The 55317-nt window shown below is 71.6% G+C and carries 55 protein-coding genes, 3 tRNA genes and 1 riboswitch (1 of these 59 running past the window's edge); of the genes, 34 read left to right on the forward strand and 24 right to left on the reverse strand.

Annotation, left to right across the window (positions count from 1 at the left end):
• Positions 1 to 90: 90 nt before the first annotated feature.
• From AC060K_RS05120 to AC060K_RS05155, 8 genes are all read left to right on the forward strand, one after another.
• The gene (locus AC060K_RS05120; RefSeq protein ID WP_483764387.1) at positions 91 to 1824 is read left to right on the forward strand and encodes a non-ribosomal peptide synthetase; all 1734 of its coding nucleotides are present in this window, start codon (positions 91 to 93) and stop codon (positions 1822 to 1824) included.
• Positions 1821 to 7538 carry a non-ribosomal peptide synthetase/MFS transporter gene (locus tag AC060K_RS05125; protein WP_483764388.1) on the forward strand — a complete coding sequence of 1906 codons (5718 nt, stop codon included), beginning with the start codon at positions 1821 to 1823 and terminating at the stop codon, positions 7536 to 7538. Before AC060K_RS05120 ends, AC060K_RS05125 begins: the two co-directional genes overlap by 4 nt.
• Positions 7535 to 8287: a 4'-phosphopantetheinyl transferase family protein gene (locus AC060K_RS05130; RefSeq protein WP_483764389.1), complete on the forward strand. Its 753-nt coding sequence runs from the start codon at positions 7535 to 7537 to the stop codon at positions 8285 to 8287. Before AC060K_RS05125 ends, AC060K_RS05130 begins: the two co-directional genes overlap by 4 nt.
• 10 nt (positions 8288 to 8297) lie before the next feature.
• Positions 8298 to 8852 (forward strand): NUDIX domain-containing protein, encoded by a 555-nt coding sequence (locus AC060K_RS05135; RefSeq protein WP_483764390.1) that lies wholly within the window; start codon positions 8298 to 8300, stop codon positions 8850 to 8852.
• Positions 8853 to 8955: 103 nt separating this feature from the next.
• Complete coding sequence (locus AC060K_RS05140) at positions 8956 to 9591, forward strand: NADPH-dependent F420 reductase (protein WP_483764391.1); 636 nt, start codon at positions 8956 to 8958, stop codon at positions 9589 to 9591.
• 180 nt (positions 9592 to 9771) lie between these two features.
• Entirely contained in the window at positions 9772 to 11259 is a 1488-nt protein-coding gene (gene gltX, locus AC060K_RS05145) for a glutamate--tRNA ligase (protein WP_483764392.1), read from the forward strand.
• Positions 11256 to 12176: a lysostaphin resistance A-like protein gene (locus AC060K_RS05150; RefSeq protein WP_483764393.1), complete on the forward strand. Its 921-nt coding sequence runs from the start codon at positions 11256 to 11258 to the stop codon at positions 12174 to 12176. Before gltX ends, AC060K_RS05150 begins: the two co-directional genes overlap by 4 nt.
• Complete coding sequence (locus AC060K_RS05155) at positions 12173 to 12940, forward strand: HAD family hydrolase (protein ID WP_483764394.1); 768 nt, start codon at positions 12173 to 12175, stop codon at positions 12938 to 12940. Before AC060K_RS05150 ends, AC060K_RS05155 begins: the two co-directional genes overlap by 4 nt.
• A gap of 9 nt (positions 12941 to 12949) precedes the next feature.
• Here the strand turns inward: AC060K_RS05155 and AC060K_RS05160 are convergent, their stop codons facing one another.
• Positions 12950 to 13708, reverse strand: coding sequence for a class I SAM-dependent methyltransferase (locus AC060K_RS05160; protein ID WP_483764395.1), 759 nt, complete (start codon positions 13706 to 13708; stop codon positions 12950 to 12952).
• A 124-nt stretch (positions 13709 to 13832) separates the two neighbouring features.
• Between AC060K_RS05160 and AC060K_RS05165 the strand changes: the two genes are divergently transcribed.
• From AC060K_RS05165 to AC060K_RS05175, 3 genes are all read left to right on the forward strand, one after another.
• A tRNA-Gln gene (locus AC060K_RS05165) sits at positions 13833 to 13904 on the forward strand.
• Between the two features lie 100 nt (positions 13905 to 14004).
• A tRNA-Glu gene (locus AC060K_RS05170) sits at positions 14005 to 14077 on the forward strand.
• A gap of 36 nt (positions 14078 to 14113) precedes the next feature.
• Positions 14114 to 14186, forward strand: a tRNA-Glu gene (locus AC060K_RS05175).
• A gap of 99 nt (positions 14187 to 14285) precedes the next feature.
• Here the strand turns inward: AC060K_RS05175 and AC060K_RS05180 are convergent.
• The 3 genes from AC060K_RS05180 to AC060K_RS05190 all read right to left on the reverse strand — a co-directional run bounded on the left by AC060K_RS05180 (position 14286) and on the right by AC060K_RS05190 (position 16054).
• On the reverse strand, positions 14286 to 15023 hold the full coding sequence (locus AC060K_RS05180; RefSeq protein WP_483764396.1) for a PH domain-containing protein: 738 nt from the start codon (positions 15021 to 15023) through the stop codon (positions 14286 to 14288).
• A 19-nt stretch (positions 15024 to 15042) separates the two neighbouring features.
• Positions 15043 to 15213, reverse strand: coding sequence for a hypothetical protein (locus tag AC060K_RS05185; RefSeq protein ID WP_164545225.1), 171 nt, complete (start codon positions 15211 to 15213; stop codon positions 15043 to 15045).
• 121 nt (positions 15214 to 15334) lie between these two features.
• Entirely contained in the window at positions 15335 to 16054 is a 720-nt protein-coding gene (locus tag AC060K_RS05190; RefSeq protein WP_483764397.1) for an IclR family transcriptional regulator, read from the reverse strand.
• A 74-nt stretch (positions 16055 to 16128) separates the two neighbouring features.
• Between AC060K_RS05190 and leuC the strand changes: the two genes are divergently transcribed.
• Entirely contained in the window at positions 16129 to 17595 is a 1467-nt protein-coding gene (gene leuC, locus AC060K_RS05195; RefSeq protein WP_483764398.1) for a 3-isopropylmalate dehydratase large subunit, read from the forward strand.
• A 13-nt stretch (positions 17596 to 17608) separates the two neighbouring features.
• Positions 17609 to 18244, forward strand: coding sequence for a 3-isopropylmalate dehydratase small subunit (gene leuD / locus AC060K_RS05200; RefSeq protein WP_483764399.1), 636 nt, complete (start codon positions 17609 to 17611; stop codon positions 18242 to 18244).
• 113 nt (positions 18245 to 18357) lie between these two features.
• Here leuD and AC060K_RS05205 read toward each other — a convergent pair whose 3' ends face one another.
• A complete protein-coding gene (locus tag AC060K_RS05205) occupies positions 18358 to 19221 on the reverse strand; it encodes an LLM class flavin-dependent oxidoreductase (protein WP_483764400.1) in 864 nt (287 codons plus the stop codon).
• 9 nt (positions 19222 to 19230) lie between these two features.
• Positions 19231 to 19722 (reverse strand): MarR family winged helix-turn-helix transcriptional regulator, encoded by a 492-nt coding sequence (locus AC060K_RS05210; RefSeq protein WP_483764401.1) that lies wholly within the window; start codon positions 19720 to 19722, stop codon positions 19231 to 19233.
• Positions 19723 to 19741: 19 nt separating this feature from the next.
• Here AC060K_RS05210 and AC060K_RS05215 point away from each other — a divergent pair, with 19 nt between their 5' ends.
• On the forward strand, positions 19742 to 20521 hold the full coding sequence (locus AC060K_RS05215) for an alpha/beta hydrolase (RefSeq protein ID WP_483764402.1): 780 nt from the start codon (positions 19742 to 19744) through the stop codon (positions 20519 to 20521).
• A gap of 39 nt (positions 20522 to 20560) precedes the next feature.
• On the opposite strand, the gene AC060K_RS05220 is transcribed toward AC060K_RS05215, so the two are convergent.
• Positions 20561 to 21172 (reverse strand): ribonuclease FAU-1 family protein, encoded by a 612-nt coding sequence (locus AC060K_RS05220; RefSeq protein WP_483764403.1) that lies wholly within the window; start codon positions 21170 to 21172, stop codon positions 20561 to 20563.
• Positions 21173 to 21288: 116 nt separating this feature from the next.
• Between AC060K_RS05220 and rnhA the strand changes: the two genes are divergently transcribed.
• The 4 genes from rnhA (at position 21289) to AC060K_RS05240 (ending at position 24956) form a co-directional block, all read left to right on the forward strand.
• Entirely contained in the window at positions 21289 to 21708 is a 420-nt protein-coding gene (rnhA, locus tag AC060K_RS05225) for a ribonuclease HI (RefSeq protein WP_483764475.1), read from the forward strand.
• A gap of 52 nt (positions 21709 to 21760) precedes the next feature.
• Positions 21761 to 23164, forward strand: coding sequence for a dihydrolipoyl dehydrogenase (gene lpdA / locus AC060K_RS05230; protein ID WP_483764404.1), 1404 nt, complete (start codon positions 21761 to 21763; stop codon positions 23162 to 23164).
• 185 nt (positions 23165 to 23349) lie between these two features.
• Positions 23350 to 24642 (forward strand): tyrosine-type recombinase/integrase, encoded by a 1293-nt coding sequence (locus AC060K_RS05235; RefSeq protein WP_483764405.1) that lies wholly within the window; start codon positions 23350 to 23352, stop codon positions 24640 to 24642.
• Between the two features lie 80 nt (positions 24643 to 24722).
• Positions 24723 to 24956 (forward strand): excisionase family DNA-binding protein, encoded by a 234-nt coding sequence (locus AC060K_RS05240; protein ID WP_483764406.1) that lies wholly within the window; start codon positions 24723 to 24725, stop codon positions 24954 to 24956.
• 50 nt (positions 24957 to 25006) lie between these two features.
• On the opposite strand, the gene AC060K_RS05245 is transcribed toward AC060K_RS05240, so the two are convergent.
• The 3 genes from AC060K_RS05245 to AC060K_RS05255 all read right to left on the reverse strand — a co-directional run bounded on the left by AC060K_RS05245 (position 25007) and on the right by AC060K_RS05255 (position 27250).
• Positions 25007 to 26128 carry a ParB N-terminal domain-containing protein gene (locus AC060K_RS05245; protein ID WP_483764407.1) on the reverse strand — a complete coding sequence of 374 codons (1122 nt, stop codon included), beginning with the start codon at positions 26126 to 26128 and terminating at the stop codon, positions 25007 to 25009.
• Positions 26125 to 26937: a hypothetical protein gene (locus tag AC060K_RS05250; protein WP_483764408.1), complete on the reverse strand. Its 813-nt coding sequence runs from the start codon at positions 26935 to 26937 to the stop codon at positions 26125 to 26127. The genes AC060K_RS05245 and AC060K_RS05250 overlap by 4 nt, the downstream gene beginning before the upstream one ends.
• A gap of 142 nt (positions 26938 to 27079) precedes the next feature.
• Positions 27080 to 27250 (reverse strand): hypothetical protein, encoded by a 171-nt coding sequence (locus tag AC060K_RS05255; RefSeq protein WP_483764409.1) that lies wholly within the window; start codon positions 27248 to 27250, stop codon positions 27080 to 27082.
• 432 nt (positions 27251 to 27682) lie between these two features.
• Here AC060K_RS05255 and AC060K_RS05260 point away from each other — a divergent pair, with 432 nt between their 5' ends.
• Positions 27683 to 27925 carry a hypothetical protein gene (locus AC060K_RS05260; protein ID WP_483764410.1) on the forward strand — a complete coding sequence of 81 codons (243 nt, stop codon included), beginning with the start codon at positions 27683 to 27685 and terminating at the stop codon, positions 27923 to 27925.
• A gap of 116 nt (positions 27926 to 28041) precedes the next feature.
• Positions 28042 to 31644, forward strand: a complete 3603-nt coding sequence (gene mobF / locus AC060K_RS05265) for a MobF family relaxase (protein ID WP_483764411.1) — start codon at positions 28042 to 28044, stop codon at positions 31642 to 31644.
• A gap of 45 nt (positions 31645 to 31689) precedes the next feature.
• Here the strand turns inward: mobF and AC060K_RS05270 are convergent, their stop codons facing one another.
• Positions 31690 to 32343, reverse strand: coding sequence for a TetR/AcrR family transcriptional regulator (locus AC060K_RS05270; protein WP_483764412.1), 654 nt, complete (start codon positions 32341 to 32343; stop codon positions 31690 to 31692).
• A 102-nt stretch (positions 32344 to 32445) separates the two neighbouring features.
• On the opposite strand from AC060K_RS05270, the gene AC060K_RS05275 reads away from it, so the two are divergent.
• Together AC060K_RS05275 and AC060K_RS05280 are read left to right on the forward strand one after the other, a co-directional pair.
• Positions 32446 to 32613 carry a hypothetical protein gene (locus tag AC060K_RS05275; protein ID WP_483764413.1) on the forward strand — a complete coding sequence of 56 codons (168 nt, stop codon included), beginning with the start codon at positions 32446 to 32448 and terminating at the stop codon, positions 32611 to 32613.
• The gene (locus AC060K_RS05280; RefSeq protein ID WP_483764414.1) at positions 32613 to 33119 is read left to right on the forward strand and encodes a DUF2269 domain-containing protein; all 507 of its coding nucleotides are present in this window, start codon (positions 32613 to 32615) and stop codon (positions 33117 to 33119) included. The genes AC060K_RS05275 and AC060K_RS05280 overlap by 1 nt, the downstream gene beginning before the upstream one ends.
• A gap of 149 nt (positions 33120 to 33268) precedes the next feature.
• Here AC060K_RS05280 and AC060K_RS05285 read toward each other — a convergent pair whose 3' ends face one another.
• Positions 33269 to 34036, reverse strand: coding sequence for a C40 family peptidase (locus AC060K_RS05285; RefSeq protein WP_483764415.1), 768 nt, complete (start codon positions 34034 to 34036; stop codon positions 33269 to 33271).
• Positions 34035 to 34204: riboswitch (cyclic di-AMP (ydaO/yuaA leader) on the reverse strand. It overlaps the preceding gene by 2 nt.
• Positions 34205 to 34525: 321 nt before the next feature.
• Between AC060K_RS05285 and AC060K_RS05290 the strand changes: the two genes are divergently transcribed.
• Entirely contained in the window at positions 34526 to 34726 is a 201-nt protein-coding gene (locus tag AC060K_RS05290; protein WP_483764416.1) for a heavy-metal-associated domain-containing protein, read from the forward strand.
• Between the two features lie 74 nt (positions 34727 to 34800).
• Here AC060K_RS05290 and AC060K_RS05295 read toward each other — a convergent pair whose 3' ends face one another.
• Positions 34801 to 36165 carry a copper resistance CopC/CopD family protein gene (locus tag AC060K_RS05295; RefSeq protein ID WP_483764417.1) on the reverse strand — a complete coding sequence of 455 codons (1365 nt, stop codon included), beginning with the start codon at positions 36163 to 36165 and terminating at the stop codon, positions 34801 to 34803.
• Between the two features lie 705 nt (positions 36166 to 36870).
• Between AC060K_RS05295 and AC060K_RS05300 the strand changes: the two genes are divergently transcribed.
• From AC060K_RS05300 to AC060K_RS05310, 3 genes are all read left to right on the forward strand, one after another.
• Complete coding sequence (locus tag AC060K_RS05300) at positions 36871 to 37275, forward strand: hypothetical protein (protein WP_483764418.1); 405 nt, start codon at positions 36871 to 36873, stop codon at positions 37273 to 37275.
• A gap of 98 nt (positions 37276 to 37373) precedes the next feature.
• Entirely contained in the window at positions 37374 to 37919 is a 546-nt protein-coding gene (locus AC060K_RS05305; RefSeq protein ID WP_483764419.1) for a DUF305 domain-containing protein, read from the forward strand.
• A 120-nt stretch (positions 37920 to 38039) separates the two neighbouring features.
• The gene (locus AC060K_RS05310; RefSeq protein WP_483764420.1) at positions 38040 to 38963 is read left to right on the forward strand and encodes a F510_1955 family glycosylhydrolase; all 924 of its coding nucleotides are present in this window, start codon (positions 38040 to 38042) and stop codon (positions 38961 to 38963) included.
• 67 nt (positions 38964 to 39030) lie between these two features.
• Here AC060K_RS05310 and AC060K_RS05315 read toward each other — a convergent pair whose 3' ends face one another.
• The 3 genes from AC060K_RS05315 to AC060K_RS05325 form a co-directional block, all read right to left on the reverse strand.
• Positions 39031 to 39639, reverse strand: coding sequence for a C40 family peptidase (locus AC060K_RS05315; RefSeq protein WP_483764421.1), 609 nt, complete (start codon positions 39637 to 39639; stop codon positions 39031 to 39033).
• A gap of 146 nt (positions 39640 to 39785) precedes the next feature.
• Positions 39786 to 40361, reverse strand: a complete 576-nt coding sequence (locus tag AC060K_RS05320; protein WP_483764422.1) for a DUF305 domain-containing protein — start codon at positions 40359 to 40361, stop codon at positions 39786 to 39788.
• 101 nt (positions 40362 to 40462) lie between these two features.
• Positions 40463 to 40831 carry a hypothetical protein gene (locus AC060K_RS05325; protein ID WP_483764423.1) on the reverse strand — a complete coding sequence of 123 codons (369 nt, stop codon included), beginning with the start codon at positions 40829 to 40831 and terminating at the stop codon, positions 40463 to 40465.
• Positions 40832 to 41053: 222 nt separating this feature from the next.
• Between AC060K_RS05325 and AC060K_RS05330 the strand changes: the two genes are divergently transcribed.
• Together AC060K_RS05330 and AC060K_RS05335 are read left to right on the forward strand one after the other, a co-directional pair.
• Entirely contained in the window at positions 41054 to 41455 is a 402-nt protein-coding gene (locus AC060K_RS05330) for a four-helix bundle copper-binding protein (protein WP_483764424.1), read from the forward strand.
• Positions 41456 to 41568: 113 nt separating this feature from the next.
• On the forward strand, positions 41569 to 42021 hold the full coding sequence (locus AC060K_RS05335) for a DUF305 domain-containing protein (protein WP_483764425.1): 453 nt from the start codon (positions 41569 to 41571) through the stop codon (positions 42019 to 42021).
• 282 nt (positions 42022 to 42303) lie between these two features.
• Here AC060K_RS05335 and AC060K_RS05340 read toward each other — a convergent pair whose 3' ends face one another.
• Genes AC060K_RS05340 through AC060K_RS05355 form a run of 4 tightly spaced genes read right to left on the reverse strand, consistent with a single transcriptional unit; the run spans position 42304 to position 44196 of the window.
• On the reverse strand, positions 42304 to 42636 hold the full coding sequence (locus AC060K_RS05340; protein ID WP_483764426.1) for a hypothetical protein: 333 nt from the start codon (positions 42634 to 42636) through the stop codon (positions 42304 to 42306).
• Positions 42633 to 43496, reverse strand: a complete 864-nt coding sequence (locus AC060K_RS05345; protein WP_483764427.1) for an HAD family hydrolase — start codon at positions 43494 to 43496, stop codon at positions 42633 to 42635. Before AC060K_RS05345 ends, AC060K_RS05340 begins: the two co-directional genes overlap by 4 nt.
• Positions 43493 to 43891: a hypothetical protein gene (locus AC060K_RS05350; RefSeq protein WP_483764428.1), complete on the reverse strand. Its 399-nt coding sequence runs from the start codon at positions 43889 to 43891 to the stop codon at positions 43493 to 43495. Before AC060K_RS05350 ends, AC060K_RS05345 begins: the two co-directional genes overlap by 4 nt.
• Complete coding sequence (locus AC060K_RS05355) at positions 43888 to 44196, reverse strand: hypothetical protein (RefSeq protein ID WP_483764429.1); 309 nt, start codon at positions 44194 to 44196, stop codon at positions 43888 to 43890. The genes AC060K_RS05350 and AC060K_RS05355 overlap by 4 nt, the downstream gene beginning before the upstream one ends.
• 207 nt (positions 44197 to 44403) lie before the next feature.
• On the opposite strand from AC060K_RS05355, the gene AC060K_RS05360 reads away from it, so the two are divergent.
• The 3 genes from AC060K_RS05360 (at position 44404) to AC060K_RS05370 (ending at position 47459) form a co-directional block, all read left to right on the forward strand.
• Entirely contained in the window at positions 44404 to 45732 is a 1329-nt protein-coding gene (locus AC060K_RS05360; RefSeq protein WP_483764430.1) for an NsdA family TPR-like regulatory protein, read from the forward strand.
• On the forward strand, positions 45729 to 46607 hold the full coding sequence (locus tag AC060K_RS05365; RefSeq protein ID WP_483764431.1) for a DUF1932 domain-containing protein: 879 nt from the start codon (positions 45729 to 45731) through the stop codon (positions 46605 to 46607). Before AC060K_RS05360 ends, AC060K_RS05365 begins: the two co-directional genes overlap by 4 nt.
• 267 nt (positions 46608 to 46874) lie before the next feature.
• The gene (locus AC060K_RS05370; protein WP_483764432.1) at positions 46875 to 47459 is read left to right on the forward strand and encodes an HD domain-containing protein; all 585 of its coding nucleotides are present in this window, start codon (positions 46875 to 46877) and stop codon (positions 47457 to 47459) included.
• 518 nt (positions 47460 to 47977) lie between these two features.
• Here the strand turns inward: AC060K_RS05370 and AC060K_RS05375 are convergent.
• Both AC060K_RS05375 and AC060K_RS05380 read right to left on the reverse strand, forming a co-directional pair.
• Positions 47978 to 49030: an ABC transporter ATP-binding protein gene (locus AC060K_RS05375; protein WP_483764433.1), complete on the reverse strand. Its 1053-nt coding sequence runs from the start codon at positions 49028 to 49030 to the stop codon at positions 47978 to 47980.
• A gap of 233 nt (positions 49031 to 49263) precedes the next feature.
• The gene (locus tag AC060K_RS05380) at positions 49264 to 49794 is read right to left on the reverse strand and encodes a hypothetical protein (protein WP_483764434.1); all 531 of its coding nucleotides are present in this window, start codon (positions 49792 to 49794) and stop codon (positions 49264 to 49266) included.
• Positions 49795 to 49956: 162 nt separating this feature from the next.
• Between AC060K_RS05380 and AC060K_RS05385 the strand changes: the two genes are divergently transcribed.
• On the forward strand, positions 49957 to 51216 hold the full coding sequence (locus AC060K_RS05385) for a hypothetical protein (RefSeq protein ID WP_483764435.1): 1260 nt from the start codon (positions 49957 to 49959) through the stop codon (positions 51214 to 51216).
• 109 nt (positions 51217 to 51325) lie between these two features.
• Here AC060K_RS05385 and AC060K_RS05390 read toward each other — a convergent pair whose 3' ends face one another.
• Positions 51326 to 52786, reverse strand: coding sequence for a SulP family inorganic anion transporter (locus tag AC060K_RS05390; protein ID WP_483764476.1), 1461 nt, complete (start codon positions 52784 to 52786; stop codon positions 51326 to 51328).
• Positions 52787 to 53034: 248 nt separating this feature from the next.
• Between AC060K_RS05390 and AC060K_RS05395 the strand changes: the two genes are divergently transcribed.
• Together AC060K_RS05395 and AC060K_RS05400 are read left to right on the forward strand one after the other, a co-directional pair.
• Complete coding sequence (locus tag AC060K_RS05395) at positions 53035 to 53835, forward strand: methyltransferase domain-containing protein (RefSeq protein ID WP_483764436.1); 801 nt, start codon at positions 53035 to 53037, stop codon at positions 53833 to 53835.
• Positions 53836 to 53889: 54 nt separating this feature from the next.
• Positions 53890 to 55149, forward strand: coding sequence for an arginine deiminase (locus AC060K_RS05400; RefSeq protein ID WP_483764437.1), 1260 nt, complete (start codon positions 53890 to 53892; stop codon positions 55147 to 55149).
• Positions 55150 to 55211: 62 nt separating this feature from the next.
• Here the strand turns inward: AC060K_RS05400 and AC060K_RS05405 are convergent, their stop codons facing one another.
• Positions 55212 to 55317: the 3' portion of a hypothetical protein gene (locus tag AC060K_RS05405; protein WP_483764438.1), read on the reverse strand. Its footprint extends 629 nt past the window's final position; only the last 106 of its 735 coding nucleotides appear in the window; its start codon lies beyond the right edge, outside the window — the gene reads right to left on this strand; its stop codon occupies positions 55212 to 55214.

Below are 55317 nucleotides of genomic sequence, written 5' to 3' on the forward strand. Positions count from 1 at the left end.
GTGTGGGGTGGGGTGGGGGGGTGTTGGTTTTGGGGGGGGGGGGCCCCCGGCCCCCCCCCCCACCGAACTGCCGATCACCCGGAGGAGGGCGTGACCGCGGCGGGCCCGGCGCCCGTCGCCGTGGGCGCCCGGCGCGGGGCCCGATCCGTCGCCGCCCTGCTCGGCACGTGGCTCGCGGGCCGGGCCTACCTGCCCGTGGACGTGGACCATCCGGTCGCTCGCAGCGCGGACGTCCTCGCCGACTCCGGCGTCGACGTGCTGCTGGCCGGCGACGGCTGTCCGGACCTGCCGGGCGTCTCCCGGATCGACCTGGACGCGCTCCTCCCCGCCGACCCGGCTGCCTGGGCGACCGGAGTGCCGGGCGGGCCGGCGGCGGGCGGCGAGCCGGCGTCGTCGGGCACCGGGCTGTCGGGCACCGGGCTGTCGCAGGCCGGGCCGGTGCAGACCGAGCCCGCGCAGACCGGGCCCGCGCACGGCGCCTACCGCCTCTACACCTCGGGCTCGACGGGCCGTCCCAAGGGCGTCACCGTGTCGCACGGCGCGTTCGCGGGGTTCCTCGACGCCATGGACGACGTGGTGCCCGTGAGGGCGGGGGACGTGGTGGCGTGGGTGACCACGCCGTCGTTCGACATCGCGGGGCTGGAGATCTGGCTGCCGCTCGTCTCGGGGGCGACCGTTCGGGTCGTGGACGAGGGCGCGGCGCGGGACGGGTTCGTGCTCGCCGCGCGGCTGCGCGGCTGCACCGTGGCGCAGATGACCCCTTCCGGCTGGCAGCTCCTGCTCGACGCCGGGTGGCGTGGCGACGCCGGTCTCCGGGCCCTGGTCGGCGGCGAGCCCGTGCCGCCACGCCTGGCGGGCGCGCTGCAGGCGGGCTGCGCCGAGGCGTGGGACCTGTACGGGCCCACCGAGGCGACCGTCTGGGCGACCGCCCACCGCCTCACCGCGGCGGACGCGGACGCCGTGCGCGTCCCCGTGGGCCGTCCGCTGCGCAACAGCGTGGTGCGGGTCCTCGACGCGTCCGGCCGGCCGGTGCCGCCGGGCGTGGTGGGCGAGATCTGGATCGGCGGCCACGGCCTCGCCGACGGCTACCACGAGCGGCCCGACCTGACCGCCGAGCGCTTCGTGACCCGCCCCTGGCTCGACGGGCGCTGGTACCGCACCGGCGACCTCGGCCGCTGGCGGTCGGACGGCACGCTCGACTGCCTCGGCCGCACCGACGGCCAGGTCAAGGTGCGCGGCGTGCGCATGGAGACCGGCGAGATCGAGGCCGTCCTGGCCCGCGTCCCGGGGGTGGCGGCGTGTGCCGTCACCGTCGACCAGCCGGGGACGCCGACGGCGCGGCTCGTCGGCTACGTGGTCGGTACCGCCGAACCCGCCCAGGCCGAGGCGGTGCTGGCCGGCACGCTCCCCGCCGCCTACGTGCCCCGCACCTGGGTGCGGCTGGACGCGCTGCCGCTCACGGGGAACGGCAAGGTCGACCGGCGTGCGCTGCCCGCGCCCACGGACGGCGAGCGCAGCTGGGAGGCGCCCGCCACCGAGGTGGAGGAAGTCGTGGCAGGGGTGTGGGCCGAGGTGCTCGGCGTCGAGCGGGTGGGGCGGCAGGACGCCTTCATGGAGCTCGGCGGCCATTCCCTGCTCGCCACCCGGGTCATGGCCCTGCTCCGCGCCGACCTCGACCTGGCGGTCCCGGTGCGCCTGCTGTTCGAGTCGCCGCGCCTTGCCGAGTTCGCAGCGGCGGTGGAAGGGCTCCTCCTCGCGGACCTCGACGACGGCGGAGACGCGGAGGGGCTCGGCGAGCTCGCCGGCGAGGCGGCGGCCCGATGAGCGCCACGGAGGAGGTGGGCACCCGGGAGGCTGTGGTCCTCGTGGCCGGCGCGCCCGCGGAGCTCGACGCAGACGCGGGGCTCGGCGAGCCCGCCACGCTCGGCGCAGCCACGGCGCTCGGCGCGCCCGCGGCGGACGGGAGCGCTCCGAGCGCGCTCCAGGACCGGCTCGCCCGGGCGCGAGCCCGGCGCGAGGCGCGCGCCGCGATCGAGGAGGCGGGGCTCGGCGACCCGGCCGCAGGCTCGCCGGTCGGCGGTCGCGGTATCCCGCGCCGCGCGGACGGCACGGAGCCCCTCTCGTCCGCGCAGCGCCGGTTCTGGTTCGTGCGCCAGCTCGACCCGGAGCACGACCCGCTCGCGGTACCCGTCGCGGCCCGGCTGCGCGGACCGGTGGACCTCGCGGCGCTCGCGGACGGCATGCGCGCGCTCGTGCGGCGGCACTGGGTGCTCCGCACGCGGCTCGTCGAGCGGGCGGGGGAGCCGGTCGCGGTGGTGGACGCCGACGCGGCCGACAACGTGCGCGTGCTCGACACCACCGAGGAGTCGCTGACCGACGACGTGTTCCGGGCGGCGCACGCGCCGTTCGACCTCGCGGGGGCTCAGCCGTGGCGTCTGGTGCTGCTGCGGCTCGCGCCCGACGACGTGGTCCTGGTCCTCTCGGTGCACCACGTGGCGTGCGACGGCTGGTCGCTGGGCGTGCTGCTGTCCGAGCTGGCGGCGCTGCACCGTGGCGAGCAGCTCCGGCCCCTCGACCTCGACTATGCCGACTACGCGGCGTACCGCGCCGGGCCCGAGGGGCGCGAGGGCGCGTCGCTCGACCACTGGACCGAGCACCTGAGCGGTGCAGGTGACCTAGGGCTCCCCACGGACCGCCCCCGGGCGGCACGCACCAGCCCTCGCGCCGCTGAGGTGGCCCGCGACCTGGACGAGCGGGCCTGCGCCGCCGTGCGGTCGGTGACCGCGCGCACGGGCACCACGCCGTTCATGGCGCTGCTCGCCGCGCTCCACGTGGTGCTCGGCCGGTGGGCGGGCACCGACGACGTCGTCGTCGGCACGGCCGTGGCCGGCCGGACCCGCCGCGAGCTGGAGCCGCTGGTGGGCTGCTTCGTCGGCACGCTCGCGCTCCGCACGCAGACCTCTCCCGGGACGACCGTGCGTGAGCTCCTGAACCGCACCCGCGACACCGTGCTGGGCGGCCTCTCGCACCAGACGATCGGGTACGAGGAGGTCGTCGAGGCCGTCCGCACCCGGGCCGACGGCGCGCGGGCAGCCTCCACGACGGCGCTCTACCAGGTGTCCCTCACGGTGCACACCGAGCCGCCGCTCGAGCTCGGCCTGCCCGGTGTGGCCGTCGAGTGGCTGCCCGTGCCGGGCGAGAACGCCCAGTGCGACCTCGCGATCAGCGCGGACGGCCCGCTCGCAGCCGGGCGCGACGGTGGCCTGGAGCTGAGCGCGGAGTACCCCGCCGACCTGTTCGAGCCCGCCACCGTGGACCGCCTGCTGGGACACGTGGAGCAGGTGCTCGTCGCCATGGCGGCCGACCTGGAGGCCCCGGTCGCCGGCCTGCGCCTCCTCACCGCCCCCGAGGAGGCGGCGCTCCCCGCGCTGACCGGTGCGGACGTGCCCGTCCCGACGGTGTCGGCGCCGACGGTGCTCGACCTCGTCCAGGCGGCGGCCGCCCGGGTGCCCGACGCCGTCGCCGTCACCTCCCGCGGCCAGGACCTCACCTACGCAGGGCTCCTCGAACGGGCCGGTGCCGTCGCCGCGGCGCTCGAGGACGCCGAGGTGGCACCCGGCAGCCTGGTCGGCCTGCTCACCGAGCGGTCCGTCGACGCCGTCGCCGGGATGCTGGGCATCTGGACCGCGGGCTGCGCCTACGTGCCCGCCGACCCCACCTATCCCGACAGCCGCCTCGCGGCGGTCCTGTCCGACGTCGCCGCCGTGGTCGCCCAGGAGCACCTCGCCGGACGGGTCCCGGCCGGGCCGGCCGTCGTGACCACCGACGGGCCGGGCGCGGACGCCCGGCGTCCCCGGACGGCGTCGGGCACCGTGCCGACGCCCGGTGACCTCGCCTACGTGCTGTACACCTCCGGGACCACGGGCGCGCCGAAGGGCGTGGCGGTGGAGCACCGGCACCTGTCGGCCTACCTGGCAGGCCTGCGGAGCGCCGTGGGGATCGAGGACGGGTGGTCGTGGGCCACGATGTCGACCCTGGCGGCCGACCTCGGCCTCACCAACGTGCTCGGCGCGCTCACCACCGGCGGGCGGCTGCACCTGCTCACGTACGAGGAGGTCACCGACCCCGACCAGGTAGCGGCCTACTTCGCCCGGCACCGCATCGACGCCGTGAAGATGGTGCCCAGCCACCTCGGCACGCTGTGGGACGACGCCCGCCCCGGCGCCGTCCTGCCCCGCGAGCTCCTCGTCCTCGCGGGCGAGGCGCTGCCGTGGGACCTCGTGGACCGCGTCCGGGCCGTCGCGCCCGGGCTCCGCCTCCACAACCACTACGGGCCCACCGAGACCACCGTGTCCGTGATGAACCGCGAGGTGCCGCCTGCGCCCGCGCACCTCACCGACCCGGCGCGCGCCGCCGGGCCCGTGGTCCCGCTGGGCCGGCCCTTCCCCGGCACTCGGGCGCACGTGCTCGACGCCGCCGGCCGGCCCGTGCCCGTGGGAGTGCCCGGCGAGCTGTACGTCGCGGGGCCGTCGGTCTCGCGCGGGTACCTCGGGCGAGGCGACCTCACGGCCGAGCGCTTCGTCCCGGAGCCGGGGGTCTCGGTCCCGGGGGTCTCGGTCCCGGGCGGCGCCGTGCCGGGCGGCCCTGGGGCGGGCGTGCCCGGCGCCGTCGCGTACCGGACGGGCGACCGGGTGCGCCGCCTGCCGGGCGGCGACGTCCAGTTCCTCGGCCGCGCCGACGACCAGGTCAAGATCCGCGGCTACCGCGTCGAGCCGGGCGAGGTGGCCCGCGCGGCCGCCCAGGCGCCCGGCGTCGCGGACGCGGCGGTGGTGCTCCGCGAGGACGGGGGCCGACGTCGGCTGGTCGCCTACCTGGTCGGTGCCGCCTCAGGCTCTGGTCAGCCGGACGAGACCCTGCCCGCCACCGTGCGGGCGTTCCTCCGCGAGCGCCTGCCCGACTACATGGTGCCGGCCGACTACGTGGTCCTCGACCGGCTGCCGCTCACGGCGAACGGCAAGCTGGACCGGGCGGCGCTCCCCGCGCCGGACCCGGCGGGTGCGGGCGGCGGCTCCGGCGCGGCGCTCTCGGGCGATACCGAGGAGCGGGTGGCCGCGGCGTGGCGCGACGTGCTCGGGGTTCCCGAGCTGGGTGCGGAGGACGACTTCTTCGACCTGGGCGGCGACTCGTTCGCGACCGTGCGCGTGGTGCGGGCGCTCGACGGCGCGGTGAGCGTGGTGGATGTGTTCACCTACCCGACGGTGCGGGAGCTGGCCCGCCTGCTCGACGAGCGCGCGGGCGGTGACGGGCCGGACGGCCGGCTGCTGCGGCGGCTGGGGCGGGCCTCGGCGGGCGCGCCGGCGGGCGCGTCCTCCACGGGCTCGCCCGCCGCGGGCGCGCTCGCGGCGGCCGGTGCACGGGCGGTGCACGTGGTGGCCGTGCCGTTCGGCGGCGGCTCGCCGGTGGCGTTCGCACCGCTGGCCGACGCCCTGCCCGACGGGCTCGTGCTGCACGGCGTGGACCTGCCGGGGCATGACACGTCGCGGCCCGGCGAGGAGAACCGGCCCGTGGCGGAGCTCGCTGCGGCCCTCGTGGACGAGATCCGGGACCTCGACGGGCCGGTGGTCCTCTACGGGCACTGCCTCGGCGGCGCCCTGGCCGCGGAGACGGCGCTGCGGCTCGAGGCCGCGGGGGTCGAGCTGCTCGGCCTCGTGGAGGCCGGGACGTTCCCGGCGGCGCGGATCCCCAGCCGGGTGGGCGAGTGGCTGCACCGGTGGCTGCCGTCCGACCGCCTGGTGTCGGACCGGGCGTACCTCGAGTCGCTGCGCGCGCTGGGCGGCTTCGCCGACGCGCTCGACGCCGACGACCAGGCCCTGCTCATGCGGGCGCTGCGCCACGACAACCGTGAGGCGGAGTCGTACTACACGGCTCGCTACGCCCTCCCCGCGCAGGAACGCCCGCGACTGCGCGCGCCGATCCTGTGCGTGGTGGGGGAGCGTGACCGGTCCACCGAGCTGTACCAGGAGCGGTTCGACGAGTGGCGGGACTTCGCCGACGACGTCGAGCTCGTCGTGATCCCCAAGGCCGGCCACTTCTTCGCACGGAACCAGCCGGGCGAGCTCGCCCAGGTGCTCGGCGACAGGGTGCGGGCCTGGCTCCGGGGCGAACGTCCTGCCACCCCGCGACCCGTCGCGGGGGAGCCCAAGGTCTCCACGTTCCTGTGGGTGGCGCTGACGCAGCTCCTGTCGATGATCGGCACCGGGCTGACGTCGTTCGCGCTCGGCGTATGGGTGCTGCAGCAGACCGGGTCGGTCACGGCGTTCGCCGTCATCTCGGTGATGGCGTCGCTGCCCGCCATCGTGGCCCTGCCCTTCGCCGGGGCGGTGGCCGACCGGTTCGACCGACGGCGCGTCATGCTCCTCGCCGACGCCACGGCCGGTGTCATGACGGCCGCCCTCGTGGTGCTGCTCGCCACCGGCGGCCTCAGCGTCGGGTTCGTCTACGGGTACGCGGCTGTGGGCGCGCTGGCGAACGCCTTCCAGCGTCCCGCCTACCTCGCCGCCGTGTCGCAGCTCGTGCCCAAGCGGTACCTCGGGCAGGCGGGCGGTCTCGTCAGCCTCGGGCTCAACGCCGGAGACCTCGTCGCGGCCCTCGTGGGCGGCATGCTCATCGGGTTCTTCGGGCTGCCGGTCGTCGTCGGCGTCGACGTGGTGACGTTCGCCGTCGCGGTGGTGGTGGTCGCCGTCGTGCGCTTCCCCGACCGGCTGTGGGTGCGGCGCGAGGAGAGCTTCGCCCGCGAGATCACCGGCGGCTGGCGGTACATCCTCGCGCGACCCGAGATGGTCGCCATGGTGGTCTTCTTCGTGGTGTTCAACTACCTGTTCGCGTTCCCCGTGACGCTCGCGACGCCGCTCGTCCTCGACGGCCGGTCGCCGCAGGTGCTCGGCGTCGTCCTCGCCTGCGGCGGGCTCGGGGCGCTCGCGGGCGGCGTCGTCATGGCGCTCTGGGGCGGCACGCGCCGCCGGGCGCTGGGCATGGTGGGCGGCAGCGCGGTGCTGGGTCTGTTCGTGGTGGTGCTCGGCGCCACGGGGTCGCCCGTGGTGCAGGCCGCCGGCCTGTTCGGCGTGTACGGGGCGCTGCTGGTGGTGAACGCGCACTGGCTGTCGCTCATCCAGGCCAAGGTAGGGCTCGAGCTCCAGGGCCGGGTGCTCGCCACCAACCAGATGCTCGCTACCGCGATGATGCCGCTGGGCTTCCTCACCGTGGGCCCGGCGAGCGCCTGGGTGGGCACGCACTGGGTGGGCGACGGCGCCCCGGGCGGGCCGGACGGCCTGGGCCTCACGCTCGTGCTCGTCGGCGCCGTGCTGACGGTGTGGGGCGGGCTCGGACTGCTCTACCGGCCGCTGCGCGACATGGACCGGCGTCTGCCCGACGCGCTCCCCGACGCCGAGATCGACGGCGACCGGGATGCGCTCCAGGCCGCCGCCGACCGGCAGCTGGCCGAGGCGCGCGGTGCCGTGCCCTCGGCGGCGGCCCGGTGAACGAGCTCCGGGGGCCGGGTCTGCCGGGGTCTGGGGTCCCGGCAGCCCTGGCCCCCGGTACGGTGCGCGTCGACGTGCTCGTCGTGCCCGTCGACGGTCTGGGGCCGTTGCCCGAGCACCTGCTCGGGCCGGCCGAGCGGGCGAGGGCCGACGCGTTCCGCAGGCCCGAGGACCGGCAGCTGTCCGTCGTCGCCTCCCTGCTCGTGCGGGCGATGGCCGGCGACGCGCTCGGGCTGGCGCCCGGCGACGTGGAGGTCCGACGCCGCTGCCCGGGGTGCGGCGGTCCGCACGGGGCACCGTTCGTCGAGGGCGCGCCGCTGCTGTCGGTGAGCCACTGCGCCGGGCTGGTCGTCGTCGCGGCGTGCCGCCTGCCCGTGGGCGTGGACGCCGAGCCCGCCGACCGCGGGGACGTGGGCGACATCGCGCGGCTGCTGCTCCAGCCGGACGAGGCGGTGCCCGACGCCGCCGGTCTGCTGCGCACGTGGGTGCGCAAGGAGGCGGTGCTCAAGGCGACCGGGCGCGGCCTCACCGTGCCGCTGACCGAGGTGCGGGTCACCGCCCCGGGCGAGCGGGCCGCCGTCGTGCACCACGGGCCGGACCCGGGGCTGGCGATCGCGCTCGCCGACGTGGACCTGCCGGGAGGTCTCGGCGCGGTGGCCGTGCTGACGTCCGGCGAGCTGGACGTGCGGACCGCGGACGGGACGCCGTGGGTCGTCGGGGCTGGGACGATGGGGGCGTTCACGAGCTGAAGGAGTGGTGATGGTCTCGTTGCGGGACGACGCGCTGGAGGTGCTCCGGGAGTGGGTGCCTCCGCACGAGGGGCAGGGAAGCCTGCGGGACCGGTACGTGCGGCACCTGGAGTCCCACCCCGACGGGATGCGGCGGTCCTGTGTCCCTGATCACGTGACGGCGTCCACGGTCGTGCTGTCGCACGACGGCTCGCAGGTGCTGCTGACGCATCACGCCAAGGCCCGGCGCTGGTTCCAGTTCGGCGGGCACACCGAGGACGGCGACACGACGCTCGTGGGGGCCGCGGCGCGCGAGGCGGCGGAGGAGTCGGGGCTGCCACTGGTGCTCGACGGCGTGCCCGTGCAGCTCAGCGAGCACGAGGTGCCGTTCTGCGGGCTGACGGGGACGGTGCACCACCTGGACGTGCGGTTCCTCGCCGTGGCGCCCGAGGGTGCCGCACACGCGGTGAGCGACGAGTCGCTCGACGTGCGCTGGTGGCCGGTCGACGCGCTTCCCGACCCGGATCCCGACCTCGTGGAGCTCGTAGGGCTGGCCCGGGCCCGGCTGGGGGTCGTGGCCGGCTGAGGTCCTGTTGCCGGCTGGCTCCGGGCCTCCGGCTCCCGGCCGGGCGCCGGGCGGGTCCCGGCCGGCCGGGAAGGGCTGCGGGGCGTGGCGTGTTGGACCGCCCGTGAGGATCGGACTGTTCGGGGCGGGGAAGGTCGGCACGGCGATCGCGCGGCGCGCGCTGGAGGCCGGCCACGAGGTGCGCGTGGTGGGATCGCCGCGCCAGGACGCGCTGATGCTCGACCTGATCGTCGGGTCGGTCGCGCCGGGGGCCGTCGTCGGGGACGCGGCGCCGGTGGTCGCGTGGGCCGACGTGCTGCTGCTCGCCGTGCCGTTCTCCCGCTCGGCGGAGCTGCCGTACGACCTGTTCGACGGGCGGGTCGTGGTGGACCTCATGAACCACTGGGAGCCGGTGGACGGGCCGGCGCCGGAGCTGTCCGGCTCCGGGACCACGGAGGTGGTCGCCGCCCGCAACCCGCGCGCCCGCTGGGTCAAGTCCCTCAACCACCTGGGCTACCACGACGTGGAGACGGACGCCCTGCCTGCCGGGTCGGCCGGCCGACGTGCCGTGGGCGTGGCCGCCGACGACGCCGGGGCGGCCGCTCTCGTGGCCGGGCTGGTCGACTCCCTCGGGTTCGACCCGGTGGACCTCGGGTCGCTCCGGGACGGCCGGGTGCTGGAGGCGGGCGGGCCCGTGTTCGGGACGTACCTGACGGCGGACGAGCTCGGGGCCGTGGTGGGGGCTGAGGCGGCGGCCTGACGTCGTCCGGGCCCGCTCTCGGGGGCGCCGACCAGGTACTTGTTCCCCTTTCGCCGCCGACCAGGTACCTGTTCCCCGTCTGGGCGCGAGACGGGGAGCACCTACCTGGTCGTGGAGCCCGCACCCGCACAGGCACACGCACCGCGGCCGACGACGATCGCGGGTCGGTAGGCTGGGGGCGTGACCTTCCCTGCTCCCGGCTCCGCGCCGATCCGCGTCCGCTTCGCCCCGTCGCCCACCGGCATCTTCCACGTCGGCGGCGCCCGCTCCGCGCTGTTCAACTGGGCGATGGCCAAGCAGCAGGGCGGCATCTTCGTGCTGCGCGTCGAGGACACGGACGCGTCGCGCAACCAGCCGGAGTGGGTCGACGGCATCCTGTCGGCGATGGAGGCGCTCGGGATCAGCCAGGCCGACCCGACGTTCGAGGGGCCGTACTTCCAGTCGGAGAACGCCGCGCTGCAGCGGGACACGGCCGGGCGCCTCTTCGCCGAGGGCAAGGCGTACTACTGCGACTGCACGCGCGACGCGCTCGTGGCGCGCACCGGCAACCAGCAGACGGGCTACGACGGCTTCTGCCGCGACCGCGGCCTCGAGCACGCCGAGGGGCGGGCGCTGCGCTTCCGCACGCCCGACGAGGGCGAGACGGCCGTCGTGGACCTGATCCGCGGCAACCCGGTCTTCCCGAACTCCACGCTCGAGGACTTCGTCATCGCGCGCGGCGACGGCTCGCCCGTTTTCCTCCTGGCGAACGTCGTGGACGACGTCGACGAGCGCATCACCCACGTGGTCCGCGGCGAGGAGCACCTGCCGAACACCCCCAAGCAGCAGCTCCTGTGGGAGGCGCTCGGCGCCACCCCGCCGGTGTGGGCGCACCTGCCGGTGATCGTCAACGAGAAGCGCCAGAAGCTGTCCAAGCGCCGCGACAAGGTGGCGCTGGAGGACTACCTCGCGGACGGCATCCTTCCTGCGGCGATGGTCAACTACCTGATGCTCCTCGGCTGGGCGCCGGGCAACGACGAGGAGATCCTGCCGTTCGAGGAGCTGGTCAGCCGGTTCCGGATCGAGGACGTCAACTCGTCGTCGGCGTTCTTCGACATCAAGAAGCTCACGGCCTTCAACGGCGAGTACATCCGGGCCCTGCCCGTCGACGAGTTCACGGCCGCCTGCGACCCGTGGCTGCACGCGCCTCACGCGCCCTGGGACGAGGCGTCGTACGACCCGGCGGTCTTCGCCGCCGTGGCCCCGCTGGCGCAGACCCGCGTGGCGGTGCTGTCCGAGATCACCGCCAACGTGGACTTCCTCTTCCTGGACGAGCCCGTTGTCGACGAGCAGTCCTGGAACAAGGCGATGAAGGCGGGCGCGGCGGAGCTGCTCGCGGACGTCCGGGCAGCGTTCGCCGACGTCGCCTGGGAGGCGGAGCCGCTCAAGGACACCGTCACGGTGGTGGGCGAGAAGCACGGCCTCAAGCTCGGCAAGGCGCAGGCGCCCGTGCGCGTCGCCGTGACCGGCCGGACCGTGGGCCTGCCCCTGTTCGAGTCGCTGGAGCTCCTCGGCCGCGACCGCACGCTCGCGCGCGTCGACGCGGCGCTGGCGCGCCTGGCGGCGTCGGCGGGGGCTGACGGCGGGGCCGGTTCCCCGGGTGCTGACGGCCCGGCGAGCGCCGGGTGACCTCGGAGGGCCTGGTCCATCCGCAGGCCCTGCGGGGACCGTGGTACCGGTGGTGGCGTCCCCTCGTCGGCCTGGCCGTGGTGGTCGGGTTCGGCGCGGTGCTCGTCGCGCTGGCTCTGGTCGCGGTGCTCGTCGGCGTCGTGCTGGACGCCACGGGAGCGATCAGCGCGCCGGAGCTCGCCGTGGACGACGCCTGGTTCGCCTCGCCCGTCGGCATGCTGGTCAACAACCTGTTCCTCGCGCTCGGGATCCCCGTGGCGCTCCTCGCCACCTGGGCGCAGCGGTCCCGGCCGGGCCGGGTGTCGTCCGTGACGGGCCGGCTGCGGTGGCCGCTGGTGCTGGGTTCGGTCGCCCTGACGTTCCTGCTGCTGGGGGCGCTGGCCTTCGGCGTCGACCTGGTGGTCGACCTCGCGGCGCCCGGACCTCTCGAGGGCTGGGAGCTGGAGCCGGAGCCCGCCTGGCTGGGGCTCACGGTCGTCATCCTGCTGACCACACCGCTCCAGGCGGCGGGCGAGGAGTACTTCTTCCGGGGCTGGCTGAGCCAGACGATCGGCAGCTGGTGCCGCTCCCGATGGCTCGCGGTGCTGCTGCCCATGGTGATCTCCGCGACGCTGTTCGCGCTGGCGCACGGCACGCAGAGCGGCTGGCTGTTCGCGGACCGGCTGATCTTCGGTCTGGTGGCGAGCGTGCTCGTGTGGCGCACGGGAGGCCTCGAGTGCGCCATCGGGCTGCACGTGGTGAACAACCTGCTGGCGTTCGGCTGGGCCATCGCGTCGGGCACGGTGGAGGAGTCCCTGCTGATCACCGAGGTGTCGGCGGCCGACGGCGCCATCAGCATCGGCTCGACGGTCGCCACGGCCGCCGTCGTCCTGCTGTGGGCCCGGCGGCGCCGGCCGCGCACGGAGGTTCCCGCATGAGCCGCGTCGACGGCGTCCTGTTCGACGTGGACGACACCCTGGTGGACACCAAGGCCGCCTTCGCCCGGGCCCTCGCCGCGATCCGGGCCCGCTACCTCCCGGACCTCCCGGCCGAGCGTGAGCCGGACCTCCTCTCGCACTGGCGCACCGACCCCGGCGGCCACTACCGCCGGTACACCCGCGGGGAGACGGACCTCGCGACCCAGCGCTACGACCGCGCGGTGCTGCTGCACCGCACGTTCGGTGGGCCGCCGCTCACGCGGGACGACTTCGACGCGTGGGACGGCCTGTTCTGGGGCACGTTCGAGCGGTCGTGGACGGCCCACACCGACGCGCGCGCCGCCGTCGACCGGCTGGTGGCCGCGGGCGTCCGCGTCGGCGTGCTGACCAACGCGGGGGTGGACCTGCAGGTCCGCAAGCTGGCCGCGGCCGGGCTGCCCGACCTGCCGGTGCTCGTCGGGGTCGACACGCTCGGCTTCGGCAAGCCCGACCCGCGCGTCTTCCTCGAGGCGGCGAGCCTCCTGGGCACGGAGCCCGGCCGGACGGCGTACGTGGGCGACGAGCCGCAGGTGGACGCCGCGGCCGCGCGGCGCGCCGGGCTGGTCGGCGTGTGGCTGGACCGCCCGGCGCACCGTCGCGGCCCCGGCTACGGCGGCCCCGGGGCCGACGAGGACCGCGCCCAGGACCCTGCCGCCCTGCGCGAGCAGGGGGTGGAGGTCATCACCTCGTTGGACGCGCTGCCGGGCGTCCTCGGGCTGGCGTAGCGCCGCGTCTCAGGGCCGCAGCGCGGCCCGGAAGCACTCCGTGACGTACGGCAGCCCGACGACGTCCCGGCCGGCCAGGTCGGGGTGCGTCGCCACGAGCGCGTCCACCTCCGCGAGGAGCGCCTCGCGCTCGTCCTCCGGCAGGGCGATCAGGTAGCTGCGCGACGCCGCGAGAGGCCGCAGGGACGACGTCGGTACCTGGTCCTCCCAGCGGAACGTCGCCGACTCCAGCGGGCCGAACGCCTCGCCGAGCCGCACGTCGGGCTGGGCCGGCATGGGCTCGAGCCGGTCGCCCCGGTGGAGGATCTCGCCGAAGCGGGCCACCCAGTCCACCGACTCGTCGCGGGTGTTCCACACGATGCCGAGCCGGCCGCCCGGCCGCAGGACGCGGGCGATCTCGGCGGACGCCTCAGCCTGCCGGAACCAGTGCCACGCCTGTGCCACCAGCACGGCGTCGACCGAGGCGTCGGCGAGCGGGATGTCCTCCGCGGTGCCCGGCAGGGCGGTCGCGGAGGGTACGTCGGCCGCGAGGTGGGCGAGCATGGCGTCGGCGGGCTCCGCCGCCGTGACGCGCAGCCCGCGTGCCGTGAGCAGGGCCGTCAGCTTGCCCGTGCCTGCGGCGAGGTCGAGAACTTCGTCGGCGCCGTCCGGGAGGAGCCAGTCCACCGCCTGGGCCGGATAGGAGGGCCGGACGGCCGCGTAGACGTCGGCGCCCTGCTCGAAGGAGGCGGCGCGGTCGGAGTGGTCGTGGGGGTTCAGCGTCGGCATGGCCGCACCTTCCCACGCGGGCGTGACCCACGGCACCGTGATTCCGTTTTGGCACCTCGCCCCACGTCGGGTAGTGTTTCCCGTCGGTGAGGCCCCCGGAAATCCGGTCAGGGGCTTACCCCCATGGGGTATGGTGTAATTGGCAGCACGAGTGATTCTGGTTCACTTAGTCTAGGTTCGAGTCCTGGTACCCCAGCGCAGCGCTCTACATCACATCTGGAGCGGCAGGAATGTCGCACAGGATGCAGTAGAGTTCTCACGGCACGAACGACCCGTAAGGGTCCGACGAGTCTCAGGCCCCCATCGTCTAGCGGCCTAGGACGCCGCCCTCTCACGGCGGTAGCGCGGGTTCAAATCCCGCTGGGGGTACGCAGGTCCACCAGTTTCGGCTGGTAGACCGTCCTGGCCCCCATCGTCTAGCGGCCTAGGACGTCGCCCTCTCACGGCGGTAACGCGGGTTCAAATCCCGCTGGGGGTACACGGCTCACGAGGCCCGGTCCATCTGGACCGGGCCTCGTGCCGTTTCTGCTGCCCGCCGGCATCCGCGAGACAGGCCTTCGACCCGCGAGGGCGGGGCTCAGCCCAGCTTCGGGTCGCGGCCGCCCTCGATGAACGGGTCGGGACGTCGTGCGCCCGGCTCGTAGCGGTGGGCGGGAAGCCCGGGCGGCGCGGCAGCGGGCGCGCCGGAGCCGGCGACGTCGGCGGGGGAGACCACCGGGATGGGCTGGGTGGGCGGCGGCGGTCCGGGATGAGTCATCGGGTGCCCGCCAGGGACGACGACGATGCTGGGTCCCGGCTTGGGGTCTTCCTTCTTGGGCTCGGGCGGCGGGAAGAACGTCGCCGTGAGCTGGTGGTAGCGCGCGTCCGGCTGGGGGACGTAGTCGATCAGGCTCAGCTCCTGGTCCTGGCCCGCCGACTCGAAGCGGAACGACCCGAAGCCGAGCAGCATGCCGTGCGGCGGACGGCTGAACCGGAAGTCCGTCACGGACTTGGTGGGCATGGTGCGCACGGTGGTGCCGACGATCCCCGAGATCAGACGGATCTGCAGGTTGGTCACCACGAACCACTCGGCGCGCCACTCGAGCCACCGCCACACCAGGTTGCCGGCGACCACGAGGAAGCCCAGCCACAGCCACGACAGCTCGGGGACGCTCACGGTCGCCGAGACGACGAAGACGAACACCGCCACCGCGATGAGGAGCGGCTTCCAGAGGCACGCCCAGTGCCGGTGCGTGGCGAAGACCACCTTCTCCTTCGGTCCGACGTACCGGAAGAGAGAGCGGTTCTGGAAGAGGATGTCCGACGCGTCGCTCACGCTGGCTCCCGCGCGCGGCTCAGATCTGCACGAGGCTGGCGAAGAACTGGCCGAAGCCCGCGAACGCGCTCACGATGACTTCCCAGATGGCACGGACGACCTCGGCAGATCCTTCGGGGTTCGTGATGATCGCGTAGAGCAGGAAGATCACGACCACCCAGGTCAGGGCTGTCTTCACCTTCGGCGGCATCAGATTCCTCACGGTCGCTTCGTGGTTGCCTCCCGGGTCGGGAGGCACGTCCACGTCAAAGCGTACTTTCCGGACCGGTACCAGGGGAATCACTGGCCCCGGCGTGCCGCACCTCGGTGCGCTACTCCCCGGCGCGGTGGAGCACCTCGGTGAGCTTGTTCGCGGCCGCGACCACAGCGCCGGCGTGGAGCCGGCCGGGCTGGCGCGAGAGGCGCTCGACAGGCCCGGAGACGCAGACGGCGGCGACGACACGACCCGACGGACCACGCACCGGCGCGGACACCGAGGCGACGCCCAGCTCACGTTCTGAGACGGACTGGGCCCAGCCGCGCCGTCGGACACCCGACAGGATGGTGGCGGTGAAGACCGCCTCGCGCAGACCGCGGTGCAGGCGGTCCGGTTCCTCCCAGGCGAGGAGGATCTGGGCTGCCGATCCCGCGTTCATGGTGAGCGTGGCGCCCACGGGGATGGAGTCGCGGAGCCCCACGGGGCGCTCTGCGGCGGCCACGCACACGCGGTGGTCGCCCTGCCGGCGGTAGAGCTGGGCGCTCTCGCCGGTGTGGTCGCGCAGCGCCACGAGCACGGGGTTCGCGGCGGCGAGCAGCCTGTCCTCGCCCGCCGCGGTGGCGAGCTCGTTCAGCCGCGGACCGAGCACGAACCTGCCCTGCATGTCGCGCGCCACCATGCGGTGGTGTTCCAGTGCCACGGCCAGCCGGTGAGCCGTCGGGCGGGCGAGGCCCGTCGAGGTCACAAGCTGCGCCAGCGTGGCGGGACCCGCTTCGAGGGCCCCCAGAACGGACGCGGCCTTGTCCAGCACGCCGACTCCGCTAGTATCGTCCATACCTCGATATTGCCGTCTCGTAACGTGAGATTGCAAGTCGGGCACGAGAAGTGACTACTGAGGAGGCAACCCGCATGGCCGGCACGCTGGCGGAGAAGGTCTGGGAGGCGCACCTGGTGCGCCGTGGCGAGAACGGATCGCCGGACCTTCTCTACATCGACCTGCACCTCGTCCACGAGGTGACCAGCCCCCAGGCGTTCGAGGGCCTCCGGCTCGCGGGCCGCCCGGTGCGCCGGCCCGACCTCACGATCGCGACCGAGGACCACAACACCCCCACGCTGGACATCGACCTGCCGATCGCGGACCTCACGAGCCGCACGCAGATCGACACCCTGCGCGCCAACGCCAAGGAGTTCGGCGTACGCCTGCACTCCCTGGGCGACGCGGACCAGGGCATCGTCCACCAGGTGGGACCCCAGCTCGGGCTCACGATGCCCGGCCTGACGGTGGTGTGCGGCGACTCGCACACGTCCACGCACGGCGCGTTCGGCGCGCTGGCGTTCGGCATCGGCACGTCCGAGGTGGAGCACGTGCTCGCCACGCAGACGCTGCCGCTCGCGCCGTTCAAGACCATGGCGATCACCGTGGACGGCACGCTCCCCGCGGGCGCCACGTCCAAGGACATCATCCTGGCGATCATCGCCAAGATCGGGACCGGCGGCGGTCAGGGCTACGTGCTCGAGTACCGCGGCGAGGCCATCCGCTCGCTCTCCATGGAGGCGCGGATGACGATCTGCAACATGTCGATCGAGGCCGGCGCCCGTGCCGGCATGATCGCCCCGGACGAGACCACGTTCGAGTACCTCAAGGGCCGTCCCCACGCGCCCGAGGGCGAGGACTGGGACGCCGGCGTGGAGTACTGGAAGACGCTCCGCAGCGACGACGACGCGGAGTTCGACGCCGAGGTGGTGCTCGACGCGGCCGATCTCGAGCCGTTCGTCACCTGGGGCACCAACCCCGGGCAGGGCCTGCCCCTGTCCGCGTCTGTGCCGGTGCCGTCCGAGATCGCCGACGAGAACGAGCGGGTCGCCGCCGAGCGCGCGCTCGAGTACATGGGCCTCGAGCCCGGCAAGCCGCTGCGCGAGGTCGCCGTGGACACGGTCTTCATCGGCTCGTGCACCAACGGGCGCATCGAGGACCTGCGGTCCGTGGCCAAGGTCGTCAAGGGCCGCAAGAAGGCCGACAGCGTCCGCGTGCTCGTCGTCCCGTCGTCGGCGCGCGTGCGCCTGCAGGCCGAGGCCGAGGGTCTCGACGTGATCTTCAAGGAGTTCGGCGCCGAGTGGCGCAACGCCGGGTGCTCCATGTGTCTCGGCATGAACCCCGACCAGCTCGCGCCGGGAGAGCGCTCGGCCTCCACGTCGAACCGCAACTTCGAGGGCCGCCAGGGCAAGGGCGGGCGTACGCACCTCGTGTCGCCGCTCGTCGCGGCCGCGACCGCGATCCGCGGCACCCTGTCGTCCGTCTCGGACCTGGACCTGCCGTACGACGTCGACATCACCACCTTCGACGGGTCCCCGCTGCCCGTCCCGGCCGGAATCTGATTCGGAGACCCCGATGGAGAAGATCACCACCCACACCGGCGTCGGCGTCCCGCTGCGCCGCAGCAACGTCGACACCGACCAGATCATCCCGGCGGTGTACCTCAAGCGCGTGACCCGCACCGGCTTCGAGGACGCGCTCTTCGCGGCCTGGCGCGGCGACCCCGCGTTCGTGCTCAACCAGGACGCGTACCGCAACGGCTCCGTCCTGGTGGCCGGGCCCGACTTCGGCACCGGCTCGTCCCGCGAGCACGCCGTCTGGGCGCTCAAGGACTACGGCTTCCGCGTGGTGCTGTCGTCCCGCTTCGCCGACATCTTCCGCGGCAACTCGGGCAAGCAGGGCCTCGTGACGGGCATCGTCTCGCCCGAGGACATCGAGCTCCTGTGGAAGGTCCTGGAGACCAAGCCGGGCACCGAGGTCACCGTCGACCTCGAGGCGAAGACCGCGACGGCCGACGACGTCACGGTGCCGTTCCAGATCGACGACTACACCCGCTGGCGCCTCATGGAGGGCCTGGACGACATCGGCCTCACGCTGCAGAACGAGGGCGACATCTCCGCCTTCGAGGCGCGGCGCGAGTCGTGGCGCCCCAGGACGCTGCCGGCGAAGCACCTGCCGAGCGTCCCGATCGAGGCGGCGCGCGCGGTCTGAGCCGCCCGGCCGTGCCGCCGAGGTAGTACCTCCGTCCCGATCTCCTGGCTGATGCCCAGGACGTCCCGGACGGTGGTACTACCTCGGCGCTCTGCTTCTCTCCAGCGGGCGCCCTACAACCGGGGCGGACCCTGGCGCACCCGCTCCAGGAGCGACTCCGGGGTCGCGGTCGCCGGGTCCCACCGCGACTCGATCCACCACGTGGCGCCGGCCTCGGCCAGCGCGGAGGCGTGCTCGGCGGCCTCGACGAGGTCGGCGGGCAGGACCCTCTGCGCGACGACGTCCCACGGACCCTCCGTACCTGCGGCGGCCCGGCGGTCGCGTGCCCACGCGACGAGGTCGGCCACGTCCTGGGGCCCGAGCGGGGTCTCCGCCGCCGTGGTGGTGGTGCTGCGGAGCTGCGGCACCACCCCGTCCCACCGCGCCGCCCGGCTCATCGACTTCTCGCTGGGCCAGGCGGCGACCGGCCACACCGGGATGCGGCCGTTGACCGGCGGCACCGGGAAGCGGAAGTCTCCGGTGTGCAGGTGCGTGCCGTCGAACGCGAACCGCTCGCCCGACCAGGACTCCGCCAGGTAGGCGAGGAGGTCGTCGAGGAGCTGGGCCCGCTCGCGCAGACCCTTCTCCTGCTCGGGGACCGAGGCGAACGCGTGGTCGTCCAGGACGCCCAGGCCGACGGGCAGGACCAGCCGCCCGCCGGAGAGGTGGTCCACGGTGAGAGCGCGCTGCGCGAGCTCCCAGGGCCGGTGCCGGGGGAGGGCGAACACCAGCGCGCCGAGCGTGATCCGCTCGGTCACCGTCGCGGCGGCGGAGAGGATGCTGAACGGGTCCCAGGTGGCGACCCCGCCGCCGCCCCAGTCGCCCAGGTCTACCCCGTCCCAGAAGAAGAAGCCGTCCCAGCCGTGCTCCTCGCACTCGCGAGCGAGCGCGACGTGCTGTTCAGGCGTGCCGAAGCTGCTGACGAATCCGAATCTCATGCTCCGACGCTACGCGTGACCACCGACACTCGCGGGTGCGGCTTCGAGGTGCGTACGGAGGGCGGCGAGGGTCCTGGCCACCGTGGTGAGGTCCCGGCCGGATAGCCCGGCGCCACCGAGCAGCTCGCCCACGGCCGCTGCGTAGGTGGGACGCATCGCGTCCAGCAGCGTCGCTCCCTCGGGCGTGAGCGACAGGACTGACGAGCGCCGGTCCGCTGGGTCCACCGTGCGGCGCACCAGCCCGTCGCGCTCCTGCCGGTCGACCCCCTTGCTCGCCGCCCCGACGGTGATGGCGAGCACACGGACGACGTCGGACACCCGGCAGCCCGGCACCTCGGCGACCACGCGCAGCAGGTCGAACCGGCCGAGGCCGGAGCCGTGCGCCTCCCGCAGGCGGGCGTCGACCGCCGTGTAGAGGCGGACCTGGACGCGCACGAGGTCGTCGAAGAGCCGCCCGTGGTCGGTCCGCGGGCTCCGCCCGTGCGCCGGAATAGATTCCACGGAATCTTTATTGGATTCCATGGAACCTATCTTCTACCCCGGGAGCCCTCATGGACCACGCCGCGCTCACCGACCTCCGCGCCTTCTACGCGACGTTCGGCGACCTGCCGGAACCCTGCTCTACCTCCACGGCGGCGGGTACACGATCGGCTCGGCGCGTACAGGGCTCCCGCTCGCCGCGCGCCTCGCCGTCGGCGCCTCGCTGGACGCCGTCGTCCTCGACTACCGCCTCGCCCCCGAGCACCCCTACCCCGCCGCGGTCGACGACGCCCTGGCCGCCTACGAGGTGCTCGTCACCGAGCGTGATCCCGCTCGCGTGGTCCTGGCGGGCGACTCCGCCGGCGCCGGGCTGGCGCTCGCCACGGTCGTCGCTGCACGGGACCGCGGGCTGCCGCTGCCCGCGGCGCTCGCCTCGTTCTCGGGCTGGTTCGACCTCACGACGAGCGGCGACAGCCTGACCGGCAAAGAGGCGGCGGACCCGGTCTTCGACGCCGCGGACATCGCCGACTACGCCGCCACCTACCTCGCGGGGGCCGACGCCGGAGGGCCGCTCGCCAGCCCGCTGCTCGCCGACCTCGCGGGCCTCCCGCCGCTGCTCCTCCAGGTCGGCACGTACGAGGTGCTGCTCGACGACTCGACCCGGTTCGCAGCCCGCGCCGCCGCGGCGGACGTGGACGTGGTCCTGGAGGTCTACGCGGGACAGGCGCACGTGTTCCAGCACCACCACACGTCCGAGCCGACGGCGGCGCGCGCCCTCGAGAGTGCTACGGCCTTCCTGGCGCGGGCTGTCGCCGGGTGAGCCGGGGCTTCCGGGGCGGGTGTCGGCGCGGCCGGGCCGCTACCGCGACTCGAACGGGGCCGTCGCCCAGTCCGCCGGGAGCTCGCGGGCGGTCCACGCCGGGTCGGGCGTCCAGTCGGCCCAGGCCTCGTCCCACCAGCGCTTCCCGGCGTCGAGCAGGCCGGCGATGCGGTCTCCCTCGGCCTGGATGTCGGCCGACCGTCCTGGGTAGCGCAGCTCGCCCACCGCGGCGAACTCTTCGACGTCCTTCCACCGGTAGGTGTCGGCGTCGGCGGGAAGCACCAGGTCCAGCTCGTGGTCGAGGGTGTCGAAGCCGATCGGTGTGCGGCGTGGTGCGTCCTGCAGGTTGAAGTACCAGGTACGGAACTGGCGCTCGGGGCCCGACCAGAACAGGAAGATGGCGTGCTCCACGCCCGTCCACTGGAGGTCGAGGCGCCCGTGGCCGTGCCAGGCGAGGTGGCCGGCGGACTCCCACGGGTGGCGGCCCGCCGGGAAGCGGCCGGCGTCGGGGAAGCCGAACGGCGTGCCGTCCGGCGTGTACGTGACGAGGAGGTCGCCGTCGTCGTGCACGCAGATCTGGGGCGCCGCGAACCAGACCTCGCCCCGCAGGATCTCGCGCCGCACCACCGTCTGACCGGGCTGAAAGACCATGCGGGGACGGTAACCCACGACTGCCGCGCGGCCCTGACGGCGTCCGTGCACGGCGGCCGACGTCGGGCCGCCCGGCTACGGTGAGCACCGTGACGGAGACCCGACCTGTGGTGGAGATGTGGACCGACGGCGCCTGCAAGGGCAACCCCGGACTCGGCGGCTGGGGCGCGCTGCTGCGCGCCGGGCAGCACGAGAAGGAGCTGTTCGGCGGCGAGGCCGTGACCACGAACAACCGCATGGAGCTCACCGCCGTGGTGGAGGCGCTGCGGGCGCTCAAGGTGCCCAGCGAGGTGACGATCCACGTGGACTCGTCGTACGTCATGAACGGCATGAAGACGTGGATCGCGGGCTGGAAGCGCAACGGCTGGAAGACGGCCGGCAAGCAGCCCGTGAAGAACGTGGACCTGTGGCAGGCGCTGGACGCCGAGGTCGCCAAGCACGTGGTCCGCTGGGTGTGGGTCAAGGGCCACGCCGGCGACCCGGGCAACGAGCGCGCGGACGCGCTGGCGAACAAGGGCGTCGACACGGTGCGGTAGTGCGACGCACATCACGCGCCGAGGGTTTGCCGGGGCGAATAGGCTGAGACCCATGGCTTCCCACTACGACGTCGTGCTCCTCGGAGCGGGCCCCGGCGGCTACGTCGCCGCCATCCGCGCGGCCCAGCTCGGCAAGTCCGTTGCGATCATCGAGGAGAAGTACTGGGGAGGTGTGTGCCTCAACGTCGGGTGCATCCCCTCCAAGGCGCTCCTGCGCAACGCCGAGCTGTCGCACATCTTCACCCACCAGGCCGACTTCTTCGGCATGTCGGGTGACGTGACGTTCGACTTCGGCAAGGCGTGGGACCGCTCGCGCGTCGTGGCCGAGGGCCGCGTCAAGGGCGTCCACTTCCTGATGAAGAAGAACAAGATCACGGAGTACGACGGCCGCGGCACCTTCCGCGACGCGAACACCATCGAGGTTGCGCTGAACAACGGCAGCACCGAGACGGTGACGTTCGACAACGTGATCATCGCGACCGGCTCGAAGGTGCGCCTGCTGCCGGGCGTGGAGCTGTCCGACAACGTGGTCACCTACGAGACCCAGATCATGACGCGCGACCTGCCGCGGTCCATCGCCATCGTCGGCGCGGGCGCGATCGGCATGGAGTTCGCGTACGTCCTGAAGAACTACGGCGTGGACGTCACGATCATCGAGTTCCTCGACCGTGCCCTGCCGAACGAGGACGCGGACGTCTCCAAGGAGATCGCCAAGCAGTACAAGAAGATGGGCGTGCCGATCCTGACGTCCACCAAGGTGGAGACCGTCAAGGACAACGGCTCGTCCGTGTCCGTCACGTACACGGGCGTCAAGGACGGCAAGGCCGGCTCGCTCGAGGTCGACAAGGTCCTCATGGCCGTGGGCTTCGCGCCGAACGTCGAGAACTTCGGCCTCGAGAACACCGGCGTGCAGCTCACCGACCGCGGCGCCATCGCGATCGACGACCACATGCGCACCAACGTGCCGCACATCTACGCGATCGGTGACGTCACCGCCAAGCTCATGCTGGCGCACGTCGCGGAGGCGCAGGGCGTCGTCGCCGCGGAGACCATCGCCGGTGCCGAGACCATGACGCTGGGCGACTACCGCATGATGCCGCGCGCCACGTTCTGCTCCCCGCAGGTGGCGTCCTTCGGCCTCACCGAGCAGCAGGCGCGCGACGAGGGCTACGACGTGAAGGTGTCGTCCTTCCCGACGATGGCCAACGGCAAGGCCCACGGTCTCGGTGACACCACGGGCTTCGTCAAGCTCGTGGCCGACGCCAAGTACAACGAGATCCTCGGCGCGCACATGATCGGCCCGGACGTCTCCGAGCTGCTGCCGGAGCTCACGCTCGCGCAGAAGTGGGACCTCACGGCCGACGAGATGGCCCGCAACGTGCACACGCACCCGACGCTGTCGGAGTCGGTGCAGGAGACGATCCACGGCATCGCGGGGCACATGATCAACTTCTGATCGCTCCGGCCGGCTCGTCCGGCCGAAGCGCCTGGCCAGAGGCCCGGAACCGCGGAATCTCGCGGTTCCGGGCCTTCTTGCGTCTGGGGTGTCGTGGACACCTGAGGTCGTAGGAGGTCCGAGATTGCCACCCGCTATGGCACGGGGATGGCACGACGGACACGACGCGATCCAGGAGGACGACCATGAGCGAGACGACGAAGCAGCGAAGCCGCGAGGCGTGGGGGAGCCTGCGACGGCTCCCCTCGAAGCGGTGGCAGGCGCGCTACACGGGACCGGACGAGAGAACCTACAGCGCGCGGACGGAGGACGACCGGCCGCTGACCTTCGTGACGAAGGGTGACGCGCGGGCATGGCTCAACCGGGTGCACGACCGCATCGCGCGCGGGGAGTGGTTGCCGCCGGAGGAGGCGGCGCGGCGCCGTCGGGAGGAGGCGGAGGCTGCTGCGGTCCGCGACGTGACCTTTCGCGAGTACGCCGAGCAGTGGCTGGACCGGATCGCACACGAGCCCGGCAAGGGTGGGAAGGTGCGGCGCCCAGGAACGGTGCTCGCCTACCGCGGCCGGGTGCACAACTACCTGATGGAACCCCTCGGCGACGTTCGGGTGCGGGACATCGACATCGCGCGCGTGCGGGAGCTCGCGTCGCGGCTCGCAGCCCTGCCGTCCGTGCTGAAGCCCGGAGCGAAGCACAACGGTGTGGCGGGCGATGCCATCGACACGCTGAAGATCATCCTGAGGGCGGCAGTGCGGGACGGGATCCTGGCGACCGTGCCGGACGTGCCGACGCCCTCGCGCAGGTCGGTACGGCACGACGACCAGCACACGCCGGAGGACGACGTCGCGACCCCGCAGCAGGTGGATTCGCTCTACGAGGCCGTGCCGGAGCTCTGGCGGGTCGCGGTGCTCCTGGCTGCGTGGTGCCAACTCCGGCGCGGTGAGGCGTTGGGCCTCCAGCGGCGAGACATCGTCTGGGACGCCGACCGGAAGTCCGCAACGCTGTTCGTGCGGCGGCAGAAGAACGGGACGACGGGGAAGCTGGCCGACCCGAAGTCCGAGAAGGGTGTGCGGTCCATGTCGGTGCCGCCGCTGATGCTCGACCGGCTGAGGGAGCACCTGGACGCTCGTGTGGCGGCAGGTCCGACGGCGCCTGTCCTGCCGACCGAGCCGAAGGGCACCAAGCACCTGTCCTCGTCGCAGTGGAACAGCGTGTGGGCCGAGTCGAGGAACGCGGTCGGAGGGCTGCCTCCCGGCTACCGGTTCCACGACCTGCGACACACGGGCCTGACACGGTTCGCGCAGGAGGGGGCCACGCTGGCCGAACTGATGCGGCGTGGCGGACATGCCGACGTCAACGTGGTGCTCCGCTACCAGAAGGCGACCATGCAGCGTGACATCGACCTGGCGGCACGGATGAGCGCGACGGTCGTGAAGGAGCTGAGGCGCACGCGGAGGCGTGGCGGAGCAGCGGCGGCCTGACGTCGCCCGGCGACGCGCGTCCGGACCCTTGGTGTGTGCCGCGCACCTGAGTTCTGAGGACAGGACTCGGGAGGCTCATCATGTCTGCTCGAAGGATCACGGCTCGGGACGAGGCCGCTGGCGTCCAGCGGAGCGGTGAGGGGCGCCTGGTCGCTCTCGATGTTGCTGCCGAGGCGCTGAGCGTGTCGGTCAAGACGCTGCGTCGTCGCATCGCGGACGGCACCGTTCGCGGCTACCGGGTAGGGCGCCTCGTGCGGGTCGACGTCGACGAGGTACGTGCGGCGCTGGTCGTGGTCATCCCGACGGTGCGCTGACCGTGCCGGCTGGCGCTTGCGCGGGCTGTGGCAAGCGGGACGCCTCATGCCTAGAACTGACCCGGTGCCGGACGGCGTCCGGCATCGCGGAAATCCGCTTCGCGTAGATCCTCCGGTCCGCGGTCCGGCGACCGTCGCGAGCGCTTCCCGGCACTTTCGTTGGGATCGGCGATGGGAGGGGTTCGCGCGTTGCGGCCGGTGTCGCGGAAGGTGGTGATCTGGTCGGCGAGGTGTTCGAAATGGTTCCAGTCCTCGTCGCTGGCGGCGGTCGCGATGGCGGCGGGGTTCGTGCCGTCTGCCTGGCCGCAGAGGTTCTGCCAGAGGTTGTCCAGGGCGTGCAAGGTGCGGACGAAGTCCTGATCGGCTGGTGCCTTCGCCCGCGGCTTGGCGGGCTTCGCGGAGTTCTTCGTCGCGGCCTTGGCCGTGACGCGGGCGACGGCTCGGGCGGCGTCGTCGGCGAGGTCGTCGACGGTGACGGGCGCGATGGTGGTGCGGGTGGGGTCCAGGGCGGCGATCTGGATCATGGCGTGGTCGTAGGTGGGGAAGGTGGGTGCGCCGGCCTGGATGTCCTCCACGGCCAGGGCGGCGAGCTGGCGGGCGACGGGGGTGGCGGCCTCGTCGTCGGCGATGGCGCGTAGGGCGCTGATGCGTTCGAGGCGTTTGTAGGCGGCTTTGCCGGTGACCAGGACGGCGGCCTTGTGCCGGGCGTCGCCAGGGTGTTGTGGTTCCGGCAGGTTGCCGGGACCGCCTGGTTCCGTCTCGTCGGGTGTGGGGTTCGGTGTCGTGATCGTGGGGTGGAAGCGGGTGGCGGCCTGGCGGCGGGCGGCTTCCTCGCGTTCGACGGTCAGGATCTCGTCGTACAGCTCGGACTCCTCGACCGGGTTCAAGGGCTTGCGCTGGGTGTTCTCCTCACGCTCGGCGAGCAGGGCGGCGAGGTGGGTGGAGATCCCCGAGCGCACGTGGACGGCGATCGTGGTCCACCCAAGCCGGCGGGCGGCCTCGAGCCGCCGGTGCCCGCAGATCAGGACCCCATCCGGGGTGGCCGTGATGGGCTGGAGCAGACCGAGCCGGTCGATCGACGCGGCCAAGGGTCCCAGGTCCCCGAGGTCGTGGCGGTGGCGGGCACCGACGGTGATGGAGTCGACGGCGCGGTGCAAGGCGTTGTCGTTCACGCGGCCACCACCTGAGGCCGGGCCGCGAGCAGCGCCGTGACGAGGGTGTCGTCGGCAAGCAGGGACCGGACCGGTTCACCGGTCAGGAGCCGGCGCAGCACCCCCGGCTGCGATGCGCGCGGTGTACCGGTGCCGATGAGGACTCGGCAGAGTGCGGTCCAGGTGCGGGGTGGGACGTCGAGAAGGCGGGGCAGGGTCAGGTCGCGGCGCAGCGCCTCGTACGCACGCTGGGGATCGCCGGCGGTGGCGAGGCGGTCGCAGACATGCCCGACGCCGAGCTCGGCGACCGCGCGGGGCCAGCCGAGCGAGCACAGCAGCTCGACGGCGTTCGCCACACAGATGCGCACCTGTACCGGGGTGAGCCCGCCGGTGCCCCGCGCGGCGGTGCCGGGTCCCGGCTCGTCCACCGGGTCGGCAGCCGGGTGGTGGTCGCCGAGCCGGACCACCCGGGCCAGGCCCGTGTCGGTCAGCAGGCGGCGGGCGGTGCTGGTGGAGCAGAGCAGGGCGTCGGCGCGCTCGTCCGCGGCCAGGGTCAGGCGGACGGCGTGGGTGACCACCGCCCACGGGTCGCGCGCCCGGGCGGTGGCGGGGGCGCGCAGCACGTGGAACGCCGCAGCGGCGGCGTCCAACGGTTGTTGGTGGTGCTTGTGGGCCAGGGCCGCGTACCGGGTCGAGCACAGCTCCAGCAGAGCGCTCGCCTGCGGGTCGCTCGCCCACGCTGCCGGGTCGGTCTGGAGGCGGAGCAGCAGGGCTCGTAGTCCCTCGCTCGTCGTGAACGACCCGCCCGGCGGGGTGCGGGGCGTGGTCATCGGTGGTGGTCAATGGTGCTCGCCTCCTCCGCCGCGATGTGGACTCTGGTGTCGAGGATGACGAGCGCCCGCATCCGGTCGCGCACCCCGAACCAGGGGTGCGTAGCGGCCGTGGCTCCGGGACGCGTGCCGTCGGTCCCGGTCAGGTGCGCACCCCCGTGCGCACCCCGGAAGACCGCTCCCGGCCGGACAGTCCGACGCTCCAGGGCTGGCCGCCCACGCCGGACCCGCATCGCGGGAACACCGCGCGCAGCCGGTCGCCGGGCACGCGCGGTGGGTCGCGGTGCGTGGCGGACGGGCTCATGCGGGTCATACCCAGCACCGTGCCACACGGAATTCGCGCAAAACGCATTGGTGAAACCGCGCAGGGACGCCGCTCGGAACCGTTCGGGCAGGTCAAAACCGCGCGCTACTCGTCCTTGCCGCATGCCCCCGCGATACCGCCCGGCGCGGCTTTGTTCGGCGATGACCGCCCACGAGCCCGCCCACGCGGCGGACGGTCCAGCCACTCGCGGGAGACCGTCCCGGAACCGTCACCAGCAGAACAGAGCGCACCGGCCCCACCGTTCCGGTGCGACCCGTCAAGGCTCGGCCGGAGCGTGTCGTCGCGTCAGGGATGTGTGCGCACCCCCGGCGTGCTCGGCCGTGCGCGGCGGGGCGTTGGCGCCGTGGGCCGGCCACTCGGATCGGGGCGACGGCCGCGCCGGGGGACGTGCGCGCACCTGGCCGTCAGGAGGTATTCGCCATGCCCACTTCCACAACGCCACCCATCACCACCACACCCATCACCATCACCATCACCATCACCATCACCATCACCATCACCATCACCATCACCATCACCATCACCATCACCATCACCATCACCATCACCATCACCATCACCAACCCAGTCACACCTCAGGCAGTCGAGGGCGGGGCTGCGGATGCAGTGGATGTCACCGCCCTCGGCAGCGCCGGGCGCCGGCCCGGGGGTGGTTCGCGGTGACGGTCTCGGTGCGGAAGATGAGTGCGGGCAACGGGTACGAGTAGCTGCTGAAGTCGGTCCGCAACGCCGACCTCGACGCACCCGCCGCCCCGGTGGTTGGGCTGGCAGGTTCGTGGGTGGATCCGGTGGCGGCGTACTACGCCGAGGCGGGGACCCCGCCGGGGTTCTGGCTCGGTGCCGCCGTACGGGATCTCGGGCATGGTGAGCAGGCCCCGGGGGACGGGGTGACCACGACGCACTTGCGGCGGCTGCTGGGTGCGGGCGTCGACCCGATCACCGCCGAGCCGTTGGGCCGCCGGTACCCGAAGTATCGTCCGGTCGGGGAGCGGATCGAGGAACGCGCCGCCCAGCTCGACCCCGCACTCTCCGTTGGGGAGCGGGCGGCGGCGGTGGACGCGATCACCGCGGAGGAGGTCGCGGCGGGGGACAAGACCGCGACGGCAGGGTTCGACCTGACGTTCTCCGCCCCGAAGTCCGTCAGCGTGCTGTGGGGGCTGTCGGACAGGACCACCCAAGCGTTGATCCTGGCGGCGCACCACCAGGCCGTCGCCGAGACCGTCGCGTTCATCGAAGCCCACATCGCGAGCACCCGGGTCGGCACGGACGCCGGGGACGGGTCCGTCGCGCACGTGGACGTGACCGGGCTTGTCGCGATGGGGTTCGACCACTGGGACTCCCGTTCCCACGACCCCCAGCTGCATACCCACCTCGTGGTGGCGAACAAGGTCAGAGCGGTCGTGGACGGGAAGTGGCGGACGCTGGACTCGAGGGCCCTGTTCAACGCCAACGTCGCGTTCTCGGAGTTCTACAACGCGGTCCTTGCCGACCGCCTCACCGCCACCTTGGGGGTGACGTGGTCGCGGCGTCAGCGAGGCCGGGACCGGTCGGCGGTCCTGGAGATCGACGGCATCAGTGACGACCTGCTGGCCGAGTTCTCGTCACGCAGTGTGGAGATCGAGCACTGCGCCGACGCGCTGATCCGCGAGTACCGCGAGAAGCACGGGCGCCAGCCGTCGCGGCGAACGATCGTCAAGCTCCGTGCGCAAGCCACGTTGGCGACGCGTCCGCCGAAGACCCTGCGGTCGCTGGGCGACCTCACGGACTGGTGGCACCAGCGCGCGACCCGCGTCCTTGGCAGCGACTCCCGGGCGTGGGTCCGGGGTCTGCTGGCCGGCGCCGCGCGCCGCGCGAGCGCTGGTGCAGGGGCGGCGCGGCTGTACTCGGCGGACCAGGTCCCGGACGAGGCGATCACCTGTGCCGCCGCTGCGGTGCTTCTGGTGGTGGGGGAAAAGCGCGCCACGTGGCGGCACTGGAACCTGTGGGCCGAAGCCGAACGCCAGACCAACACCTGGCGGTTCACCACCGCCGAAGACCGCACCCAGGTAGTGGCCCGGATCGTCTCTATCGCTGAGGGTTCCAGCGTCGCCTTGACGCCGCCGGACCTGGCTCCCACGCCGCAGTTCCTGCTCCGCGCCGACGGCACCAACACCCTGCGACCCCGGCACGCGACCATCTACACCTCTGAAGCTGTCCTGGCCGCAGAAGAACGACTGCTCACCCTGGCGGCCGACACGACCGGCCGTGCCGTGGCCGGAACCCTCCTGCGGTCCGTCATCGAGGACGCGACCGGCCAGGGGATCGTCTCCGAGGCGCAGGGCGAGGCGGTCCTCTCAGTCGCCACCTCAGGACGCGCCCTGGACGTCCTGGTGGGTCCGGCCGGGAGCGGGAAGACGACCACGATGCGGTTGCTGCGCGCCGCGTGGGAGCACGCCCACGGCACCGGCTCGGTGGTCGGCCTCGCGCCCTCCGCCGCGGCCGCAGAGGTCCTGGCCGCCGAACTGCGGATCGGGTGCGAGAACACCGCCAAATGGCTCACCGACCACACCGCCGGAGCGACGGTGTTCCGGCCGGGGCAACTGGTCATCGTGGACGAGGCTTCCCTGGCCGGCACCCACACCCTGCACGCGATCACGGCGCATGCCGCGAGCGTGGGGGCGAAGGTGCTGCTGGTCGGGGACCCGGCCCAGCTCTCCGCGGTTGAGACAGGCGGAGCGTTCAACCTCCTGGTCACCGAACGCAAGCGCGCGACCGGGGATGTGCCGGAGCTGACCGAGGTCCACCGCTTCACCCAGCAGTGGGAGAAGACCGCGAGCCTGCGCCTGCGCGACGGCGACCCTAACGTCCTCGCCCTCTACGAGGAGCACGACCGCATCCGTGCCGGGACGACGGAGGAGATGGTCCGGGCCGCGTACGAGGCGTGGAAGGCCGACAGCGACGATGGGAGGGTCTCGGTGCTGATCGCGGCGGACGGGTCGACGGTCACCGACCTGAACCGTCGCGCCCGCGCCGAACGCCTCCTGGCCGGGACTGTGGACGACGGGCGCGCCGCCCGCCTGACCGGTGACGTCGAAGCCTCGGCGGGGGACGTGATCGTGACGCGTCGCAACGACCGCCGCCTGCGCCACGGGCACGACGGGTGGGTCCGTAACGGCAACCTCTGGCAGGTGCTTGCCGTGCACAGGGACGGGTCGGTCACCGCCAGCCGCATCGACCCCGACCAGCAGGCTCGGAAAACGCCCACCAGCACAAACACCCGTGGCAGGAACCGCATCGGGGAAACCGTGCACGCCCGGCGAGGAAGCGCGCACCCGGCCGGGACGGTCCGGCTGCCCGCCGCCTACGTCGCCCAGCACGTCGACCTGGGTTACGCGATCACCGCCCACCGCGCCCAGGGCCTGACCGTCGACACCGCCTACACGGTCGCCACCCAGACCATGACCCGCGAGGCCCTGTACGTCCCGCTCACCAGAGGACGAGACGCCAACGTGGTGTTCGTACCTGTCGACCAGCCCGACCACGACCAGAACCACGACCACGCCCCGGCCGCCGGGCATGTGGACCACGACGTCCCCGACCTTGCCCGAGCCCGGGCGCGGGTGGTCCTGGCTGGCATCCTCGCCCGCCCCGGTAGCGAGCGCACCGCCCACGAGACACGACGCGCCGAGCGGGAGCAGTACGCCTCCATCGCCAGGTTGGCCGCCGAGTACGACACCATCGCCAGCCTCGCCCAACGCCCCCGCTGGGAACGTCTCGTCGCGGGTGCCCTCCGTGCCGTGGGTCTCACCGAGCCCGAGGTTGCCTACGTGCTGGCGTCCGAGGCGTTCGGACCCCTTTGTGCGCAGCTGCGCCGCGCGGAAGCTCATGGCCACTCGGTCGACATCCTGCTGCCACGCCTCGCCCGATCGCGGAGTCTGTATGAGGCGGACGACGTCGCCGCAGTCCTCCACCAACGCGTCGAGCACGCTACCGCCAGACCCGCGGTGCTCAGGCCGAGCCTGATCGCGGGCCTCATCCCCGAAGCCCTCGGCCCACTCCCGGACGACGTTCGCCGAGCACTCCAGGTCCGAGCTCACCTCATCGAGCAACGCGCGCACCACCTCGCCGCACGAGTAATCCGCGACGGTGAACCGTGGCTACGGCACCTGCCACGCCGACCTGCCGGAACCGACGCCGACAACGACCGGAGACGGTCTATCGTCGCCGCCGACCGCGAGAAGTACGACGTTACGAGCGACGCACCCCTTCGAGGCGTGCCAACGAGTCTTGCGCAGCGCGATGACGTCCGACGGCTGACCTTCGAGGTCCGCGCGCTCGTGGACGAACAGCACGAGCAGCGCAACCGATCGCGCGACACACAGCGCCGCGGGCCAGAGTTCTGAAACCGGCAGCGGACCGTTCCACGAGGCGACCTTTGCGTCTGGTCTCTATCGGCGGTCACCATGGTCGCAACGAGGCTCGTGATGAGTCGTGGTCCTTGCGCTCGGCTTGCCGTGCCGGACCTCCGGTGAGTATGCGAGTCCGTCCAGAACTACGCACGTGAGTGCAGCAACCCCGGCGAGGTCCTTCGCACTGCTGGACGATTCCAGGGCCCGGCGGCAGTACGCAGCGAGGTCGTCCGGGTCGAGGTCTGTGCGGACAAGGCCCTCGGCCGCGGCCTCCGCAATGAGGCTGGCGAACACGCTGTGCAGACGACGCTCAGCATCGGCGACCTCGTGGCCGCGATGGACGAGCGAGCTGATACTTGCGGACGAGTGTTTTCCGCGGTGGAAGCAGATCGACGAGTAGGCGGTGGCGACGGCCACGAGCCGAGCGCCGGTCGGCTCCGCTGCTCCGCGCAGGTCCTCAAGGGTCCTGAGATGGTCCTCGACGTGCCGCCTATGGTGCGCCACGAGGATCGACTCGATGTCTGCGAAGTACTTGTAGAGGGTTGGGCGACCGATCCCAGCAGCCTTTGCCACCTGCGACATGGTCAGCGAGAACGGGCCTTGTTCTTCGGCCAGACGCCAGGCTGCCTCCGTAATGGCATCCCGCACTGATCGGCGATGGCCGTCGATCGATTCCTCCCACAGCTTCGGCATCAGCCAATTGTATGGCTCGTCGTCGTCGTGACACTCTGACGGCAGCCGATACATTTTGTATTCAAATACTGATCTGCCAGCAGACGACATGAGGAGACGACCATGATGGAGAGCGCATCGGATGCGGCGCCGGGCAAGCCTCGAGAGCCCCATCCGGGGCTGCCTCGGTGGGTCAAGTTGCTGGCGATAGGCGCCGCGACAGCAGTTGTCGTGCTCGTGCTGGTCATGCTGCTCGTGGGCGGCGATCACGGCCCTGGTATGCACGGCTGATGCCGATGTCCCCGGCGATCCGGAAACTGATGCTGACGGTTCACGTCGCCAGTTCAGTGGGCTGGCTCGGCGCGATCGTCGCCTACATCGCATTGAACGTGCCCATCTTTGCAAGCGACGACCAGCAGACCGTGCGGGCTGCGTACGTGATGATGGATCCGGTGTTGCGGTATGCCTTGATCCCTCTCGCTGCGGTAGCGCTTGTGACCGGGATCGTCCAGGCCCTCGGTACGCCCTGGGGATTGCTGCGGCACTACTGGGTGGTGATCAGCCTTGTACTGACGGCTGTCGCGTTTGTGATCCTGGTGCTCCACCTGCCCGCGGTCGAGGCCATGGCCGCAGTCGCGGCGGACCCCGCTGGCGATGTCGACCAGCTCGGCGGGGATCTGTTCCACGCGGTCGGTGGGATGGTCGTGTTGCTCGTCCCGTTGGCTCTCAACATCTACAAGCCGCGGGGGATGACGCGGTACGGCTGGCGCCGCACTCAGGTACGCGACCCAGCGTAGGGGCCTCCCGGAGGATCTGTGGCGAGCGGGCCATGACCGCTCTAGCAGCCCACACGCCGGTGCGCCTGGTCCACGAGGGACCAGGCGCACCGTGATGTCACCCTGAAGCTCGGGCTGTCAATCGAGTGTCGAGGCCTGAGGAGCGGGGCTCAGCCGACGCGGATGAAGGTCGGGCTGTCCTGCCAGAGCTTGCTGTAGCGCACGGTCTGACCCGGGACGGGGGCCTCGATCTGCATTCCGTCACCGGCGTAGATCGCGATGTGGCCGGGGCTCCAGATCAGGTCGCCGGGCTGTGCCTCGGCGCGTGAGACCACGGTGCCGGCGTAGCGCTGCTGCGACGACGTGCGGGGCAGGGTGATGCCGACCTTGGCGTAGACGTACGAGGTGAAGCCGGAGCAGTCGAACCCGGCGGGGGTCGAGCCGCCCCACAGGTACGGCACGCCGAGGTACTGCATGCCGATGGCGACAACGTCCGAGTTGGCGCCGGCGAGGACGGGCGCGGCCTCCTCCGGGGTGTCGGCGGCCGGGACGGGAGCGGCGCGTGTCTCGGTCCGCGAGGCGACCTCGACGACGGACTGGAGTTCGGGTTCGGGCTCCGGCTCGGGCGCCGGGGTCACGGCGATCGTGCCGGTCTCGACGATGAACTCCGTGTCGGCGGCGACCGTCACCACAGGGGCCGAGGCCAGCGACTGGCGGGCGTCCGCGGTCAGCGCGTGGAAGTCGACGGTCGACACCGATCGGTCGTTCGCATTCGCGGGGGCGCTGAACATCCCCATGATGAGGCCGGAGCCGGCGGCGACGACGGCGCCCCGGCGGGCGGCGGCGCCGAAGTTGCGCGCAGCGGCGCGCGACAAGGGGGTCAGCGGGGTGATGGGGCTACGGGCAGCACGATGGCGCCCGGGCGTGCATGAGGTCACGTCGGTTCTCCTACCGCCTGCGAGGTGAGCTGTCGGGTTCGGGTCGGAGACAGACCCGGCCGCACACCTACCCGTGCGGCTTCACCCCAAGGACACCGGTGGTGCCCACTTGCATGGGTCCCCCGTCCCTGTCATCTGGTCGTACGAACCTCGGGGCGGTGACAGGGCTCGGCGTCCGCCTCGGGCGCCCGCGGATTCTCCGCGAGATGGATCGACCGTAACCCAGGATCGCGGAAATGTCACAGTCAGGTCACGACCCCCGAGTCCCCTGTCTTGTGACGTGACCGAAGTGCCGGGCTTGGGCATCAGCGGGCACTGAGAATACCCGCCGGGGGTATTCTCAGTGCAGCGCAAGGTGCTCCCGAGGCGCCGCTCCATGTGCCCAGCCGACCAGAGCGGGCCCGCGGCGCAGCTGAACCACCCTCCGGCACCACGGGCGTACACGAGGCAGTCGCCAACCAGGCGCCGCCGCATACGAGAGGAAGCAATATGAGCACCACGACGTACGCAGTCCAGGGAATGACGTGTGGTGGCTGCGCCGCCAAGGTCACCGGTGCCGTCAGGCAGGTCGACGGAGTCGAGGACACGTCGGTCGACCTCGCGGCCGGCACCGTGACGGTGGTCGGCCCCGGTGCCGACCAGGACGCGGTCCGTGTGGCCATCGCCCAGCTCGGTTACCAGGTCGCCTGAGCCGCCAAGACAGCACCGCCGCCGTCGGCGAGCTTGTAGCTCGTCGACGGCGGCAGTACGGGCCCGCCGCCACCTCATGCCGTGGTCGCCGCACCCACGAGCCAACCAGTGATCAGCACGACCGCCATCATGAGCACGGTTTCGGGTGTAGCAGTGCGGTGCAGAGCCTCCCCGGAGGGGCGGCCGTGCCGGCGTCCGTTCGTCGCGCTCAAGAGTGGAACAGTGTGGAAGTGGTTGTAGGCGCCGATGAGGCCGACCACAGCCACGACTGCGACCTTGGCGAGCAGAGCAAGGCCCCAGTCTGTCTCCCACAGTTGGGACACGCTGTCGAGAATCGTCGCCGTCAGTAGGACGCCAGCTATGCCGACGACCGCAAGGGAGGCTCCAGCGGTCACCGAGAACCTGGCAGCCATCAGCCCGACGTCGAGGTGTCGTCGTTCCTTCTGCCGATGCCGGAGGATCACGGTGAGCATGACCACACCTCCGAGCCAGGTCGCCGCACCCGCCAGATGGGCGACGTCGGCGGCCAGAACGAGCCAGCGTGGATCCGCGGTGTTGCTATGACCGTCGAGGACGATGCCGGCGGCGGCCAGGACGACGCCGACCATGGAGACGGCCGAGGTGCGCAGGCTGCGACGAGCCCCGGCCAGGACGGCGACGGCTCCGGCCGCATGCAGGCCGATCACCCAACCTGTCGCGCCCGCGAGCGAGTCGACGACGGCCGACGGCGAGACGGCGGCCGTGATGTCACCGTGGGCGAGAGTCACCGCCCGAGAGGCGACACGCAGGATCAGCCCGACCAGGATCACCGCACCGGTCCAGCGCACCGTGGAGAGCACGACGGGGATGTCCTCCGAGTCGCGTCCGCGCAGAACGAGACCGGCGAACGCTAGGCCGCCTGCTGCGACGAGCCACCCCCAGAGCGTCGCCGCGTTCCCGGACCTCCCTACCGCGTCGACGAAGGGCGGCACGGGGTGATCCTGCATCGACCCCATGGAGTGTCCCGAGTGCGACGCCGAAGGGCTGTCGTCGGAGTTGCCCGCCGAGCCCGATGCAGCTGTCGGTTCGCCGACGGTGAAAGCCAGGCGCCCATCGATCGTGTGACCGTCCTGCGCCGCGACGGACCAGCTCACGGTGTAGCTGCCGTCAGCCAACGGCGTGCCCGGCGTAGCGACGACGAGGACGCCGTCTTGGGCTTGGGTAACTTCGGCGTCGATGGTGCCCTCGGGGCCAGCGATCTCGACGGCCTCGCCGATGGGCGTCACTGGGAGCGTGAAGGTCAGGGTCACGGCGGCGACCGGACCCGTCGACGTGGACCCGTCCGCAGGATCGGACGAGGACAGCTTCGTATGGGCAAAGGCAGGCGTCGCGCACCAGACCGTCAGAGCGGTCGCCGCTAGCAGAGTGCGCACGAGTCTCAGCGCGAGGGTACTTGGCATGGCCGAGCGGCCTTCCGTCTCGTAGTGATGAACACACAGCGGCACCACCGCGGGACGGCGAACCAGGCGCTGTCGGCGGGGTGGCTCGTGGCGGCACTACGTGCGGCTGATACCCAGTGCGTCCAACGATGGTTCACACCATGCCCTCGTTGACGCCCTCACCGGACAACAGACCTGGACGAGCCGTGTCAAGACCCGGCCGGGGGCGCCGCCGGCCGGCAGGGCTAGGGTCAACGGGCCGGGCGTCGGCACCATCAGGCACATCACCGTCGACTCGTGGCACTCGCAAGTCTGACTGCAGTGGCCTGACCCGTCCCCACGGACTTGCGAGAGCGGTTCGATCACTGGTCCCGGCGGGACCTGAACGCGTTCTGGGAGATCGACGGCTCCTGCGGAAGCGGACGAAACCGATGCGTGCCCGGCCATGGCGTGCATGGAGACCACACCTGCGACCACGACCGCGACGACGAGCGCGCGGATGAGCGCGCGGACGATTCCTCGCCGCGGTGCGGGGAGGAACGATCGAAGCTCGGTCACTGTCGGCATGTCGTGGGCAGCGTAGCCGCTGCACTGTCACCTGGGCCGAGCACGGCTGGGTGGTCCCCGAGAACCCGCTAGTATCACCGGCGACGACAGATGGAAGAGGGCGAGCGGGTGACATCGAGGCGGGCGCACATCCACGGGACCTGGCCTATGGCCGGCACGGTGCAGTCCTACCGTGCCGCTCTCGTGGCACTGGTTGCGTGCCTGGTCCTCGGTGTCGTCGTCATGCATGCGATGAACGGTTCGTCGCACCACAGCGCATCGGCTCAGGCGCCATTTGCACCTGTCGCCTCCACCATCCAGGCCGTGGTGCTCCCGCCGGGAACGGCAGAGGCCCAGCCGGCCCCCAGCCAAGGGTGCGACGACGGCTGCGGCGCCGACTCCGTGATGACGGCGATGTGCCTGATGATCCTCGTCACGGTCGTCGGGGCGGCGCGCCTACACCGCAGACCGCTTCCCTGGGGCGTCCCCACCCTCGCTATGGGCACGCTCGTGCCGCCGGTCTCTCCTCGGCTCGCGCTCGTCGCAGGGCCGTCCCTGATCGCTCTCGGGATCAGCCGGACGTAGGAGTCCGCCGCCTGCCGGTGCCCCTCCGACGCATCGGCAGTTGCAGCGCGCCCACCGACTGGGCGGTGACCTACGACGTACTACCGAGAGGCAATTCCATGAAGCGCATTTTCGCGACCCTCATCTCGTTCACCACCGTGCTGGGGCTGGCCGCCTGCGGCACGTCCGCAGACACAGGCGGGTCCGGCGAGTTCAACGACGCCGACGTGATGTTCGCTCAGATGATGATCCCCCACCACGAGCAGGCGATCGAGATGTCGGACCTGGTCGTGGACAAGTCAGGGCTGGACCCGGAGATCGCGGCCCTGGCCGAGCAGGTCAAGGCCGCGCAGGCACCTGAGATCGACAAGCTCAACGCCTGGCTCGAGGAGTGGGGCGCCGACGCCGGGGACATGGGCGGTATGGACCACGCCATGGACGGCATGATGAGCGAGGACGACCTGAAGGCCCTTGCCGACGCCGACGGCGCCACGGCAGGCGAGCTGTTCCTCGAGCAGATGATCGCCCACCACGAGGGCGCGGTGGACATGGCCGAGACGGAGGTCGCCGACGGCGCCCACGCCGAGGCGATCGCCATGGCGGAGTCGATCATCGAGAGCCAGACGGCCGAGATCGAGAAGATGGAAAGCTTCCTGGCCAAGTGACCTGAGTGGACGGGGCCCGGTCGCCTCAGGCGGCCGGGCACCCGTTCACGCACGCCTAGCGGTGACGGCTCATGCGCCGGTCACCGCGCCCATGCCGCCGCTCGTCCGAGGAACTCGCCGATGAACATCACTGACAAGCGCTTTCGCCTCGCCCCCCTGACCGCAGGACTGCTGCTGCTGGGATCTTGCAGCGGATCGACGGATGGAGGCCCGGCGGTCGATCGTCCGGTGGCCGGCTTCAGCCACATCCACGCCCTGACGTCCGACCCCGAAGGTAAGGCGGTGCTGGCAGCCACCCACACCGGCGTCTGGCGCCTGCCGAAACCAGGCGTCCAGTCAGACGACCAGGGCCCAAGCCTCGTAGGGGCTGGGCTCCAAGACACGATGGGCATGACGGCGTCCCCTGACGGCGGGCTCTACGCCTCCGGCCACCCCGCTCCCGGCGACCAGCCCGATCTACCAGCGCCCAACCTCGGACTGCTGCGAAGCAACGACGGAGCTGAGACATGGCAGAACGTCGCTCTGCTCGGCCAGGTCGACTTCCATACGTTGGACGCCGCCCCGCTCGGCGACGGCGGTGTCCGGATCGTCGGCCTCGACTCAGGAAGCTCGACAGTGCTGGTCAGCGACGACCAGGGGGTGACCTGGTCCGCTGGCGCGACGCTCGGTGCCATCGACCTGCTCATGAACAGTCAGGAGCCGGACATCATCGTGGCAACCACACCGGACGGCCTCCACGTCAGCAACGACGCCGGTTCTACCTTCGCGCCGGTCCCCGGCGCACCCTCTTTGGTGTTCGTCGACCCTGCTCCCGACGGCACGCTCGTCGGGATCGACGACTCCGGTCGGGTGTGGACCGGATCGGCGGTGTTCGACAGCTGGAAGCGCCACGGCACGGCGCCCGGTATGCCGCAAGCGATGGCCTATCTCGCCGACGACGTCGATGGATCGGCCGGCTGGCTCCTGGTGGCCGGCGAAGCTGGAGTGAGCGCGACCAGTGACCTTGGTGCCACGTGGGAGAACGTGGCGACGACGAGCCACTGACGAAAGGAACTGGCGGGAGGGCCCGACTTACGGGTCGGGGCCGCGGGGCGACCCCGACCCGTACGCGTCAGCCGACTCGGATGAACGTCGGGTTGGACTGCCAGATCCGGCTGTACCGCACGGTGGACCCCGGCACCGGGGCCTCGATCTGCATTCCATCACCGACGTAGATCGCGATATGCCCTGGGCTCCATATGAGATCGCCAGGCTGGGCTGCAGAGCGCGAGATAACAGTACCGGCGTAGCGCTGCTGCGACGACGTGCGTGGCAGGTCGATCCCGACCTGCGCGTAGACGTACGACGTGAAACCGGAGCAGTCAAACCCCGCCGGCGTGGACCCTCCCCACAGGTAGGGCACGCCCAGGTAGCGGTACGCGATGGACACCACAGACGATCCCGAGGTGAACGCCGGAGCGTCACGCACGGTGGTCCGGGAAGCGGTGGAGCTTCGTTGCACCACGGGCGCGGGCTCCGGCTCGGGTGCAGGAGTGACCGCCACGGCAGCCTGCTCCATGACCAGTTCGGCGTCGGGCGCGACAGTGACAACGGGCGCAGCACGAAGGGACTCGCGGGCTGCGCTGGTCAGAGCGTTGAGGTCGACGGTCGACAGCCGCTGGGCCCCGACTTCGGTCGAGGTCTCGGCTCCGGCGGGGGAGGCCAGGGTCGACAGCAGCACTCCAGAGGCGGCCACCGCAACAGCCCCCCGCCGGGCTGATCCCTCCAGTCCCTGGGCTACCGTGCGGACAGCGACCATTGCTGCCGTGCCCGGACGGCGTGCCGCCCTGTGCCGGCCCCAGTTGAGGCTGGCGTTCGTCTGGGTAGTCACATCGCCTCCAGCAGTCGCTGCATCGTCAGGATGTCGCTAGCCCGGCTCTCGATGATCCAGCGAGCCAGGATTACTGCGTCAGTGTCGACGCCTTCGGCGCGCTCTGTCTTGGCCATCTCGATCGCACGGTTGTGGTGGGAGATCATCTGCTCGAGAAACAGACGCGACGCTTCGACGCCGTTAGCCGCCACTAGGGCGGCGCTCGCCGCGCTCTCCTGCGTACCGGCTTCGGGCGAGGAAGCGCCCCACTCGACGAGCCAGTCGGTGAGCTGGGTGGCTTCCGGTTCGTGGACTGCCTTCACCTTGAGGGCGAAGTCGGTCACCTCTGCGGCGATGCCGTCCTTGGCCAAGATGGCGTCAGTCATGGCGACGGCTTGTTCGTGATGAGCAAGCATCTGCTGTGCGAACGTGACGTCAGCGCTGGAGAACTCGACGGTGTCGGAAGTGTCAGCCCGGATTGGCGAGCTTGCCGAGGAGGGCTGCGCCGCACCGGTAGTGCGGATCTCCCCGCATGCGGTCAATACCAGTGCTGCGATCGGTATCAGGGCAGCAGCAATCGCTAGTTTGGACATGGGAATTGCCTTTCAGTCGGTGGGACGCTATCCGTCCGCAGGCTCGTCGGGGACGTGCCTGCAAGAGCGCCGATGCCGATGGCACCAGCAGCGGAGGACGTCTATGTCCGACTGATTCCCAAAGCGTCCAGGGAGGGGCGCGTGCCCGTGGTGGGTCGTGACGGCAAGGGGGTCGCCACGAGCCAGGTGGCGAGCCAGGGCACACGTACAGCGGCTCCCGGCAGGAAGAAGATGAGCAGCATCGTCAGAACGATCATGCACATCGCACCGGCGAGGTCGTGTCCGTCAGCGTGGCAGCCGTCACATGGCGGGTGCGGCGCCTGGGCCACGCCCACCAACGACTCGGCGTCGGCCGCCTCGTGCGCGACAACCTCAAGGACGGCGATCGGACCGGCATGTGCCATCGGTGATCCACTCATCGCGTGCATCACAACGACGCCGAGGGCCAGCGCCAGCATGCCGAACGCCACGGCGAGTCCTCGCCGTGGCGCGCGGAGAGATGCGTGCAGCGCGCCAACCATGGCTGGGAGACTACCCCAGAGTCATATGAGCTCTCTGGCAGGCCGACGTTGCCGCCGCCGGGCCGGGCGGCAAAGGTGTGCGAGCCGATGGAGCCCTCCGTACGGTTGATGGTGCAACCGGCGTCGTGCCGACACGGTAGCGGCGCCTCCCCAACACCGGCTGGAGGAACCATGAAGACCACCGAGATGCTCGAGACGTACCCCAAGTCGATGAACCTCGACCGCGAGCTCCTCGCGACCGTGATCGAGACCGTCGTCGGCTGCGCACAGGCCTGTACGGCCTGCGCGGACGCGTGCCTCAGCGAGGACATGATCACCGACCTGCGCAAGTGCGTCCGCACCAACCTGGACTGCGCCGACATCTGCGAGACCACCGCACGCGTCCTGTCCCGGCACACCGGCTACGACGCCAACATCAGCCGCACGCTCCTCGAGGCGTGCATCACGGCGTGCAAGGCGTGCGGCGACGAGTGCGAGCAGCACGCGAGCATGCACGAGCACTGCCGCGTGTGCGCGGAGATGTGCCGGGCGTGCGAGGCCGCGTGCCGCGAGCTCCTGGCCACCATCAGCTGACGCCGGGCCTGGGGCCAAAGCGCGCCCCACCGGACTGCCAGGCCAGCCCTGCTCTCGATGTGCCATGGCGGCACGGTCGGCCCGACGGACCCCGATTCCGGAAGGACGAACCGATGAAGTCGATGTACCTACGACTGGGTGTCGCGCTGGTCGCAAGCCTGGCGGTGATGTTCGTGCTCAGTCTTGCCCAGGTGCATGTCTGGGGAGACTTCTACCTCAACCTCAGCAACTTCTACATCTCACTGACCATGGTGAGCGCCATGGGCATCGTGATGCTTCTGGTGATGTGGCCCATGTACGACAACAAGCGCGTCAACATCGGGTTGCTGGCTACATTCGCGGTCGCGCTCGTCGGTGCGTTCGCCATGGCCCGGACCGAAGCCTTCGTCGGAGACGACGCGTTCTTGTCTTCCATGATTCCCCACCACTCGCGGGCGATCCTGGTCTGCGAACAATCGTCACTCACAGACTCGGAGGTCATCGACCTCTGTGACACGATCATTCGTACCCAGCAGGAGGAGATCAACCAAATGAAGGACATCATCGAGCGACGCTCCAACTCCTGATGAGCCGCCCGGAAGCTGTGCGCTCGTAGGTGTCGATCAGGACGGCGAACCGTGTGCGCTGTGCGGGGCGAGCTCAGCGCCCGTGATTCCCAACCGCGCGCTGATCGCACGGCCCATGGCCATCTCCATCAGCTAGCACCTGAAACGCATCGCCCTGGCGGGCATCGGTGCGTAGGGGCTCCCAAGGGCGGGGAGCCCCGGCCGGTGGGTCCCGACGTCGGCGGCGGGCTCGCGGCCGGGCGGGGGCAGGCGCCCGACCGCAAGATCAGTGATCGGGCCGGGCTACAAGGGCCGGGCCACGTCGAGGATGTAGAGGCCGCCGTGGTTGCCGTCGTAGCGCCACTTCGGGCGGCCGTCCCCGGTCAGGGCGTACGCGTACCCGGCGGCGACCAGGGCGCGTTCCAGGTCGAGCATCGTCGCCCCGACCGCGCTCGGCACGTCGGAGTGGTGGGCGATCATCGCGTCACCGTCACCGGTCCAGACCTCGCACGAGGCCAGTGCCGGGCCGGTGCCGTCCAGCCGGACCCGTACGGAGACGGGGTGCAGGCGTGGGTGCAGGCTTGCGGCGAGGTCGCGGACCTCGCGCAGCAGCTCGGCCGGCGGGGCGGCGCTCATGAGCCCGCCCCGGCCAACGCCTGCGCTTCCACGTCGGATCGCTGGGCAGGTTCGGTGAGCAGGTCCAGGAGCACCATTGCCGCGCCGTGCTCAGCGAGCGTGCCCGTGAAGTGGTCGGCGGCCTCCTGGACGACCATCGGTGCGTGCCCCATGGCGTAGGAGCGGGCAGCCCACTCCATCGCCTCCAGATCGTTCACGCCGTCGCCAACGAAGACCGTGTGCTCGGGCGCGATCCCGACGTGGTGGCGGACGGCGTCGAGGGCCGACGCCTTGGAGAACCCCGCCGGAGTCACGTCCAACCACGACGGGGAAGCCGGGTTGACCGTGACGCCGAGGCTGCGGACCGGCTCCATGAGCAGCGCGGTGGCGTTCGGGGCCGACAGGATCACCCGGGGCGCGGGCTCTGCAGTGAGGTCGTCGTCGGAGACGACGATCTGGCGTCCGTTGACCTCGGCCCGGTCGAACAGCTCGGAGACGTGGTAGCCCCAGCCGACCTCCTCGACCGCGACTCGCACCCCCGGGCACAGGCGGCGGGCCAGGCGAAGTACTGGTGCGATGTCGAGGGTCTGGCAGGACTCGACGCGGTACCCGCACGGCCAGGTCCGGTCCAGCCGGGCGGTCACCGCCCCGTTGGACGCGACGACCCACGACCCGTCCAAGCCGAGCAGAGTCGCGATCGGCAGGACTCCCACGAGGGATCTGCCCGTCGCCAGCACGACGACGTGTTTGGCCGCCATCACATCAGCGACCGCCTGGCGGGTGACGTGGGGGATGGTGTTCGTGCCGTCCGGGCACAGGGTCCCGTCGATGTCGAGCGCGACCAGCAGCCGCGCCCTCGCCATGTTCTCGGTGGTGGTCATCGTGTGGTCTCCGTGGTGTCTGCCGCAGGGTCGCTCGGTGCGGCTGTCGTGGTCGGGGTGCGGCGCGGCAGGGAGTCGGTCAGGCGTGCTCGCCGTTGCTCGTTCGGCTGCGTGTCGCCGATGACGATGCAGGCCGCGCCGTCAGATTCGAGCTCGTGAGCCACCCGTGACCGGACGGACGCCAGCCGGGCCTGGGCGGGAAGGATGACCAGGTGGGCGTTGTGGAACCTCGCGGTCTGGACGACCTGGCTGATCGTGAGCGTGTCGAACCGGTCGGTCACGATCTGCGCCAACGCCAGGCCCTCTGCCCGGGCGTAGTCGGTCACCGCGTCCCGCTGGCCGTCCAGCGCCTCGCCCTCCGGAGCACAGACGTAGCCGACCGCGACCGCGCTCACCGCACGACTCCCGACACGCTGCGCAGCACGGACCGCACCTGAACCTCCAGCCCGTCACGAACTCCGGTCCACAGCGTGTGCCCCGGGACGAACATCCGGTGATCCAGCGGGACGTCCAGACCGAGCGCACGCGCGATGGCCTCGCCCTCGGCCAGGACCACCGGCTGAAGGCAGACCCGATCCCGGGTCACGGTGACCAGCTCGACGCGCGCGGCGCCGATCTGGCGGATGACGTCAGCGGCGACTTCGACCGCCTGCTCCAGCAGCGCCGGCTCGTGCCGTCGCGTCGTGTCTCGAACGCTCATCACCGCTCCTGTCGTGGCCGGGAACTACCGGCTCGGGCTTACTCGTTCCTCTGTGGAGCATTGCGTCGGGTTCGCGACTGTTCGACAGCCGAACGCGGTCTGTTCGTGTCAGACGCGGTCAATCTCGCGACAGGTCGTCGGGGCCGCGGTTCGGCGAGCAGGAGTCCTCTACCGTGATGGTGGTCACGCAGCCGACCGGAGGAGGTCATGGTGGAGGCTCGAACGGCATTCCGTGCGCTTCTCGAGCAGCGCGGGTGGCAGGAGTACGAGGTGTTCCGGCAGCAGTTCGAACGGGCTGCACGCGACCTGGCTCTCACGGAAGGGCCTCGATCGCTCGGCACGGCCACGATCGAGCGGCGGCAGTTCGTCCGGTACCTGAACGGGCAGATCCGGAACCCGCAGCGAGCGACCCGCCGGATCCTGGAGCACCTCTTCGGTGGCCTGCCCGCGGACCGGATGATGCGTGACCTCGGTGGTGAGGACCAGCAGCAGCCCGCCGGTAGGGTGCCTGGACGTACCACGATCGAGGACGTCGTCATGGAAGCAGCAGAGGAGTCCGCCCGGTTCGCGGCTCGTGCCGAGGCGAGCAACGTCGGTCCGCACGCCCTGGAGCAGCTGGAGTCCGACTTGCGCCGAGTGGTCGAGGCGTACCCGACCCAGCCGGTCGACGTGTCGTTCGCACAGGTGCGAGCCCTGCGTGATCGCTCCTTCGAGCTGCTGGAGGGGCGGCAGCCACCCCACCACACCCGGGATCTCTACCTCGCGGCCGGGGTGTTGTGCGGTGTCCTGGCCAACGCCTGTTTCGACCTGGGTCGCTACTCGGCCGCCGAGACGCAGGCCCGCACTGCCTTTCTCTGTGGTGAGCTCGCCGGGCATAACGGTCTCCGGTCCTGGGTACGGGGGATGCAGGCTCTGACCGCGTACTGGGACGGGCGACCCGCCGATGCGGCGCGGCTGGCTGGCGACGGCGCCCGATACGTGCCTGAGCACGGAACCGCCTCAGTTCGGGCGTTGAGCATCCATGCCCGCGCACTGGCCCAGCTCGGCGACCGGGACGCAGCTACCTCAGCACTGGCCTCTGCTGAGACGGCCGCCGAGAACGTGGTGCCAAGCCCGCTGTTCACCGGGATGCTGGACTTCCCTCGCGCGAAGCAGATGTTCTACGCCGCGACCGCCCATCTCTGGCTCGACGGCCCGGGACACGCCGCCTCGGCCGAGCGGCTGGCAGGCGACGCGGTCACCCTATACAACGCTGTCCCGGCCCAGAAGCGCAGGCTCGGTGAACTGAGCCTCGCGCGGCTCGACCTAGCCACCGCACGGCTTGCCCTCCACGACGCTGACGGAGCCGCAGAAGCCCTTCATGACGTCGTGGCCGTCTCAGCAGCCCGGCCCACCGAGTCCGTGACACGACGAGTCGGACGCTTCGGAAGGGACCTGGCCGCCCACCCGGCAGTCACCTCCCGGGCCGGCGTCGTAATGCGCGAACTTGTCGCCGCTGCCCAGGACCGACCGGCGCTTGGAGGAGGTAGCCGATGACCGTCACGCTCCTGGTGCTTCACCCCGGAGACATGGGCGCTGCGGTCGCAGCACAGGCTATCGCCCAGGGCCACCGCGTCCTATGGATCCCTGACGGACGCTCGGACACCACGCGCAAGCGAGCGGACGACGCGGGTCTGGAACCCGCCGCTGATCTGGCTACGGGCCTCGCCGCTGCCGACGTGGTGCTGTCCATCTGTCCTCCCGCGGCAGCCGAGTTGATCGCAGGAGAGGTGGCCCGGATCGGCTTCGACGGCGTGTTCGTCGATGCCAACGCGGTCAGCCCTCAACGGTTCGAGCGGATCGCCGCCCTTCCCGGCCTGACCTCGGTGGTGGACGGCGCGATCATCGGACCACCACCTCGCACCGCCAGCACCCGCCTCTACCTCGCGGGTCCGCCGACCCCCGTATGTGCCGTCCAAGAACTGTTCACCGGCTCCCTGGTCGATACCTGTATCGCCGGAACCGAACCGGGCAAGGCCTCCGCGCTGAAGATGGCCTTCGCGTCCTTCCAAAAGGCCGCCCGCCCACTGGCCGCCGTCGCGCACGCACTCGCACGCCACCACGGCGTCTCAGACCTCCTGGCCGCGGAAGCACGCACGATGCCCGCCGACGTCCTGGCTGCGACCGACTACCTGCCCAGCGTCGCTGCCCGCGCCTGGCGCTGGGCACCCGAACTGCACGAGATCGCCGACACCCTCACCGCCGCCGGACTCCCCGCCGACCAAGCGCACGCGGCGGCCGCCGTCCTCACCCGGTGGGAGTCCGACAAGGACGACACGCCGCTCAGCCTTGACGATGTCCTCAACCGCCTCAGCACCCGCGTTCCTGGCCATCGCGAACGCAGCCCAGCGTCGGAGGGCGACCCTCGATGAGTTCCATCAAGCAACCTGGGTTCCAGGCGACCGACTGAGCCAGGACGTAGCTGGACGCGCCGCGGCATGGGGCGGACCACTCTCCGCCACGAGCGGCAATTCGACGGCACAAGCCAAGCTGCTCGACGTGGGTCTCGTTTGCCGTCTCGACGCATCGACAAAGGTCCAGGACGCATCCATGATGGCCTGGACCAGCGTGCCCACCGTGACTTGACCGATGTGTACTTCGCCATCCGACTCGCCGGCGATGACCAAGGAGGCACCCACATGACCGACCACGTGACCGACCCGGAAGCCGCGAGCGTCGCGAACTTCGCCCACGAGATGGGTGTGCTCAAGCGTCTGCGTCGTGCCGGGTGGTGGCAGGCCGGTGTGCGGGACCCCGAGTCGGTCGCCGAGCACAGCCTCCGCGTGGCACAGCTCGCCGCCCTCATCGCCGCCGAGGAGGGCGCCGACCCGGCACGCGCCGCGTATCTCGGTCTGTGGCACGACTCGCAGGAGACCCGGACCACCGACCTCCCGCACTCGGCTCGCCCCTACCTCGGCAAGGCGAACAACGAGGCGATCACCCGCGACCAGGTCGCCTACCTGCCCGACGCCGCCGCCAAGACGGTCAGCGAAGCTGTGGTCGAGTACGAGGCGCAGGAGACGCTCGAAGCCCGGTGCGCCAAGGACGCCGACAAGCTCGAATGCCTCCTCCAGGCCCTGGAGTACCGGGCAGCCGGCCACCAGTACGTCCAGAAGTGGATCGACAGCTCCCGCGCCGGACTCGGCACCACCTTCGCCGCACGCGTCGCCGACGCGGCCCTCGCGGGCAGCCCCATGGCCTGGCACAACCAAGCCCAGCCCTGACGTTCGACTCGGCGGGATAGACCGGGCAACGCCGGGGCACTCCTGGCGCAGCCCAGGGATCTGCTCAGTTCCTATGGCACGCAGGTGGCACGCCCCGCTACCCTGAACCCGAGAATCCGCAGCATTCCAGCGATTTCGCGTCCTGCGGCCAGACGATCAACTTCTGATCGACCGGTTCGGGCCACCTGGCACGACACCTCGGAAACGGCGGCTGACCTGCGCAAACGTCTTGCGGCGTTGTGCAGCGTCTGCCGCCGTTTCTCGTTGGCGGTTGTAACTCCGCTGTAACTCCGCAGGTGGGCTGCCCGGCTCCGGCGACTCTGCGGGTTGTTCCCCCAACGGGTGTCCCCCGAAGCCCTGATCCCTCTCGCGCCCATCGGTGTGGCTCCCGATCACCCCGGCGTCCGGTCGGGCAGGGTGCCTGAGCCGTCGGGGGTGAGAGGGGTCGGAGCGCCCCCGCATCCCTTGAGCGCTCCTGAGGTGGGCGGGGGTGGGCGCGCCGCCCTCAGGCCGGGAGGTCAGGGCAGTGTCTTGACCTCGAGAGCGCGCAGTATGCCGACCAGATGATTCAGCTCATGCCAGGGAGCCGGGGTGGGCTTACCCCTCTTCAGATACTCGTGCATGGTATGGACGTCGTCGCTCAGATCGCCGGCCGCGAGCTCGATCGCGGTTGGGTCGATGAGGTGTAGTTCTGACACTGGGACCTGCCAGTAGAGCTCGTCAACGAGCTCGACATTGTCTCCGAGGACCGCGGCGGCGTCGCATAGGGCTCGGTCGACCGCCTTGCGCACATCCTCTATTGAGAGTGTCAGGTGATGGCTCATGACACGTAGCGTTCCATGGCCGGCGGGGTGCGACGGGGTGCGCATTTCCGTGAGCGCCTCGACGTCGCTCATGTCGTGGCTGGTCAGCACGATCGTGGTGCCGAACGCTCGGTTGATCTCACGGAAGAGGGTGCGCACCACGAGCTTTGCCTGGACGTCCAGCCCGATGGTCGGCTCGTCGGCGAACAGCAGCGCGGGCCGGTGCAGCAGCGCGAGAGCCAGCTCGCATCGCATCCGCTGGCCGAGGGAGAGGTTCCGTACCGGCGTGTCCAGGATCTCCGTGACGCCCAGAAGCTCTCCGAGCTCGCCCACGGTCCTGGCGAACTCGTCCCGCGGAATCTCGTACATGCTGCGGTGGATCTTCAGCGACTCACGGGTCGACACGTCCCACCAGAGCATCGCCTTCTGGCCGAAGATCACCGAGATCTGCGACAGGAACGGATACGAACGAGCCGCCGGCCGATACCCGCACACGCGAAGCTCACCAGCGCTCGGCACCAGCAGGCCGCTCATCATCTTGACGATGGTCGTCTTGCCGGCCCCGTTCGGTCCGACCAGGCCGATGATCTCGCCACGCTCGACAGTCAGGTCGAGGCCGACGACGGCCTGAACCCTGGTGAGCTCCCGGCTGACCAGACTCCGCAGGGCACCGCGGAGCCCCTGGGGTTGCCGATAGAAGGTGTAGTGCTTGCCGAGGCCCTGCGCCGAGATGACTGGCTCAGAACTGAAGAAGGTGGGGGAACGCACGGTTGACTCCTCACCGACCACGCAGGGCAAGGGGGTCGGTAGAAGGTCGAACGTCGGGCGCTCCAGCCCTGACGGAGCTACATCGCGAGCGTAGCCATGGATCTTGCTGACCAGCAAGATCCTTCCACGAGCGGACTGTGGTCTCCTACGTACAGAGCCCCGGCCCTCACGGACCGGGGCTCTGTAGGCACCTGCCGGGTGCGGGCGTTCCGCGTGTGTCCGGGCCGGTTGCCTCAGCAGATGTCGAGGCGGTTGAAGTCGTACGTCGCGTGGTTCGGGACCGTGTAGATTCGGCCGTCCGCGGGGATGGCGACCGAGTAGTTCGGACCCCAGAAGCGGACCTGGGCTCCGCCCGTCTGGTTGTTGCGGACGGCGAGCGCGTCGATGAAGTTGGAGAGCGATCGGGTCTCGCACCTGAACAGGTGGAAGACGCTGTGCCTGCCGTCGCCCTGCCCGACCGCCACGCAGGCGATCCCTGATGCCGCGGAGCACAGGACCAGCGCCGCGTTCCGGTCGGCGCTCGACACGTTGCGCTGTACCCACTCGCCGGGGTACAGCGGGGAGACGCCCGGTGTCCAGGCGTTGGTACCGATGCCGGAGCCGGTGGACGCGTCAGCGTTGGCCGAGCTGCTCGAGGCCGTGGGGTCGATCGGTGCGGCGCTGGCCGTCTGGGCGCTCGTGATGAGCCCCAGCGTCATCATGAGGGCGGCGAGAACCGCGGCGAGCACGGTCGGCCGCGACCTGGCGGTGGATGATGCCTGCATGTCGTCACTCCTCGGAGATTGTCCGGACGGCCCGATGCCGTCCCGGGGCCGGTTCTGGCCCCGGAGCTCGACAGTAGGATCGGAGCCGGGTGCCTGGACGAGACTTCGGCGGCGCGCGAATCCTTCGGTCCTCGCCGAAGGGGCGACCTACACTCAGCACCCATGAGGCGTCGTGCGCTCGTCCCGCTGGTCCTCGCCGCGACGCTCGCGCTCACCGGCTGCACCGGCGAGCCGCCCCGGGATCCGTCGCCTGGGCCGAGCGACGCGCGGCCCGTCACCAGCCCAGAGACCCCCGCCGACCCCGGCTGGACCGAGGTCGCCCTTCCCGCGCCCCCGGGCCCGCCGGGCCGCGTCGCCCTGCGGGACGCCGCCGTCTGCGACGGGCGCTGGTACGTGGTGGGCGGGGTGTTCCCCGACGACGTCCCGGGCGGCGCCGCCGAGCCCTACCCCGCGGCCTGGACAAGTACCGACGGCCGCACCTTCGAGCCCGTCGAGATCCGCGCCACGGGCTTCTGGGCACTGCTCGCCACGCTGACCTCGGTCGCCTGCGGAGGCCCGGGAACAGCGACCGAGCCTGAAACCGTGGTCGCCGTCGGCTCCCGCGCGGGCGGCGCGCACGGCAACCCCCGCGTGACGACGTTCCACGGTCCGCCCGCCGGTCCCTGGGTCGACGTCGCCGCGCCCATCACCCTGTACGGCGGCAGCGAGGGCATGGTCGTCTACGGCGTCGCGCCCGGCCCGGACGGCTGGCTGATCCCCGGCGGCCGTACGTCGGGCGGCGCGGTCTGGACGTCGCCCGACGGCACCGGCTTCACGCTGGTCGACGACGACCCCGCGCTCGCCTCGTCCGACGACCTCGACACCCTCGCGGTCCACGCGGTGCACGACGGCGCCGGCTGGACCGTCGTCGGCTCCGCCGACCGGGACGGACGGGTGGAGCGGCTCCCGGCCGCCTGGGTCTCTGCCGACGGGCGCTCCTGGCAGCGCCAGGACGTTCCCGAGCCGGAGGGCTACGGGGCGCTGGACCGCGTGGTCCGGTACGGCGACGGCGTCCTGGCCGCGGGGGTGCGCGACGAGGCCTTCGGCGTCTGGTCCCGCCCGGCCGACGGCGAGTGGTCCCAGATCGCCACGTTCGGCGCGCTGAGCGCCGCCTACGGCGGCAGCCCGTACGTGGCCGACCTGGACGTGGTGGACGACGGCGTCCTCGCGGTCGTCAGCGACCGCGAGACCAACGAGGCGTGGTGGGCCGACGGCGGGCCGGACGGCGCCTGGCGTCCGCTGGTCCTCCCCGTCCCGGTCGCGGCGGGAGCCGACCACACGGTGTCGGCCGCCTCGGACGGCGCCGAGGTGCTGCTCCTGACCGACGACGAGTCCGGCGGCCGGCTGTGGGCGGCGACCCGTTGGCCGCCGTCGGACCGGTAGGCCACGACCAGGAACCTGTTCCCCCTCTCAGCCCCGGACGGGGAACAACTTCCTGGTGGGCGGCGATCGGGGAACAACTTCCTGGTCGGCGCGCGGCAGGGACCCAGCGTCAGTGCCCCGCGCCCAGGTTTCCCGCGAGGCGGCCGTGGCGCTCGGCGCTGTCCGGGTTCATCCCGACGATCGTGACGGTCTTCCCCTTGGACGCGTACTTGTGCTGGATCGCGTCGAGGGTGGCCACCGTGGAGGCGTCCCAGACGTGGGCGTTCGTCATGTCGATCACCACGTCGTCCGGGTCGCCCGCGTAGTCGAACTGGTAGACGAGATCGTTCGAGGAGGCGAAGAACAGCTCGCCCTCGACGGCGTAGACGCGCCGGCCGTCGTCGTCGCTCGCGTCGAGGCGCCTGACGCTCGTGAAGTGGGCCACGCGGCGGGCGAAGAGGACCATCGCGACGAGCACGCCCGCGATGACGCCGTAGGCGAGGTTGTGCGTGGCCACGGTCACGGCGACCGTGGTGAGCATGACGACCGTCTCGGACTTGGGCATGCGCCGCAGCGTCGCGGGACGCACCGAGTGCCAGTCGAACGTGCCGACGGAGACCATGACCATCACCGCGACGAGCGCCGCCATGGGCATGATCGCGACCACGTCGCCGAGGCCCACCACCAGGACGAGCAGGAACACGCCCGCCAGGAAGGTCGAGATCCGGGTGCGGGCGCCGGAGGCCTTCACGTTGATCATGGTCTGGCCGATCATGGCGCAGCCGCCCATGCCCCCGAAGAAGCCCGTGATGATGTTGGCGGCGCCCTGGCCCCAGGCCTCGCGGGTCTTGTTCGAGTGCGTGTCCGTGACGTCGTCGACGAGCTTGGCGGTCAGCAGGGACTCGAGGATGCCGACCAGCGCCATGGCGAGGGCGTAGGGCGCGATGATCCGCAGGGTCTCGAACGTCAGCGGCACGTCGGGGAAGAGCAGCGCAGGCAGCGACTCGGGGAGCGCGCCCTCGTCGCCGACTGTCGGCACGTCGATCGACGCCAGGACGGCGGCCGCCGTCAGGAGCACGATCGCGACGAGCGGCGCGGGCACCACGGTGGTCCAGCGCGGCATCAGCACCATGATGACGATGCCGGCGGCCACCATCGGGTAGACCATCCACGGCACGTCGACCAGGTGCGTGACCTGCGACAGGAAGATGAGGATCGCCAGCGCGTTGACGAAGCCGACCATCACGGAGCGCGGGATGAACCGCATCAGCCTCGCGACGCCCAGCACGCCGAGCACCACCTGCACCACGCCGGCGAGGATCACGGTGGCGATCAGGTAGTCCACCCCGTGGTCCCGGACGACGGGTGCGACCACCAGCGCGACGGCGCCCGTCGCGGCCGAGATCATGGCGGGGCGCCCGCCCAGGAACGCGATCGAGACCGCCATGGTGAAGGACGCGAACAGCCCGAGCCGCGGGTCCACCCCGGCGATGATCGAGAACGCGATCGCCTCGGGGATCAGCGCCAGGGCGACGACGAGGCCGGCCAGCACCTCGGTCTTGAGCCGCCGCGGAGACCTGAGCGCCGCCATCACGGAGAACGACTCGTCGGCCTCCGGCGCACCGCGGACGGGCTGAGGGGCTCGGGCGGGATCGGGCAGGGGAGCACGCAGCTCGTCGGACACGCAGCAGTTCCGTTCACAGCAGGGAAGTGGGGAGTCGCGCCCAGCGGATCGGCCTGGCAGCGAGCAGCCCCACCTTACTCGGGCGCGCTCACGACCCGGTGGCCCGGCCGAAAATGGCTCGATCCCGGCCGCCGGCCAGCCATAGCGTCGAGCTCATGACTGACGACACCCCTCTCGTCTCCCAGCACTCCGGTGCCGGCCCCGCTGACGACCCGGCGGACGGCTGGTTCCCGGAGAGCGTCGCCGACGGCTACGACGGCGACACCGGCGAGTTCGACCCGGCGGTGGTGGCCCGGGCCGTGGACGTCCTGGCCGGCCTCGCGGGCGACGGCCCCGCCCTCGAGCTCGCGGTGGGTACCGGCCGCCTGGCCGCCCCGCTCGGCGGGCGCGGCGTGCCGGTCCACGGGATCGAGCTGTCCCGAGCGATGGCCGCGCGGATCGCCGGCAAGCCGGGCGCGGAGCGGGTCACCGTGACGATCGGCGACATGACGACCACGCGGGTTCCCGGCGAGTTCACCCTCGCCTACCTCGTCTTCAACACGATCAACAACGTGGTCACGCAGGAGAGCCAGACCGCCTGCTTCGTCAACGCCGCGGAGCACCTCGTGCCTGGCGGCACCTTCGTGGTCGAGGTGGGCGTTCCCGAGCTGCGCCGCCTGCCGCCCGGCCAGGACACCGTGCCGTTCGGCGTGGACCCCGACGGCCGGGGCGGCGGCTACGTGGGCTTCGACCGGTACGACGTGGTGACGCAGCGATTCACCTCCAACCACGTGCGGGTCACCGCGGAGGGCACGGGAAGGTTCCGTTCCATCCCGTTCCGGTACGTGTGGCCCGCGGAGCTCGACCTCATGGCCCGGCTCGCGGGGATGCGCCTGCGGCACCGCTGGGCGGACTGGGACCGGTCGCCCTTCACTGCCGAGAGCCGCAAGCACGTGTCGGCCTGGGAGAAGGTCTGACCCACCTGTTGCTGCGAGCATGCGACCGGGGTCAAATGGGGTATGCCGGACCCCATGACACCAGGGAACCTCCTCAACGGACGTCCGTCGCCCCACGGGGTCTACTCCGAGGTGGGGCGCCTGCGCAAGGTGCTCGTCTGCCGGCCCGGGCTGGCCCACAGCCGGCTCACGCCCACCACCTCCGACGACCTGCTGTTCGACGACGTGCTGTGGGTGGACAAGGCGATCGAGCACCATGCGGAGTTCGTCGACGACCTGGAAGCACGGGGCACCGAGGTCCTGGAGCTGCACGAGCTGCTCACCGAGACCGTCCAGGTGCCCGGCGCGCGGGACTGGCTGCTCGACCGGAAGATCGTCCCGCGCCTCGTCGGCGCCGACCTGGTCGACGCGACCCGCGAGTTCCTCGAGGACCTGCCGCCGGCCACGCTCGTCGAGTACCTCGTGGGCGGTCTCGCCACGGAGGACGTCCCCGACCTGCCGGAGGGCGGGCGAGCGCTCGCGGAGTACTCGCCCGACTACCGCGAGTACCTCATGCCACCTCTGCCCAACACGCTGTACGCGCGCGACACCACCTGCTGGATCCAGGGCGGCGTGACGCTCAACCCGCTGTACTGGCCGGCCCGGCACGACGAGACGCTGCTGATGAAGGCGGTGTACGAGTTCCACCCGCAGTTCGTGGGGTCCAAGATCTGGTGGGGCGACCCCGAGCAGGACCACGGCCAGGAGACCCTCGAGGGCGGCGACGTCATGACGGTGGGGAACGGCACGGTGCTCATGGGGATGAGCGAGCGCTCGTCCCGGCAGGCCATCACGCAGGTCGCGTCGGCACTGTTCGCCCAGGGGGCGGCGGAGCGCGTGGTCGTGGCCGGCATGCCCAAGCTGCGGTCGGCCATGCACCTCGACACCGTGATGACGTTCGTCGACGTGGACACCGCTCTGGTCTACCCGCGCATCGTCGAGTCGATCCACGCGATCACCCTGCGGCCCGGCGACGGACCGGGCGGCCTCGACGTGACGGACGAGCGTGGCAAGCCCTTCGTCGACGTGGTGGCCCGGTCCCTGGGCCTCGACTCCCTGCGCCTCGTCGAGACCGGCGGTGACGTCTTCGAGTCCGAGCGCCAGCAGTGGGACAGCGGCAACAACGCGCTCGCGGTCTCACCCGGCGTGGTCTTCACCTACGACCGCAACACCACGACCAACGGACGGCTCCGCAAGGCCGGGATCGAGGTGCTCGAGATCAACGGCTCCGAGCTCGGCCGCGGTCGCGGCGGCGGCCACTGCATGACCTGCCCCATCGCCCGGGACGCGGTCTGAGGGACGACGACGGCGGCCCGCACTTCGCGTACGAGAGGTGCGGGTCGCCGTCGGGCAGAGGGTTACTTGCCTGAGGCGCGACGGGCGCGGAGGCGGAAGACCACGAGGGCGGCACCCGCGAGGATCAGGGCGCCGGCGCCCAGCAGGAGCGGCAGGGCCGTCGCGCCG

It is taken from the genome of Antribacter sp. NEAU-D49 (genome assembly GCF_057158775.1).

Excerpts from the sequence above, each read along its gene's own strand:
- AC060K_RS05310 (WP_483764420.1), top strand. The coding sequence starts at position 38,040 with ATGAACATCACTGACAAGCGCTTTCGCCTCGCCCCCCTGACCGCAGGA.
- AC060K_RS05280 (WP_483764414.1), top strand. The coding sequence starts at position 32,613 with ATGCCGATGTCCCCGGCGATCCGGAAACTGATGCTGACGGTTCACGTC.
- AC060K_RS05340 (WP_483764426.1), bottom strand. The coding sequence starts at position 42,636 with ATGAGCGCCGCCCCGCCGGCCGAGCTGCTGCGCGAGGTCCGCGACCTC.
- AC060K_RS05365 (WP_483764431.1), top strand. The coding sequence starts at position 45,729 with ATGACCGTCACGCTCCTGGTGCTTCACCCCGGAGACATGGGCGCTGCG.
- AC060K_RS05250 (WP_483764408.1), bottom strand. The coding sequence starts at position 26,937 with ATGACCACGCCCCGCACCCCGCCGGGCGGGTCGTTCACGACGAGCGAG.
- AC060K_RS05135 (WP_483764390.1), top strand. The coding sequence starts at position 8,298 with ATGGTCTCGTTGCGGGACGACGCGCTGGAGGTGCTCCGGGAGTGGGTG.
- AC060K_RS05345 (WP_483764427.1), bottom strand. The coding sequence starts at position 43,496 with ATGACCACCACCGAGAACATGGCGAGGGCGCGGCTGCTGGTCGCGCTC.
- AC060K_RS05355 (WP_483764429.1), bottom strand. The coding sequence starts at position 44,196 with ATGAGCGTTCGAGACACGACGCGACGGCACGAGCCGGCGCTGCTGGAG.
- AC060K_RS05240 (WP_483764406.1), top strand. The coding sequence starts at position 24,723 with ATGTCTGCTCGAAGGATCACGGCTCGGGACGAGGCCGCTGGCGTCCAG.
- AC060K_RS05385 (WP_483764435.1), top strand. The coding sequence starts at position 49,957 with ATGAGGCGTCGTGCGCTCGTCCCGCTGGTCCTCGCCGCGACGCTCGCG.
- AC060K_RS05295 (WP_483764417.1), bottom strand. The coding sequence starts at position 36,165 with ATGCCAAGTACCCTCGCGCTGAGACTCGTGCGCACTCTGCTAGCGGCG.
- AC060K_RS05400 (WP_483764437.1), top strand. The coding sequence starts at position 53,890 with ATGACACCAGGGAACCTCCTCAACGGACGTCCGTCGCCCCACGGGGTC.
- AC060K_RS05125 (WP_483764388.1), top strand. The coding sequence starts at position 1,821 with ATGAGCGCCACGGAGGAGGTGGGCACCCGGGAGGCTGTGGTCCTCGTG.
- AC060K_RS05380 (WP_483764434.1), bottom strand. The coding sequence starts at position 49,794 with ATGCAGGCATCATCCACCGCCAGGTCGCGGCCGACCGTGCTCGCCGCG.
- AC060K_RS05255 (WP_483764409.1), bottom strand. The coding sequence starts at position 27,250 with ATGACCCGCATGAGCCCGTCCGCCACGCACCGCGACCCACCGCGCGTG.
- AC060K_RS05320 (WP_483764422.1), bottom strand. The coding sequence starts at position 40,361 with ATGTCCAAACTAGCGATTGCTGCTGCCCTGATACCGATCGCAGCACTG.
- AC060K_RS05160 (WP_483764395.1), bottom strand. The coding sequence starts at position 13,708 with ATGCCGACGCTGAACCCCCACGACCACTCCGACCGCGCCGCCTCCTTC.
- AC060K_RS05270 (WP_483764412.1), bottom strand. The coding sequence starts at position 32,343 with ATGCCGAAGCTGTGGGAGGAATCGATCGACGGCCATCGCCGATCAGTG.
- AC060K_RS05290 (WP_483764416.1), top strand. The coding sequence starts at position 34,526 with ATGAGCACCACGACGTACGCAGTCCAGGGAATGACGTGTGGTGGCTGC.
- rnhA (WP_483764475.1), top strand. The coding sequence starts at position 21,289 with ATGTGGACCGACGGCGCCTGCAAGGGCAACCCCGGACTCGGCGGCTGG.
- AC060K_RS05260 (WP_483764410.1), top strand. The coding sequence starts at position 27,683 with ATGCCCACTTCCACAACGCCACCCATCACCACCACACCCATCACCATC.
- AC060K_RS05395 (WP_483764436.1), top strand. The coding sequence starts at position 53,035 with ATGACTGACGACACCCCTCTCGTCTCCCAGCACTCCGGTGCCGGCCCC.
- AC060K_RS05335 (WP_483764425.1), top strand. The coding sequence starts at position 41,569 with ATGAAGTCGATGTACCTACGACTGGGTGTCGCGCTGGTCGCAAGCCTG.
- AC060K_RS05205 (WP_483764400.1), bottom strand. The coding sequence starts at position 19,221 with ATGAGATTCGGATTCGTCAGCAGCTTCGGCACGCCTGAACAGCACGTC.
- AC060K_RS05330 (WP_483764424.1), top strand. The coding sequence starts at position 41,054 with ATGAAGACCACCGAGATGCTCGAGACGTACCCCAAGTCGATGAACCTC.
- AC060K_RS05390 (WP_483764476.1), bottom strand. The coding sequence starts at position 52,786 with ATGGCGGCGCTCAGGTCTCCGCGGCGGCTCAAGACCGAGGTGCTGGCC.
- AC060K_RS05235 (WP_483764405.1), top strand. The coding sequence starts at position 23,350 with ATGAGCGAGACGACGAAGCAGCGAAGCCGCGAGGCGTGGGGGAGCCTG.
- AC060K_RS05360 (WP_483764430.1), top strand. The coding sequence starts at position 44,404 with ATGGTGGAGGCTCGAACGGCATTCCGTGCGCTTCTCGAGCAGCGCGGG.
- AC060K_RS05305 (WP_483764419.1), top strand. The coding sequence starts at position 37,374 with ATGAAGCGCATTTTCGCGACCCTCATCTCGTTCACCACCGTGCTGGGG.
- AC060K_RS05190 (WP_483764397.1), bottom strand. The coding sequence starts at position 16,054 with ATGGACGATACTAGCGGAGTCGGCGTGCTGGACAAGGCCGCGTCCGTT.
- AC060K_RS05215 (WP_483764402.1), top strand. The coding sequence starts at position 19,742 with ATGGAACCTATCTTCTACCCCGGGAGCCCTCATGGACCACGCCGCGCT.
- leuC (WP_483764398.1), top strand. The coding sequence starts at position 16,129 with ATGGCCGGCACGCTGGCGGAGAAGGTCTGGGAGGCGCACCTGGTGCGC.
- AC060K_RS05370 (WP_483764432.1), top strand. The coding sequence starts at position 46,875 with ATGACCGACCACGTGACCGACCCGGAAGCCGCGAGCGTCGCGAACTTC.
- leuD (WP_483764399.1), top strand. The coding sequence starts at position 17,609 with ATGGAGAAGATCACCACCCACACCGGCGTCGGCGTCCCGCTGCGCCGC.
- AC060K_RS05275 (WP_483764413.1), top strand. The coding sequence starts at position 32,446 with ATGATGGAGAGCGCATCGGATGCGGCGCCGGGCAAGCCTCGAGAGCCC.
- AC060K_RS05220 (WP_483764403.1), bottom strand. The coding sequence starts at position 21,172 with ATGGTCTTTCAGCCCGGTCAGACGGTGGTGCGGCGCGAGATCCTGCGG.
- AC060K_RS05185 (WP_164545225.1), bottom strand. The coding sequence starts at position 15,213 with ATGCCGCCGAAGGTGAAGACAGCCCTGACCTGGGTGGTCGTGATCTTC.
- AC060K_RS05155 (WP_483764394.1), top strand. The coding sequence starts at position 12,173 with ATGAGCCGCGTCGACGGCGTCCTGTTCGACGTGGACGACACCCTGGTG.
- lpdA (WP_483764404.1), top strand. The coding sequence starts at position 21,761 with ATGGCTTCCCACTACGACGTCGTGCTCCTCGGAGCGGGCCCCGGCGGC.